We start from the raw sequence: 57671 nt of genomic DNA, 5'->3' as shown, positions 1-57671 counted from the left end.
GTCTTCTCACCGTTTGGGTTATATAAGTCTCAGAGTTCTTTATCTTATTATAAAAGATTTTCAAACAGTATTTACAGCTATGATTACAAATCGCTAAAAAGGCGTGTAATGATTGATACAGACTTACTTCCCACGGAAGATAATATACAGCAAGCTGTAAAAGCCCGTAATAATTTATCAAATGTAGATTTCATTAAAGATATAACTGAAATTTATGAAAATAATAATTATCTATACTTCTGTATTCACAAAGGAAACCAAAACATAAGTACCCTATTTTCAAAGAATACTAAAACTGCAATTTTTGCGAATAGTGTGAGCAAAAGTATCCCTATGACAAGTGAAATATTCAGTGTATCCGGGCAGGGATTTATCGCTGCGTATTACCCCGATTTTGAAAACAAAGAAAGTTTTATTGACAGTATAAAAGCAAAGGGAATAAAAACTGCCGAACTAAAAAAAATTGAGAAAATTTCACAGGGTGATAATCCTGTCCTCATTTTTATAAACTTTTAATATGAAAAAATTTCTAAAAGAAAATACTGGATTTATATGCTTATTTCTCTTGTGTGTTTCTATAGTTTTATATTTGAGATACCGGGAAACAAAATTAATAAAAACTCATACTCGATCAATTGATTCTTTAACACTAGCCAATCAACTGCTTGAGAAAAAAACCGCCTATTTAGATTATTTAGTTTTTTCAAACTATGATATAAAAAAACTAAATACATTAAACAATAATATAGGCAATGTTCTGCTGTACAAGAAAAGTGGAAACATTGTAGAAGAAGTAAAGTTAAATCAATCACGCAGTCAATTATTCCTCAGACATATGAAAGATGCTTGCAATAACTGCTTCGAAACATTTCTTCTTTCTCTATTAGAAAATAAGCCAATATTAAAAGATTATGAAGTATTTATTGTTGTGGATGAAGAAAACTACCTGAAGTATTCTAAAAATACAATCTCTAATTATGCTAATGTAGTATGGACCAAGGATAAAGATTTCTTTAATAAATTTCAGGCTAATAATAGTTTTTCTTTTATACTCAATAAGGGGACTATAAAAAATATTTTTGTAGCAAACATATATAATCCCGAATATATTGATAATTATTTAGAAAAAATTGAACTAAATCCTTAAAGACTGCTAATCCAAAAATAAGTCTATACTTACAGGAGCATTTATGAGAAAGCTATTGTATCTGTTATTTTTCTGTTTATTATTCAACACAGTCTATATATCAGAAGATTTCCCACTTTCTGCAATACTATCAAAGGATATTGGTCTATTTCTATCAGGCATTGGCTGTTGTGTTATTGCTTCCGTTGTAATACTTCTGAACCGTAACAGCAAAGTCCGGCTAAACGTCATGGATGTATTATCCTTTCTATATCTAATTATCCTTCCGATTATACAATATATATTCTTAGACTATATATCACTTTTGTCTTTACTCAGTTCGCTCACATTTATGATGATCTATATCTCATGCAAAATTGTGTTTTCACAATTCGAGAACAAACAAATACTAAAATGCTTTTTAGATTCAATAATAGTACTTAGTATTTTACAACTGATTATTGCATTCTTCCAGTTATTTAATTATCTGCCCACTTATCATCATTATTCAATTACAGGAATGTTTTTCAATCCGGCCCCATTCGCTATATTATTAGCCATCTGTGTGGGTTGCCTCCTTATTATTGCATTGGATTATTTTAAAAATGTAAGTATTAAAAAAGCAGCGAGTATATCAGTACTATTAATATTACTCCTTTTCATACTTTATAATTTAGACTCCAGATCCTCCTGGATCGGTATTATTATTTGCGTTGGATTTATTATCAATTATTACGTAAGGGCTAAAATTAGCCCTATTCAGATAAACAGATTTATTAAGATTGCTGTTTTTATAATTTGTAGTTTCTTATTCATCTTTTTATTTCAATGGCTTTACACCCTTAGACCAGAATCTGCTGACGGAAGGATTCTAATATGGAAAACTTCATTGGAAATAGTAAAGCAGAATCTTTTTCTTGGAGTAGGTAATGGCATGTTTGGAGCTAATTATTCACTTTTTCAAGGAGAGTACTTTTTAAATAACCCTGATTTACCTAAAGAATACAAATTTCTTGCTTCTGATTCTGTATTTGCATTCAACGATTTTTTACAGATTTTCAGTGAAAAGGGAATTTTTGGAATAATATTTTTTTCCATTATCATATATTTATATTTTAAGTACTATTTTAATTATTCGGCGAAGACAAAGAATAAATGGATCCGTTCAGATATTATTCTTCCCTGTAGTATGTTGATCATTCTTTCTTCGGGAATGACCTCCTATCCTTTGCAAACTCAACCTATCAATACAATTTTCTGGGGGCTGGTAGCTATAGTTTCGAGTAACTATTCCAATAAGTATTTATTAAACCTTTCCAGATATCCTGTACTATCATTACTAACGTTAGTAGCTACAATACTTATTATTTATTGCTTCACTTTATCTAAAGCATATTCATCCTGGGCTTTATCCAAGAAAAATGGAATGACAGAATCCGAATTTTTAAAGTACACAGGTATATTAGAAAGTAATAGCGAATTTCTTTTCGAAATTTCTAAATATTATATGGATAAAACAGATTACAATAAAGCTATAGTTTTTTTAACACAGGCCACTAAAAATAATTTTAGAAAGGAATATTACTATAGTTTGGGGAATTGTTATGAAAAAATTGGAAACTATGAAAAAGCCAGATATTACTATGTAGTGGTTGAAAAAGCAATTCCTCATCTTTTAAGACCGAAATATTTGAGGGCTATCACTCTCTACACAGAAAACAGATTTCCAGAGTTTAAAAAATTAGCAGCGGATATATTAGAAAGTCAGCCAAAAATTGAAAATACTGAAATAATAAAGTATAAAAGACATATAAAATTTTTAATGAGCAAAATTAATAACATATAACTATTCAAGTCAAATCAGTCAGTAACAAAGAGTCATTAAACAATAGTTATTGAAAAGATGACATTAAATGTTGGCAACATTAAGTGTAACACCATGCTAACATTGATTAACCATAAAAAATTATTACTCAACATGTGCAGATATGAATTCATACCATTTCTAGTCTTATTTTTACTACTTGGGTGTCAGAATAGTGATGATATTAAAGGCCAAATCAATTGGCAGAAACTGTCTAAAGAATATGCTAACCCAAAAGATTCTTTAAAATTGATTTCACTTCAGTTTTTAAAAGAAAATATGACTGATTTAAAAAGTGAAACAATTACTTTTTATGACCAAGAAAACAACAATAAAATTAATCTTGATTTTAGAAAATTTGAAAATGACACTTCCTTTTTTGATTTTTTAGATTCTAAAAAAATTTCTTATAAGATACATGATACCCCTGACATTACTATTCTGTCCACAAATGATATTAGAAATTTAATAGAAGATACATTTGAAGTTTGGAATAAATACCCATGGAGTAAGAATGTATCATTTGATAATTTTTTAAATTATCTTTTGCCATATAAAATTTTAGATGAATATCCAGATAACTGGCGTCAGGACTTAAAAAAACGTTTTTCTAAAGATCTCGAAAAATATAACAAATATTATTACTCAGGAAATGATTCTTTAAAAAAGGTTTACGCGCAAACAAATAATTTATACTATGCATTTGTTGTTAATAGAATCGACGAATTATTTACATATAATCCCATTCCTCAGTATTTAACTAATAGACCAGGATTTAATGAAATATCTTGTTTAAGATACGGTGATTGTTTTGGAGGCTCTTATTTAGGCGTTTATTTTTTGCGTTCTATTGGGATCCCGGCAACGGTTGATATTATTCCTGCTTGGGGAATTAAAAACGGAGGACATTCAACAGAAGTTTTTCTGAATGAATCCGGTAAAATGATTGCAGCTTCAGGAAGAGAAATTACAGGACCTGCAAAAGTTTTTAGATTAATGTTCAAACGGCAGAATCAATGGAAAGATTCTATTTCTAAATATGTTGACACGAGTGACTTTGCACTATCACATCTTAAACATAATCATTGGAAAGATGTTACAAATGAGCACACTAACTCAAAAACGATTTTTTGGAAAGATCCCTTATTAAGTGATTTAGAACCTTCATTTGCTTATATATGTGTATTTAATTATGGTAAATGGACACCTATATATTGGGGAAAATCAAATAAGGACAAAAGTTATATTTTCAATAACATGGGGTTTCCAATGTTATACAGATTCGCAAAACCAAGTAAAGATGGGATTAAGGTATCTGACGCTGTTCATATGGTGGATTCTTTAGGAAATATTTCAAAAATTAATCCAGCTATGTATTCCAGAATAAGCGCTAGGCTTCACAAAATCAATACAGGAAGTGAATCTTGGGTAAAAAGGGGAAATAAATACGATTTATTCTATATCAACAAGACCGGAGAATGGGAGTATTTGAGTACAAATAAATGTCAAACTGATTCAATAATTGATTTTGCAAACATTCCAGGCAACACAATTTACAGATTAAAACCGCATAAAGATAAGCATGAACTTTCACGTCCATTTACACTTCACGAGAATCAACAAAAATGGTGGTAGTAATCTATAGTGAATAAAGAATTTCTCTATCCTTTTTTCTTATTTTAGCAAGCCACATTAATCATGACTTTTTCCATATAAAACGCTTCGGTATAAAATATAACATACAATAGTTAAATATTGTTAAAGGGGGAAATAAAACATTTATTTCCCCCTTTTTTATTACTTTTGGGTGCTTAAGTAATTAAGTATGTATTTAGTAGAGGACATAAAAGAATTTTAAACTTTTTGGAATAAATATTGTCCATAACAACAAAGAGAAATGTTTAACGATTTATCTAGATAAAAATGAAAAAAATAATAGCTATTATCGCCTTTTTAACGTTGGCTACGACTGCTACATTTGCTCAACGTTTCGCATATGTGGATTCGGAATATATTCTAAAACATATTCCGGAATATGTTTCCGCACAAAAACAATTGGATGACCTGTCTGTACAATGGCAGGAACAGGTAGATGCCAAATACGGTGAAATTGAAAAATTGTATAAAGCGTATCAAAATGATCAGGTATTACTAAACGAGGACATGCGCCGCCGTAGAGAAGACGAGATCGTTAAGAAAGAAAAAGAAGCTAAAGAATTTCAGCGTCAGAAATTCGGATATGAAGGAGAGCTTTATCAGCAACGTATCCGTCTGATCAAACCTATTCAGGATCGTGTAGCAAAAGCCATTCAGGATCTTGCTACTAATCAGGGATTAGATATCGTATTGGATAAGGGAAATGAAGTAACATTCCTGTATGCAAATCCAAAATTGGATAAAAGTAATGATGTCATTACAAAATTAGGATTTAAACCAGACGCAGCGCTTGTAAAATAATTTTTTTTTATTATCATTGCGACGGACAATTAAAAGGTATTATAGTTTTAAAAAATAAACAATTATCTTATTCCCATAATTGAATAAGACCAAAGATTAAAATCAAAAGAATGAAAAATTTAGTAAAAAGTGCAGCATTGGCAGCGGGATTGCTTTTCTCAACTCAATTGGTAAATGCTCAACAAAAAATCGGACATATCAATTTTGGAGACATTATCTCCGGTACTACAGAATTCAAAGCTGCTCAGGATCAACTTAAAACGTTGAATGATAGCAAAACAAAAGAATTGCAAGGTATGTATGCGGAATACCAGAAGAAACAAACTGATGCCAATGAAAAAATGCGCAACCGCAGTGAAGCTAACAAAGAAACTGTTGATGCAGAATTGAATACGTTAGGTACACAACTTCGTGATATCGAAACCCGTATCAATGAAGTACAACGTTTAGCGCAGGAAGAAGTAGGTAAAAAACAAGAAGAACTATACCAGCCGATCGAAAGAAAAGTAATGACTGCAGTTAACGATATCGCTAAAGCAAAAGGTTATGCTTATGTATTTGATATCTCAAGCACTAATATTCCTTACTTTGCAGGTGGTGATGATTTGACTACTGAGGTAAAATCCAAGTTGGGAATCTCTGCTACTGCAGCTCCTGCAGCTACAACACCGGCAAAAAAATAAGACGAAAAAACGTATAATAAAAAGACAGCTCATATTTATGAGCTGTCTTTTTTGTTTAGAACTATTGTCAATTACCAACCTACCCTTCTCAGCGCCATCCCCCCTACTTAAATACTCATCCTAGTGCTTATTCGATTGTTGCAAAGAGAGAGAGAAAACAACAATCTCATCAGATCAGTAGTATAAGTAAGGAAGCTGTGCTGAACATTTGTGCCTGGATACTGTAAAACTCACTCACGATGATAAAAAACGCAGCCCAGGACTTAATTTTTTAAGACTTTTCGATCATACTATATACTTCCTGCATATAAAATGATTCTGTCAGAGCCTCTACAAAGTCATCCCATTCCTCTTTTCTGAAATTGAAAACAATCTCCGGACAAGGTGTATTCAATAATAGTCTGAATTCACCATCAGGAAAACTCACAAAACAATGATCGTTACCCTGACTTAATGTCGTTTCTACAAAAGTCTCAAACTGACGTCTTGTGAAAGTCAATACGAATGAAGATTGCCAAATGTAAAAGGTTTGACACTTATTGCACAGACTTACATGCGTAGTTCCTTTTTCACTCAATAAGATGGATTGACACATATGCTTAAAAATATCTTTTGACTTTACTATATCCGGTCTTCCTAAACAGTATCTTCCTAACACCAGGAACAGGATAAAATCCAATCGATACTTTGTTATATTTATTTAGACTCATTAAAAATAATATCCAAAACTAAAGATTCAAATCCATATCTCAAAACTATTTCTCACATATTCTTGTTTTTATTTTTTCAATGCTTGCAAAAGCATATATGCAACTGGCTTTTATTTTTAACCATTATAAATTAAATATTATGCAAGCATAGTATTTAATTTATTTTATATTTGTGTTACACCTGATTTTGAACAGTTATGATCAGTCAAATCATTTTTAGTATTCTTTTTATTGCAGCTATAGTTTTCTTTGCAGGCAATGCCCGTAAGATATGGCGCAATATACGTTTGGGAAAAAATGTAGATCGCTTTGACCGTCCGGGTGAACGGTTGAAAACTATGTTACTGGTTGCTTTTGGACAACAGAAAATGTTCAAAAAACCCCTTCCTGCCCTGCTTCATCTCTTTGTATATGCCGGATTCTGTATTATAAATATCGAGATGATAGAGATTATTATCGATGGTATCTTCGGTACACATCGTGTTCTTTCTTTCATGGGAGGTTTCTATAATTTTCTGATCTATGCTTTCGAATTATTAGCATTTAGTGTATTAGCAGCTTGTGTGATCTTTTTTATCCGCAGAAATGTATTAAAAATAAAACGCCTTCAACAAAAGGAACTGAATAACTGGCCAAAGACAGATGCTAATCTGATTCTTATTACAGAGATACTGCTGATGGCAGCCTTTCTTTTTATGAATGCAGCAGACCACAAGCTTCAACTGGCAGGTGTAAGCCACTATCACCAGGCAGGCTCATTTCCGGTTAGTTCCTGGTTAATGGGTATACTTCCGGATAATCCTTCTGCGCTGATAGCTATTGAAAGAGGTTGTTGGTGGTTTCATATTATAGGTGTACTGTTGTTCCTGAATTATTTACCTATATCAAAGCATCTGCATATCATACTGGCTTTCCCGAATACGTATTTCAGCAAGCTGGAACCTAAAGGCAAGTTTGAAAATATGGTTTCTGTAACCAACGAAGTCAAAGCTATGCTTGATCCCTCGTTTACTCCTCCGGTTACTGATGGAATTTCCAGATTCGGAGTCAAAGATGTACAGGATCTCACATGGAAGAATCTCTTGGACGCATATACCTGTACGGAGTGTGGACGCTGTACATCAGCATGTCCGGCAAATATGACTGGTAAACTGCTTTCCCCACGAAAAATTATGATGGATACAAGAGACCGTTTGGAAGAAGTGGGTAAGAATATAGACAAGAACGGAAGCGCTGTAGAAGATAATAAATCACTGCTTGATACGTATATAAGCAGAGAAGAAATATGGGCGTGTACAAGCTGTAATGCTTGTGTAGAACAATGTCCGGTTAATATCAACCCATTGGAGATCATCATGGGGCTCAGACAGTATGCTGTCATGGAAGAATCTCAGGCTCCCTCCAGTATCAATGCTATGTTTGGTAATCTGGAAAACAATGGTGCTCCCTGGAAATATGCACAGGCTGACAGAGCAAACTGGGCGAATCAATAAATCATTCAACAACTATGGAAGAGCAATTACACATACCTACTGTAGCCGAATTGGCCGGCAAAGGCGAAGCTCCCGAGATATTATTTTGGGTAGGCTGTGCAGGAAGTTTTGATGAACGGGCGCAACGTATCACCAGAGATATATGTAAGATTCTGCATCATGTGGGACTTAAATATGCCATTCTGGGGACTGAAGAAAGTTGTACAGGAGATCCGGCCAAACGCGCAGGAAATGAGTTTCTTTTTCAGATGCAGGCCATGACCAATATTCAGGTACTGGATGCCTATGAAATAAAAAAAATCGTAACGGCCTGTCCGCACTGTTTCAATACCATTAAAAATGAATATCCACAATTAGGAGGTAACTACGAAGTCATACATCACACCCAGCTGATTCAGTCTCTGATTGATGAAGGAAAGTTAAAACCAAGCGACGGACATGAGTTTAAGGGAAAGAAGATTACCTATCATGATCCTTGTTATCTGGGAAGAGCAAATGAGGTGTATGAAGCCCCGCGCAAGGTTTTGGAAGTATTGGACAGCCAACTTGTGGAACTCAAAAGATGTCGTAGCAATGGTCTTTGCTGTGGTGCAGGCGGAGCCCAGATGTTTAAAGAACCCGAACCGGGAAATAAAGATATTAATATTGAAAGAATAGAAGATGTAATTGCTTCTGAAGCGCAGATAGTAGCAGCGGCCTGCCCATTCTGTATGACCATGCTTCGGGATGGTGTCAAAATAAAAGATAAAGAAGCCGAGATTCAGGTCCTGGATATTGCAGAGATCACGGTCAAAGCAAATAAACTTTAAATTAACAGGCAGTATTTGAGGACTGCCTGTTATATAAGCTCTTTCCTCACACCAACCTTTATTCACAAAAATTCTCAATCCCTTTAATTCTTTGTCGCAGAAATAAGAATAAAAACAGGTCTTCTGGATTCATCCTTCATCTCAGGAAATTCTTCTAACACCACATCTGAAGGCTTCGGTTCTGCTATTCGGTTAATCGTAAATCCAGCTGCAATAACTCCATTTAACAAAGTCTCCATGGTTCGGTGATACTTGATGACGTCATGTCCCAGGAACATTGCATTTCTTCTGCCTTCCTGCTGGTAATGATCCACAGGCCAGTGCAAGCGTGTACCTTGTTCATTCTTATACCAATCCTGCTCCGCTCTTGCTGTGAATATCGGATGTTCCATAGAAAAGATAAAGCTCCCCCCTCTTTTCAAAAAATGATTCACTTTCTGAAAGACGTTCTCCAGGTCCTTTATATAATGAAGAGCCAGTGAACTGATTACTATATCAAACTCTTCCGTTGCAAAATTAACATCTTCAATAGCCATCTGCCGGTAATCAATATCTAGTCCTGCAGAATTCTCTTTTGCCTTACGGATCATCTTTGCAGAGAGATCGACTCCAATTACATGGCTTGCTCCCTGCTGCATAGCATATATGCAATGCCAGCCATATCCGCAGCCCAGATCAAGCACATTTTTATGCTCAAAATCAGGAAACATCGTTTTTAAAACATGCCATTCTCCAGCGGCATGCAACCCCTCTTTAGAACGTGGCATTTTTCCATACTCATCAAAGAATCCACTATCATCATAAATATTCTGTTTCATAACATCCTTTTGTTTTTTGACATGACGTAACTAACTCCCCCTGCCGAATATTATATTCTACAAAAATTACGCAAAATAAAGTACATATCTAAACAACGAATTAGTGAAGATTAATCTTTCCAAAAAAACTACTTAAATTCATTAAATTAGGATAGGAATTTGGAGTGCATTATGTACAAAAAATAAAGAGATAATGCTTTATTTCAGCTACTATACTCAACAAAGCTCTAAATCAGATTAAAAGATATCATAACCAGTATGAAAGAACTCTATGCATCTTGTTTGATATATGACAACAATCTATATGCAAGAATAGGGGGTAAACCTCCTGAAATAATTGAAAACAGTATTCCTGATGATTATAAATTTTATGCTGTTATCCATCATCCGGAAAAACCAGATAAAATGCTTTCTATACTCATACATAGTGATTTTGATGTGCTTTTAGAAAACAATATTTATCCCAACATAGCTGTGCAGGTTATAGAACATGAGCACTCGGAAATTGGAGACAGAACAGATAAGGTTATTTCCTCGCTTGGGATCTATTCCATAAGTAAGTATGCTGTAGTAAACGAAAGTGATTTTTTATTTCTAAAAGCCGGAGGAGAGCCTCGACTTATCCAACCCAAAAGTCATTATTATGAACAGTTGGAAAAGGATAATTATTCCTTCTTTTTACAGATAGAAGAAGAAGGATATGCTGAAGAATCTGATTATGTCTTTATGTACGGAGCGCTATATCTGTATAAAAACAAAGTAACTGATGAAGTAATAGCCGGTTTCTGGCAATATTCTTAAATAAGCTTATACACATACTTTTCCTTCTCCGAAAAGTGAACCATAAAAAAGCAGCCAGATCTTTGATTTAAAGATCTAGCTGCTGAAGTGCCCAGGAGCAGATTCGAACTGCCACGCCCATTCAGGCGCCACCCCCTCAAGATGGTGCGTCTACCAATTTCGCCACCTGGGCATCTTGAGTTGCAAAAATAATCCTTTTTTCGGAACCTGCAACCTAAAAATCATCTTTTAATAGGATGTTAATTGTTATTTTTCAAATTCCTGCGGATTAATGTCTGGATAATTCCATCAACTAGACCGACCCTGGGAGCTACAATAGTTTTCAAATGTCCGATCTTCATAATCGTAAGGAAAATCTCTGCTGCAGGGATAATAACATCTGCACGATCCTGTTTCAATCCCAATACATTGATCCTGTCTTTAAGCGAATAAGAAGTAAGATGATTATAGATCGCCTTTAACTTAGAATAAGACATAGGTTTATCTTCTTTTGCATTGGCCAGTCTGGACAACTTATTGATGTTACCACCTGTTCCGATACCATACACTTGCTTATACATCTGTGTATGTGTCTTCACCCAATCTTTCAGTTCGTCCCATGTCTCCGGTTGATCCTGATTATCCAGAATACGGATAGTCCCCAGATTAAACGAACGGGAAGCGACCAGCCTGGAATTAGCGAACAAAGACAATTCCGTACTACCACCACCTACATCAATATACAGATACACTTTATCCTTGTCCATATCCTGCTCCAGGTGACTGTTATAGATGATCTCTGCTTCCAGACTGCCATCTATGATCTGGATATCCACTCCGGCTTTTTTACATGCCTTCACGACTTCCTTTCCATTTCCGGCATCCCGCATCGCTGAAGTCGCGCATGCCATATAATCAGTCACTCTGTATACATCCATCAGATTTTTGAATGCGGTCATTGTACTGACCATATCCTTAAATTTTACATCAGAAATATGATGTTGGATAAAAGCATCATCGCCTAAGCGCAGGGGTACACGCAACAAGGTATTTTTGATAAACGATATTTCTTCTTTGGTTTGGTCAATGTCGGCTATCAGTAACCGGACAGCATTGGACCCAATATCTATTGCTGCGTATCTCACAAAATTTCGATTTTATTTTTTAAATAATTATAAGTATCCACCTGAGCACGGTTAGAGGCATTTACCGGGCTCCGTTTATATCTGTTTTTCTGTTGGGCATCGATAATCCTTGCCTTCGTATTATCGGCCAGCTGAATCTTGATCAGATCATATACTTCGGCTATCAGGTCTTCATTTTCAATCGGGAAGGCAATCTCCACTCTCCTGTTCAGGTTGCGTGTCATCAGATCTGCTGAAGAAAGATAGATCTCTTTCGTATCACCGTAATCAAAGATCCATACCCGTGCATGTTCCAGATAACGGTCAACAATACTGGTCACATGGATATGCTCACTGAAACCTTCTTTTCCCGGGATCAGACAGCACATTCCGCGAATAATAAGATTGATCTTTACACCGGCATTATTTGCCTGATAAAGACGCTGAATAATATCTTCATCCGTAAGACTGTTCATCTTCAGTATCAGGGAGACTTTTATACCTTGCTGACTTAATTTAATGAGCTGATCGACCTTTCTATAGAAGATATCCCGCATAGCCAGAGGTGCAGTGATCAGTGACTTATAATTGTCATGGTATACACTTTTCTTTAACCCTGTAAACAGGCGTTTGAGATCCCGTGTAATAAGCTTGTTAGCCGTAAACAATCCGATATCACAATATATTCTGGCTGTCTTTTCGTTAAAATTACCGGTAGACAAGTACGTATAGGCTACTCTTCTTTTACCTTCACGTCTGAATACCAGACATGATTTGGCATGAAGCTTAATATTGACATTTCCTAAGAAAACATTCACTCCTGCCTCTTCCAGTTTCGTGAGCCAGTAGATATTTGCTTTTTCATCAAATCGGGCCTTCACTTCTAAAAATGCATTGACGCGCTTCCCGTTTTTGGCTGCGATGATAAGTGCATTCATAATATTAGAATTGTTCGCCACCCGGTATAAAGTGATATTGATCTCTTCTACAGTAGGGTCAATAGCCGACTCCCGTATGAAATGCAAAACATAGTCATAGGATTGGTAAGGCAAATGGATAAGATAGTCTCTCTTCTTTATCGGTTTGAAAAGACTCCTGTTAATATCCAATCCCGATACAGGTAATGCTGCTACCGGCTCATAAGCCAGATCCGAACGGTTTCCTATGGGAAAATTAATAAAATCGCTGAAGATCATATAACGATTCATAGGAATAAACCCGTCATCGTCTACTTCCAGTTGATTGTCCAGATAACTCAATAACGAAGGGGGCATATTGGCATCATACTCCAGCCGGATGACTTTTCCTGTCTGTCTGTCAATCAGACTCTTTTTTAATACTTCCAGAAATTTATCACTGCGGTCTACGTCCAGATCCAACTCTGAATCGCGGGTAATCTGAAAGCGGTAACCGGATATTTCATCAAATTCCACTGCCGTATAGATATCTTCCAGAAACATCATGATGATTTCATCCAGAAGAATAATCTCATGTTGTCCGGCACTGTTAGGTACATGATGAAAACGGCTGATCACATTTTTAGGCATTTCTATAATAGAAATCCTTTCCTGATCCTTATGGGATAGTTTTACTATAAAATGTAGACTTCTGCCATTGATATTGGGAAAGAACTGATCATTGACCCAGATCGGGATCAGATATTTCAGGATTTCTTCCTGGAAATAGGTGTGCAGATATTCGCGCTGATCATCCCGCAGATCGTCCGCTTCCAGAATATTGATATTTTCTTCTTCCAGACGTTTCATTAACACCTGATCAAAAAGGTAATCAAACTTCTTGTCCAGTTTCAAAACGCTGTGCTGAATTTGTTTCAGCACTTTTTTAGGTTTAAATCCTATTTTTTTGTTCTTCAGCTCATTTTCCACCATACGGTGAAGAATGGCTACGCGAACGCTGTAAAACTCAGATAAGTTGGAGGAGTAGATAGCCAGAAAACGCAATCTTTCCAACAAAGGTACGGTATCGTCTGCGGCCTCCTGAAGCACACGTTCGTTAAATTGCAGCCAGCTAAGCTCGCGATTAAGGACGGGAAATTGGTCGCTCAAAATAATAAGATTTTAGATCTTTAAATTTAATATTTTTCAGACCAATATTAAAGACTTGATGTTAATTATTCATTAAGAAATAATTAACACTTTCTTAATTTAAATCTATGCTAACCTGATGGCGCCAGTATTTCCAGTTGCAGTAAAATCTGATCTTCGGTTACGAAGTAAGGGACTCCATGACGTAAAGTCTCGTATACGGCCTCAAATAATTTACGATAATCACCCCTCTCAGCAACCAGAGATTCAGTCAGCATATTTCCCTTATCATCTGCTAAGGTTAGTAACGCTTCTTTCCCTTCCGGTTCGATTCCGTAAGCGTTGTCATTCGGAGACATTCCTGCCAGCAGCTGCTGCTCCTGTACATCGCTTCTGTCTTTTACAAAAGATCCCTTCAGAGCATGTAAAACAAAGCTTTTTTGCGGATTGGCAACCATTAGGCTGACGGTAATAAATACGCTCAGTCCTTTCCCGTAATTCAAGAGCAGACAGGCATAATCGTCCACCTTAGATTTAGGGCGATTAGTAGATAAGATCTTTGTTACTGACCTGGGCTTGCCGAATAGCGAAATTGTCTGATCCAACAGATGTGATCCCAGATCATACAATATACCACTTCCCGGACGTTTGGTTTCCTTAAATTTTTTGACACCAATCTCAGTCTTATACCTGTCAAATCGAAGGTGTAGTTCGACCGGTTTGCCCAGCTTTCCTGATTCCAGTGTTGCTTTCAGGGATTGAAAGTCAGAATCAAAGCGTCTGTTATGGTAAGGAAGTACATGTCGGTTCATTTTACGTCCCAGAGCAAAAAGTTCTTTTGCTTCTTTGACAGTCGGAGAAAAAGGTTTTTCTACCAGGACATGTTTGCCTGCCAATAAAGCCATTTTGGCAAATTCAAAATGCGTATCGTTTGGCGTATTGACAATGACAAGTTCGATCTCCGCGTCTTCCAGTAATTCCTTTACACTGGAATAGCTTATGATTTCCGGATAATCCAGGTGTGCGTGTTTGGTTTTACGCTCCACAATAGCCTTCAGCTGAAACCTATCACTACCCGCTATAAACGGCGCATGGAACACCCTTCCGGACATTCCATACGACAATATTCCTGTAACTACTTGCTTTACAGCCATACAGTATTATTTAATTTATTAATGGTGAGCATGCTCATCATGTTTTACTCCGGCAGCGTGATACACTTCTTCCAAAGCTTTTGCATGATCAGCAGCAAATTTTTGCAATTTCACATTTGTATTTCTGGAAACACGGTCGAATTGCTCTTTGATAAGGGTTTGCTCATGCTCTGCATGTTTCAGGAAAGCAGCATCAGAATAACTTGCAACTTTTGACGTCACAGCAGTACTGTCTGTAGCGGCAGTTTGCTGAGCCGGAGCCTGGAATGCCTGTGCTCCTCTGATCGGGAAGTCAACATGCACTTCTGTAGCTATGCTATCCAAATGAGGGATCAATGATCCGTAAACTTCTTTGATTTTAGCGGCCAAGGATTTCACTTTTGCATCAGATGAAACACTCCCTGCATATTCTGCATAAGCTAATTCATAAGGGATTTTCTCTCCTACTGTCTGGAAAAAGCGATATGCATCACCATCCACTAATGAAGTGTGTGTATATTTCAACTGATTCTGCTCAGCTGTCTTATTACTACAGGAAGCAAATAATGTACTACCTCCGATAACTGCTACTACAAATAAAGTATTAAGTTTCATATTCTCTTTTGATTACGACCACAAAAATATAAATAATATGCTAAATTCCCTATTCTTCTGTGATTATGCTAAATTTCTTCCGGCGTTTACAACCCCATATATTGTCCTGGCAATCAGTTTTGAATATACATCGTATTTTGGATCTTCTGTTTCCAGCTGCTTTTGCTTTCTGATTGCATAATGCTGAATAATTAATAAAGGCAGAATAATTTTTTCTCTTGCCAGAATTGATTCCCGTTCTACCGGATAATTTTCCATCAGAATTTTTGTATTGCTCAACTTAAGGACATATTTCTTAGTAAGCTCGTATTCGGCATGCAGCATTTTCCAGAAATCTCCGTATTGTTCATCAAACTGCATATAAGATGTGATATCAAAATTGGATTTCGTCATAGACATCATACAGTTGTCAATAATGGTATTAAACATACCCGAATGCTCATACAGATTGCGGACATAGGACCAAAGGTTGTTTTCTTCTGCAAATTGTAGAGCAGAACCTACCCCGAAGAATCCCGGAATATTCTGTTTCAGCTGACTCCATGAAGTCACAAAACTGATGGCACGCAGATCTTCCAGCTTCAATTCTTTATCCGAATTCCGCTTCACAGGACGGCTGCTGATATTGATGGTGGAGAGCACCTTAAGGGGACTCAGATTTTCCAGGTAATTCAGGAATAAAGGATCCTTACGCAAAGACATAAACTTTTCGTAACTCACCTCTGCCATCTGATCGATCACATTCTTTTGTTTTGCGGTCAGTGTATCGCCTTCATTTTGTCTTATTTCAGAAATGATACCTGCATGCAGCAATTGTTCAATATTATACTTAGCCGTATCGAGTGAGCCATACTGACTGCTGATCGTCTGCCCCTGAATGGTCAGTTGGATATGTTTATTTTCAATCTCACGTCCCATTGAAGCGTAGAAGCGTTGCGTTTTACCTCCACCGCGTGCAGGCGGGCCTCCACGACCATCAAAGAACACCAGATCTACCTCGTAATCTCTGGCAATAGCCGTCAGATCCATTTTGGCCTTATAGATAGACCAGTTTGCCATCAGATACCCCCCGTCTTTTGTACTGTCTGAGAATCCAAGCATAATCGTCTGCTTGTTACCTCTGGATTTGAGATGTGCGACATATGCAGGATGTGTATACAATGCCTTCATGACGTCTCCGGCTCTGACCAGGTCGTCCACTGTTTCAAACAGTGGCACAAAATCTATAGTAAGCTCTTCCTTCTTCCAACCCGACCACAGAAACAACTGCATCAATCCCAGGATATCCGAAGCCTGCTGACAGTTACTGATGATAAAGCGTTGCGCTGCCCGTTCGCTTCCGGCATTCTGAATACTTTTTAATAAAGGAATGACTTCCAAAGTATCTTTTACCAACAGAGCAGCATCTTCGCCTACCTCAAGATCCAGTTCTGAGAAAGGAAACCCCTTTTGCTTGGCAGTTTCACTCAATCCTTCAAAATCTTCTGCTAATCCTGTTTTTTTCTGATGCTTGGTAATAAGGTAAGTAATGGTATCCCGTAATACACGGCTGTCCTGACGGATATCGAGGGTTGTAAAGTAGCATCCGAAAGTCACGACTTTACGGATCAGATCTTCCACTACATCTATAAATAAGCTATTATGTTTTTCAATCAGTACTTTTTTAATAGCTTTCAGATTCGTGAGGATACGATCCGTTTCATCCTTAGGATTCTCTACCGGATTAAAACTGTTTTCATAGAACAATTCCTGCAGCGTATCCATATACTGTTCCACCCCTCTGAACGTAATGCGTCTCTTGATGACTCTAAAATCGCGATAATAGCATCTGAACAAAATAGTCCGCAGCATTGTCGCCACTTTACGGGTACTTTCGACGGTTACATTTGGATTTCCGTCACGGTCTCCGCCCGGCCAGAATCCTAGTTCAATAAGTTGTTTCACATCTTCAGTAGGCATCTCCAGTTCATCATCTATTGTAGCCTGAATTTCGGAAGCCACTTTATAGAAGACGTTTTCCAGATACCAGGCCAGACTCGCTGCCTCATCCACCGGAGTAGGTTTCAGCTTATTGATAAACGGAGTCTTACCCAGTTGCTGAAGAAGTAAATGGATATTATTGATATCATTGTCCTTAATTGCTTCAATAAGGTCATTTATAATAGAAAGTACAGCTCCCGGATAGAATTGTGTAGGGTGTGCTGTCAGGACTAATCGAACAGAAAAATCCTTCAGTTTGTTGACAATTTGTTTTCTGAGCTTGCTATTTGTTTCTGTTTGGCGGAAAAGAGGTTCCAAAAGGCCCGCTTCATCTGCACGCCCTATAGACTGAAAAGAAGAATCCTCTACGGCATCAAATAAAACAACCTGACGCTCTACATATTGTACGATTCTGAAAAGAAGATCAACACGATCCTCTTCCTGTACATATTGCTCATATTGTCCAAAAAAACTATCTATGATCTCCTCCGGAGCGAGATGTTCTTCCACCCCCTTCTCACAATGTGTAGTAAAAAAAGGCAACAATGTACCCGTATGCTTTACGCGCTGAAACGGTAAAGTAAGGAATAAACTCTTGAAAAGTTCAAAACGGGTCAACACCTCGTTTTGAAAGGTAGCTTCTTTTTGACTTAATTTCATGGTTTTGAAATAACACGAGGTTGTGTGTTTTGTTTGTTTGATTTAGTTGATTTCAACCTCCGAAAATCAAATATATAAAATTTATACTCAAATATCCTTTATAATGTAAATTTTAAATACAAGACTTCAAAATTTTAAAATTTTAACAACAACATTATGCCGACTTTAGTGTTATTATATTATTGAAAAACAAATAACACACTACCATGAGCAATAAACTATATACTGCAGAAGTCACCGCTACAGGAGGAAGAGACGGTGCTGTAAAGTCGTCGGACGGAATAATTGATTTTGAGGTGCACAAACCCGAAGCAATGGGTGGAAAAGGCGGAGCAACTAATCCGGAGCAACTATTTGCTGCAGCCTGGAGTTCCTGCTTCTTAGGAGCAATGGGTGCTGTAGGAGAAAAAGATCATATAGATCTGAAAGATGCTACAGTGACGGTAAAAGCTTCCTTTAATGAAGAAGATCATTCTTTCTTTCTGTCAGCCGAATTAGAAATACATGTGCCTTCCCTATCCATTGAAGAAGCTCAGAAACTGGCAGATAAAGCGCATAAAGTGTGTCCCTATTCAAAAGCTACAAAAGGGAATATCGAAGTCAGCATCAAAGCTGTATAACTCTTTACAAAAAAGACTGTTCAGCAGTCTTTTTTGCTATCTTTTTTCAACACTTATCCTAAATCTATCTGTATCTTTGCCTGGCATAGATTATGAAGAAAATAATTCAGGAAATTACAAACTTCTTTAACGGTCAATACTTTGCAGATGGCGTACGGATTACCATTGGCTGTATAGTACCTATTTTTGTGTGTGCGGCACTGGGTGATTTCCGTACGGGGACACTTATTTCCCTTGGAGCTTTACTTGTCGGATTATCAGATACTCCCGGAGCTCCTGCACACCGCAGATTCGGGATGTTTGCATGTCTGGGCATTACGGTCTTTACGTATATTGTCACTTACCTTTCTGCCGGATCGCTGATCCTCACGACCATTGTGATTGCTTCATTGTGTTTTCTCTATGCTATGCTTGCCGTTTTCAACTCAAGAGCGGCCAATATCGGCTCTATGGGAATACTGATGTTGCTCATCCATATCGATGTCTCCGAGTCGTTTACAGATTTTGCCTTTCATCTCCTTTATTTCATTATCGGAGCATTATGGTACATCATCATCAGCCTCTCCCTGACCCAGGTGAGACCTTACAGACTGGCGCAGCAGGAGCTTTCGGAAACGATTCGTAAAGTAGCTGACTACATCCGCATCAAGGCGAATTTTTACGATGTAAAAATCGATAATGACAGTAATTATCTCAAACTGATCGAACAGCAGATTCTGGTACATGAACATCAGGAAAATGTACGGGATCATTTATTTCAGAGTAAGCGCTCTATAAAAGACACCACCAAAACAGGCCGATATCTCACGCTGGTATTTTCGGATATCGTCGATCTGTTTGAACAAAGTATGGCTACACACTACGATTACAATGCTGTGAGTGAAAAATTCGGCCATACAGGAATACTGAATGAATTCAAGTTCACCATTCTGAAAGTGACAAACGAACTGGATCATCTTGCTTACCAACTCAATGCAAACAAGATTCCCAAACCTCTTTACAATTTCAGAACTGATGTGGACCACCTGATGGAGTCCATTGATAAAATAGAAAAAGAGTATCAATACAACACTATTGCACTCAAAAAGGTCGTCATCAATATAAAGAATATTGTATCGCATCTGGAACGCATATACAGCTTCGGATACGCCATTCCCAAAGAAATTACAAATTCGGACATTGAAGATGCAGACAAGTTTGTAAATAAGGTTAATCTGGATTTTCGTCAGTTTGAAGAAAACCTTACCCTTAAATCCACCATTTTCAGACATGCACTACGCATGTCTATTGTCATGACATTCGGATATGTACTGACCCATATGCTGGGATTCGGACAGTTCAACAGTTATTGGGTCATGCTGACTATTATGGTCATTCTCAAACCCGGATTCGGACTGACCAAAGAAAGAAACGTACAACGTCTCATCGGAACTGTTGTCGGGGGAATTATCGGAACGATTATATTGATCACCATCAAGGATGATACGACACGCTTTGTACTGCTTGTATTTTTCTTCCTGACAGCTTACAGCTTATTCCGTGTCAATTATATTATAGCGGTCATGTTTATGACTCCATATGTATTAATCATGCTTAGTTTCAACGGCATGAATACCATGGAAATGGCACAAAACAGAATAATTGACACTTTCCTGGGTGGAATGCTGGCCTTTGTTTCCAGTTATGTTATTTTCCCCAATTGGGAAAGCACCCAGGTACGTGGTAATATGCGAAAATTGATTATTGCCAATTACAATTATATTTCACAGATTATTTCTATTATTTCGGGGCAGAAACCTACTATTACAGAATACAAACTGGCCCGTAAGCAGGTATATATTGCAACAGCCAATATGGGGTCAACATTTCAACGTATGCTGACTGAACCTAAAAGGAAACAAAAGAACACCAAAGAAGTAAACAGGTTTGTAATTTTTAATCATATCCTATCCTCTTACTCTGCCACTTTAACCAGAAGAGTGTGGGAAGCTGATGCATCAGAGCTAAACAATGAACACCTCAAACTTGTGAAAAAAGCATTAAGTTCTCTAGAAAATGTAATAGTACTGCTGACTGATGAATCGGATACAGATACTTTCTATCCGGTCAAATACAATGTTCCGAAAGAGGAAGAAGAGGGAATAGTATCTGAAGAATCTAAATTAATTACAGAACAATTACAGTTTTTGAATAAGATTTGCTCAGATTTACAAAAATCAGTAATTCACATAATAGACGTTGAAGAAAAGGCAAAACTCGACCTTCAGCAGGAAGCAGTAAAAAATGGTTGATTTAGATATTTTAATTATCGGAGCAGGTCCTATAGGATTGGCCTGTGGAATCGAAGCAAAAGCAGCAAATCTTTCGTATATCATTATAGAAAAAGGGTGTCTGGTAAATTCGCTGTATAATTACCCGGTTAATATGACGTTCTTTTCCTCTGCCGAACGTCTTGAAATTGGTGAGACACCATTTGTAACGACAAATCCAAAACCTAAGCGGGCGGAAGCATTAGAATACTACAGACGCATATGTCAGAAATTTGAATTAAACACACATCTTTTTGAAGAGGTTGTAACGGTTGATCCGGCAGAAAGTAGTACCTATATCGTATCGACTAATAAGGCTACCTATCGTGCCCGACATATCATCGTCGCAACGGGATTTTATGATATTCCGATGTTATTGAATGTCCCTGGTGAAGATCTGTCAAAAGTCAGGCATTATTACAATGACCCCCATTATTATGCAGGTCAGCATGTCATTGTTGTAGGAGCGAGTAACTCATCTATAGATGCGGCATTGGAGACTTACAGAAAAGGAGCTAAAGTAACACTGGTCATTCGTGGCCATGAAGTCAGTCCGAGAGTCAAATATTGGGTACGCCCGGACATTGAAAACCGTATAGCTTTCAAAGAGATTGATGTCTTATATAACAGTCATATCCACAGCATCTCCGAAGAAGCAGCCGAAGTCTCAACTCCCCAGGGATTGATCACACTTAAGAATGATTTTGTACTGGCACTTACTGGATACAGGCCTAACTTTGACTTTCTGAAAAAAATCGGGATAAATGTGCCAGAAGAGTCTCCTATGATTCCTGAACATAACGAAGAAACCATGGAAACGAATATGAAGGGAATATATCTTGCAGGTGTAGTCTGCGGAGGATTAAATACGCACCTGTGGTTTATTGAGAATTCAAGGGTTCATGCCACTCAAATTATCAATCATATTACATCCGGTAAGTAAGCTTATTTTCTCAATCCGTTGAGAAATATCTTCACCATTTTCTTTTGCAGCGTCAATATAAAATCAAACTCTTCCTTGGTCGGGAAGATCAGACATTTCATATCCTTCATAATACCTATCCGCATACCGAACAGCGAGTAAAGTAACAGTTTGGCTGTATCTTCCAGATCATCCACTTCAAGCTCACCTTTGTTTATACCTATCTGTAATACTTTACCCAGAAGAGTGGCCTCTTTCTCAAAACATTCTTTAATTACTTTTTCAATTTCAGCAGGCATCTCTTTCACCAAAGCTGTGGACTGCTCAAACAAGCTATAGTATTTATTAATCAGCTCAATCCGTTTATCCAGCGTAAACATCATGGCATCTTCATAATTATCCGATTTACTGATATAATCACTTATTTCGGTCATCATCTCATCCATTACATATTCAAAGACTGCTGAATACAAGCTGTTTTTATCCGGGAAATAATAGTATAGTAATGCTTTAGAGAATGACAAATCCTTAGCAATTTCTGCCATGGTTGTTTTAGCCATTCCAAAATGCGCAAATCTCCTCGTTGCCGCCTCTAAAATTTTCGTTCTTTTCAAATCTGCGTTTGCCATTTCTTCTTTTTAATTCTTCTAAGTAAATGCTATGTACTATCTTTATCCCCTTAAATCATTGATAAAATTAATGTTTTTTTTTGAACATTTGAAAACAAGAGTCAAAAAAATGAATAACCTCATACAGTCTGATATCTCACTGAAATCATATAATACTTTTGGAGTAGACGTTTTAGCCAAACATTTTGTACAAATAGAAAACAGACAACAACTACTGCAAATATACAATGAGGGGTATTTCAATGATAATTTTCTGATCCTGGGCGGAGGCAGCAATATCCTTTTCACCAAAGACTATGAGGGTCTTTTGATCAAAATAGCACTGAAAGGCATTCATAATACCATTCAGCAAAATTTTGTCTTTGTAACAGCCCAGGGAGGCGAAATATGGAATGACCTGGTATGGCACTGTGTCGCCAACAATTTTCCGGGACTGGAAAATATGGCGCTAATCCCAGGAACTGTAGGTGCATCTCCTGTACAGAATATCGGAGCATACGGGTCTGAATTAATGAACATCTTCTACAGTTGTGTAGCTTTTGATACGAGAACAGGGCAGTTTGTAACCTTTGCAAAAGAGGACTGCGAATTCTCTTACAGAGACAGTGTATTTAAATCCAAACATAAGAACCGCTATATCATCGTCGAGGTTACCTATAAACTAAATCTGGATGCTCCGCTCAATACTTCATATGGAGCTATTGAAAAAGAACTCAGCAACAGACAGATCAGCAACCCTACCATAAAAGATATTGCAGAAGTAGTATCCTATATACGTGTCGAAAAACTTCCGGACCCCAGTACAGTAGGCAATGCGGGTAGTTTTTTTAAAAATCCTATCATTCCCAAAAACATATTGGCCAGATTGATTGTTGACTTTCCAGAGATTGTATATTATAATGTAGATGAGGAACACGTAAAGCTGGCTGCAGGCTGGCTGATAGAACAATGTGGCTGGAAAGGAAAAAGTCTGGGTCGCGCGGGTGTATGGCATAATCAGGCTTTGGTACTGATCAATGCAGATAACGCTTCGGGTGAAGAAATCTATAACCTATCGTCCACAATTTTGAACGATGTGTATCAAAAATTCGGCATAAGACTGGAGCGCGAAGTAAACATTTTATAAAATTTAATATTATTTTTAAGTTAAATTATACCCTCATAAAGTAAATAAAAAAATCCATAATAGAGCCTCATCCCACCTTAAGGCTCTATTCTTTCATATTAACTCCCAGTAGAATCTTACCTCCCTGCTTATCGAATCTCGATATCTTCAGTTTTTAGCATAGTATTTGCACCATTAGACTTGAAACCGTAGCTCTGGTTTAAAATTTCCGGAAAAATAAATAGAAGAGTGCATATATAATAGAGTATCTGAATATCATAGTGTTAACTTTTATACACGACTGTGTATAAACTAAAAAAACAGATCTAGTATGACTAAATTCGAATTTAACTCAATGGTTATCCAACAAGCGAGTTCTCTCAAACTCTACGCTAAAAATTTTACGAGAGACCAAGATGACGCCAACGATTTAGTACAAGACACCTTATTAAAAGCTGTCACTTACTTTGGAAATTTCAAGGAAGGGACTAATCTCAAAGGTTGGTTATACACCATCATGAAAAATACGTTTATCAATAACTACAGACGTATTGTAAAGACCAATTCTTTTATTACCAAAGAAGAAGAAATTACCAGTGCGAACCTGTTCGTATCTGCAACACACAATGATGGCGAAAACAAATTCATTATGGAAGACATCAATAAAGCATTGACCAATCTCTCGGACGAATATTATATCCCTTTCAGCATGTATTTTGAAGGATATAAGTATCATGAGATTTCCGACCACTTGAACATACCGATAGGTACGGTCAAAACCCGGATCCATGTTGCACGTAAAGCAATGAAAAAAACGCTGACTGCCTACAAGTAGTCACTATCTGCGAGAAACGCCTATGAAGTTTATTACTTTTGTAAAATGATTGAAGACAATACCCTTCCTTTTTTTACAAAATCGCGGCTTGCCCTAAGAAACGGGCAGGATCGACCAGAAATATGGGTAGCTTATAAGGGATTGATATATGATGTATCAACCAGTCGCCTATGGCGTAAAGGACAGCACTATGAGCATTGGGCAGGGCAGGATCTGACAGCCGAGCTTGCTGATGCGCCACATACAGATGAGGTATTTAAAAGATTCCCGGTTATTGGAAAACTGGAACTATAAAAAAATTTTGAGATAAGCGATTATTCGCTTATCTCAAATTTTGACAATGCTATAAACTGTTGAATACGTTTGCTGATATCTTCCTGAGTCAGATTTTGCAAACGCTCTGTACCGAATCGCTCCACACAGAATGAAGCTAATGCAGATCCGTAAATGATCGCATTCTTCATATTATTAAAGTTTACTGTATTTACTTTCGCCAGATAACCTACAAATCCACCGGCAAATGTATCTCCTGCTCCTGTCGGATCAAAAACTTCTGCCAAAGGTAATGCCGGCGCATAGAACACCTGATTTTCACCGAAGAGTAAGGCACCATGCTCCCCTTTCTTAATGATAAGGTATTTAGGCCCCATATTCAGGATTACTTCCGCAGCTTTCACCAGTGCATATTCTCCTGACAACTGACGCGCTTCCTCATCATTGATCGTCAGCACGTCTACTTTCTTAAGGACAGCCTTGAGGTCGTCAAGGGCCACATCCATCCAGAAATTCATGGTATCAAGTACAACCAGTTTGGGCGTGTGATTTAACCGTTCAAGGGTCGTCAACTGCACCTGCGGAGTAAGATTTCCTAATAACAGGTATTCACAATCCTGATACTTTTCAGGAACAATAGGATCAAAATCAGCCAATACATTAAGCTCTGTAGCCAATGTATCTCTACTGTTCATATCATTATGGTACTTGCCGGACCAGAAGAAAGACTTCCCTCCCTTGATGATCTGAATTCCTTCTGTATCGATACCTTTATCTTTTAAAAGGTTCAGGTTTGTATCGCCAAAATCTTCTCCAATAACAGAAATCAATTTTACATGGTCATACAAATAAGATGCGGCCATACCTGCGAAGGTAGCTGCACCGCCTACAATTTTGTCTGTTTTTCCAAATGGAGTTTCTATTGCATCATACGCAACAGTACCAATAATTACTAAACTCATAGTTGCTGTTTAATATTCCAAAACAAAAAAACCGGCCTTATAGCCGGTTTCAATTCTTGCTCCTGAAGCTGGGCTCGAACCAGCGACCCTCTGATTAACAGTCAGATGCTCTAACCTGCTGAGCTATTCAGGAATTTCATCTTCTCAAACAAATTATCTTTGTTTTTCAAAGCGATACAAAAATACGGCTTTTCTACAAATTTACAAATATTTCACGTGGAATTAGTGAAACAAAGCGGTATTTCCCTGATTTTCAAAGTTATTATTTGAAAATAATCGCTGATAAATACCTATATAATGCCTTCAATGCATAAAGAGTCAGTTTTTGAAGACTGCAGACCAGCTTACAAATCCGTTATTTCCGACATTATCAACCATCTTAAAATGGCATTTTGATCAGTCGGGATAAAACTCTCCTGATGACTAAATCCAATCAGACAGCAAATATCTGTTACGAAAAAGGCCGTGACTGAACAGTCACGGCCTTGTATATAGTAATAGTACTAGTAATTATTTTGCACCGTCTTTCAGAGTAGCCCGAAGTTTCATTTCATAAATGTATTTACCGGGCTTATAAATTTTGGTGTTGAATCGGATATTGATTTTGACCGGTTGATCGGTATATGTTAGATAACCCACCGAATTTGGGGGATTCCAGGAAGCCGGATCCACCTTATCCACGGATGCCAGCCATTTTTCGTAAATCCTGTAGTAACAGTTTATACCATTAGTCTGCGTATCCCAGTACACATCAGGGAATCTGGCCTGCGCATAATCGTAAAGCACAGCCGTATCCGTTACAGTTGTCTTATAGGCAAAAGTCGATAATGTATTTAAATAGCTGTTACCACTTGGTCTGCGTTCCAATGCTCTACCCGGGAACACTTTCCCATTTTTATCTACCACTTTCAATACGATCTGGTTAGGACCATCAGCCACACGGGTAATCTTTAGTGTCATAGAAGCAGATTGTCCTTTATCCGGATTGAACCATTGATCATCGTATGGAAAACGAATAGCTGTCTCACTGTTAGCCGGTAATGCCAGGAAGTAAGGAACATTTTCATAGGTATACTGCTGAACAGGCTTAATGCGTATAGTTGTAACACCTTCGTACGTTTTCACGCCTCTCGGATTTTCAACCTTGATATCGACCAGATAATCCCCTGCAGGGATGCTATCCGTAGCCTGAGTAAAGAGAAATTGTCCGCTTTTTTCAAGAACAGAAAAAGCTGCCTTTTTCTCTATTCCCTGCTTGGCAGTAATTAAGGCTAATGTTGTATCCGTTTTAGGATTGTAAGGCTGCTTCCATACCGTGACATTATAATCTTTGTAAAAAGCTTCTTCACGTTTCCCCGTTTCTTTATTCCGGATATCCAGCAGTGTAATTTTAAATGGTGGTGTGGAAGCATCCGGAATTATGCCCTGTGTAATAACAAACACACCCTGTTCTACTGTAACCGGATTGGAAGCATAGCGAATGTTGTCACTCAGATATCCAGTTTCGACCTTTTTACAGCTTCCAAAGCCTAATGCCGCAATTGTAGCGACAATAGTCCATAGTTTTATTGTTGATTTCATAATTGGCATTAATTAGATGTTTTAAAAGTCCAGGTATGTGTGTTAGCAAGCACATGGACAATCCCTGTTGTTGTTTCTATACCGGATGTCTGACAGACTGAACGTAAATCCAACTTTTTAGGATCTTTAGTCGGATCTTCATAGCGGCCATTGACAAAAAGGTCTTTTTCACCTACTATTTTATTCAGGTAGACTACCTTAGGTTTTTCAGAGAATATACCGCTTCCGTTATACCCATCCAGACTTTCAAGATTTGCCCATAAGGTAAGATTAGACACGGAAGTCTGATATTCAGTCCAGGTCTGTGCCAAATCCGGCCAGCTCACCTGTCTTTCGGGAATAAAATACATACCTATAGAATCCTTTAACATTTGTGGTGTAAAGTATTTAAACAGGGAATCTAACGTATAGTTGAGACGTTCATCTTTCTTGCGTACTTCAGCCTGTTTCAGAGCCAGAAAGTTAGCAATAGAATAATCGTTAGGCACAAAGAAAGTACCACGGCTATTCACAAGGTCTTTAAGCCCTGCTTTATCTACAATCAGAATAGTGGTATCAAACATACTCCGGGGATGTGACTTCAAAAAGTCATAAGTAGTCATATTGACCTTAGCCTGATGTATACCTCCGTCGACTACGGGATCTTTCTTGCAGGAGACCGCAAATAGACAAAGGGTACATAATATGAGGATAATATTCGTTTTCATGAGTTTTTTATTTAGCGTTTAGTAGCGACCCATCCAATATGGATTCTGCGTAATCAGTCTGTTTGTATTAATATTGCTGTTGTGAATCGGGAAAAGGTAGCCTTTTTGTTCAAACCGTGTTCTGTCCATTGACCATGAAGTTAGAAGACTCACCAAGGTAAAATTCCCTGATATGCGAATATTGCGGACAATATCAAAGTAATTTTGCCCCTCACCTACCAACTCCCGCTGTCTTTCCTGCAGGATAGTACGTTTCAGGTTTATTGTAGAGGAGACAGGATTTGCACCGGCACGTGCCCGGACTTTATTCATCTCGATCAAAGCTTCTCCCGGTCTGCTTGTAGCTTCCAGTGCCTCCGCTTTTAACAGAATCATATCCGCCAGTCGGAAGATAACCATATTACTTTCTGTTCTCGGATCAGAACTTGATGCCGGATTTTTATAAACAACATCTGAATACTTCATCAGGGAGTTGACATCTGGTGTATTGGTAGATCTGAAAAACTGAGTTCTGCGGATATCGTTAGGATTGGCCACTACTTCATAAAGTAAATCCAGTTTTGGTGTTTCACCAAAATAGGTAGGCACAGCATATGGCATATTCCGGATGATATCAGAACTGACTGTCAGGAAACCTACCGAGCAACTGTTATTATTATCCGTTCCTAATGCCTGACTAAAAGCACTGGATTCATTTTCTGCATCTTTATTGGTAATGACAAAAATATTTTCACGTGCTGTGGCATCTTTAAATACATCGCGAATAGCATCGCGGCCTTGCAACGCAAAATAATCCGCACGGTTGATAATTGAATCGGTATAAAGAATTGTCTTTGCATAATCATTTTCCCATGCAGTAGTATGCGCCAGCAATGCCAGAGCAGCGGCCTTACTCGCTCTTCTCCTGCCTTCGGTATTTATGCCTTCCCAGGTTAACAAAGAAGAGGCTTTTTGGGCATCAGTCATTATAAACTTGAGGATTTCCTCTGTAGAAGTACGCCCTTTTAACACTCCCTGTCCTGCCGTTGTCGTAGCCTCTGTTTGTAAAGGAAGATCTCCCCATACCCTAGTCATATAGAAATAAGCCAGCGCACGTAGAAAATACGCTTCCCCTAACAGATAACTTTTACGGCCGGGCTCAAACTGATCATCGGGGATCTTTGGAATATTCTCAATAGCCGCACTGGAAGCGTCTACGATCCGATACCAGTTTTTCCAGTTGTGCACACCTTCTTCACGGTATGGTGTAACAAAATTGCCTCCGGTATAGATGCCCGTATAGTTGGTACTTTCTTTTGAAGTCATAATACCTATCGGACCATCTCCCCAGATAAAAAATGCCTGATTGGTTACATGTGCTTTACGAAAAAGCGAATAAGTACCTGCTAACGCGCTGTTGGCTTCCCGTTCATTCTTCCAATAAGTATCTGCATACGTATCATTACGAAGTTTATTCTCCAGATCCTTTTCACAAGAGCTAAGTGACACCACAGCTGCGAGCATAGTAAGGATTGTATATTTAGTGCTATATAATTTTAAAAGTCTTTTCATGGCAATATTTATTAAAAGTCAAACTGAAGGCCTAAAGTGAATTTTTTAGGAATCGGATAACCGTCTCCGTAATCATTTCCCTGCCCGTCCACACGCTCTGCATCGATTCCTGAAAACTTCTGGAATAAAGCAACATTATCCATATTCCCATACAACCTGAAGGAGTTCAACTTAAGTCTTTGCATCCACTCGTGATTTGCCGGTTTGAAATTATACGCTAAGCTGATATTGCGGATACGGATGTACCATCCCGGTTCCATAAACATAGATTGTCCGGTTCTCCATACATATAAGCCCATGTATGGATTGGCTGCAGGATATTTCGCCTGATCGCCTTCTCTTTGCCAGAAGTCGTAAGCATTCAGATCGACGATAGAAGCTTTGGCAAAATCCTCAGGGTTGCCATAGAAAAAGCCATTTGACATTCTTTGTGCAAAAGTCCTGTTCATAATATCACGTCCGAATGTAAAAGTCGTCAACACCTGAAGCGTAAAGTCTTTATAGCTGAAAAAGTTGGTCAGACCACCTGTTACTTTTGGATTGGCATTACCATAGAAGGTCATATCATTTTCACCAATATTGTCAGAAATTTTATAATCACCATTGACATCTACCCAATTCGGGTAACCTGGTTTCAAAGTCCCCCATTTGGTAGAACCTACAGCACCAGTGTATGGATTCGTAATGATATCTTGCTGAGAAGAAATAGCTCCATTAACTAAATAACCATAATACATGTTTAATGGCATGCCTACAACATATACAGCAGACCCGTAGTACAAATCTCTGTTTCCATTAGGAAGCTGGGTAACCATATTTCTGTTTATGGAAATATTGATGGAAGGATTCCATTGAAAAGCGCTGGACTGGCTAAAGACCTTTCCAAGTAAGTTGATTTCTAACCCGGTATTTCTGACACCTGCCGCATTCGTAAATGTATTGTCGTATCCGGTATATTCCGGAAACAAAATACGAAGCATTTGTCCTGTGGTTTCACGTTTGTACACATCCACATTCAGATTGATACGGTTATTCAATAAATAAGCATCCAATCCGAGATTCCACTCATTTGATTCCTGCCACGTGATATCATCATTAGTAATCCCATTATAGTTTGGAATAACCGATGCTACTCCGCCGTAAGAAGGAGCTTCTGATCCGGGATAGCGTCCATTGCCGGCTAAGTATGCATTGTAACGGTCATAATCAGTAATAGAACTTTCGTCTCCGGTACGCCCCCAGCTGGCTCTCAGCTTCAGTTCATTCACCCAACCCAGATCCTGCACAAATTCTTCTTCAGACAATAACCAACCTCCGGCTAAAGACGGGAAATATCCCCATTTATTATTTTTACCAAAACGGGAAGAAGCATCTGCACGCCATACGGCATCAAAAAGATACTTGCTCTTATAATCGTAATGCAATGCTCCTAAAAACGAAAGCTTGGAATAAGTAGACAAGTTAGTATTTCCCTGCAGATTAGTGCCCTGTACACCTTTGACCACCTGAATATTGTCACTTGGAATACCGCGTCCTAACAGGAACATAGATTCATTTCTCCGGGTTTCAAATTCCTGAATCAAGTTTACACTGAATGCGTGCTTATCTTCAAATGTTCTGTTCCACATCAGGTTATTTGTCAATACATATTTTTTGTATTGTGAATAACTTGATTTAGCAACAGCTAAACCGTCGCTGTTTATTTCAGAAGGTGAAGCAAAATCATTTTTGGCTGTCGAATAACTGATGATATTACGAGTACTGATCCGGAAATCTCTCAGGAAAGTATAGCGCAATTCTCCAACACCATTGAGACTCACATCTACATTATCATCACGCTGATATTCATACGGATTAAGAATGCTGTTAAGATCTTTCTGCGTTAGTTGCAGTAAAGAAGAAGGCATATTTACAGGACTAACGGTAAAAATATCGCGGTAGTTGTTTACTTTACTAAAATCCGTGCTTCCTTTTCCATCAAACCGGCGGGAGGTGGAAGCTCTTAAATTGGTTAGCAATTCCAGGTCTTTATTGATTTTGAATAGAATATTAGAAGTAAATGAATAGCGTTTCAGTCCTGTATTAAGTACCACCCCTTTTTCATCGTAATATCCTCCGCTGACCCGGTAATTCAAATTCTCGTTTCCACCCGAAATTGCAATATCTGCATTGTGAACCTTTCCGGACTGGTAAAATAAATCCTGATAATCATTACTGTTGTTAAAAGACGGGTTTAAGCTGTCCGTTAGCATCTGTGGTAAACCATTTTTCAGTTGTGTATCACTTGCATACTGATAAATCAGATCCAGCTTTTTACGTCTTTCTGCTGCACCAATTAATGTACCCACTTTACTTGGCGTTGAAATATAACCATGGTAAGTGTTCACACTCAGACGTGGTTTTCCGGAGGAACCTCTCTTAGTCTTGATAAGTATTACACCATTTGCAGCCCGTGAACCATATAATGCTGCAGCTGATGCATCTTTCAAAACGTCGACAGATTCAATATCATTGGGATTTAAACTCGCCAGATAATTGGTTCCGGTCGTATTAAATGCCCTCACTTCGTCATCAGATACCGGTATCCCATCAATAACGTAGAGAGGATTACTATACAGGTCATCTGTATTAAAACCTTCTGTAGAATTTGAAATCTTGGTATTTCCACGTATAACCAGAGAAGTCTTAACACCGGGTTGACCGGTGAAGTTCTGCACATTGACACCAGGAAGCTTTCCTTGCAATAAGATATCAATACTGGCAGCAGGTAAATTCTCAATATCTTTGGATGTAATGGAAGCTATAGAGCCCGTAGCTTTTTTACGATTAATGGTCGTATAGCCTGTAACTACAACCTCACTTAATTCATCAGAAGATTCTTCCATAATCACATCGATACGGCTTCTTCCGTTTACAGAGACTTCTACAGGATTATGCCCTATTAACTTGAAGACGAGAACATCAGATGGTCCGGCATTAATGCTATATTGACCGTTCATATCAGTTCCTGCAGCTGTTTTGGGATTAGACTTTACATTTACTGTTACGCCGGCTAAAGCTGTTGTCCCGGAAGTTACCTTACCAGAAACGCCTGTTTGCGCAACACCGTAATGAAAGTAGGCAGAAAATAGCAAAGTCAACACTAAAGGTCCTGACCTTCTAAAAAGTTCGAAAATCTTAATAATCATAATATGGATTTAGTTAGCTACATGTAAACCACATGTTTCGGCCAAGGTAGTAATAATGCTACATTTTAGAAACCGACCAGATCATGCGTTTTTTAATGCTTGTCTATGCAAACGTTTGTCTTTGCAAACTCAAACGTTTGCGTAATTTTCACATTTTTTAACATTTAAATGTTATGTAAATTAAATACTACAACAAATAGCTTATTTCATCAAATATCAGACTTAGATGAATATTTTTATTTTGGAATAAAACGGTTATAGTTTTCCTTGGCGTGAGTAACTTCACAATGAAAACAAATGCATCATCTTTTAAAATGGAGATAAAGTAGAAGAGATAAGCCATCAGAATACTTTCATATTTCGGAAGAAGCTATAGCTGTAAAAACCCTTCTTCCAATTCAGAAATATATCTGTGGGTATGTCTGCAAACAGAAAGCAGACAATAAAAGATTTCTGAATGCATATGTCTGCGTGGCATGAGCAAAGAAACACTCAAGGCATACAACTTTTGAATCCAACACGATCTGAAATTTCCAAATCATGGGTGGGAACAACAGAAAATAACAAAGCCTTTCAGTTTTACACTGAAAGGCTTTGTTCCATTTGCTCCTGAAGCTGGGCTCGAACCAGCGACCCTCTGATTAACAGTCAGATGCTCTAACCAGCTGAGCTATTCAGGAATGACCGTTACTTTATTGGCTTCCCTTTAAAGTGATGCAAGTATCGGAAGTTTATCTGAAACGTGCAAATATTTTTTCATTTTATATATCAACTACCTCGCTTTCAAGCGAAATAATTTTCATCTTTTACAGATGGACTTCGCTCAACAATAAGGTAACGAAAGTAAAGTAGATCAAAAGGCCGGTTACATCGACCAATGTCGATACAAAAGGTGCTGAAGAGCTTGCCGGATCTGCGCCCAGTTTTTTCAGCAAAAACGGAAGCATCGACCCTGTAAGAGAACCCCATAACACGACACAGACTAATGAAAGACTCACGACTACCCCTATGATTGCCCAATGATCGCCGTAGGCATGCGAAAAACTCTGCCAGGTAGCGATACGGATAAAACCCAGCGTCCCGAGAATAAGCCCGAGAAATAATCCGGACAAAAACTCTCTTTTCATTACACGCCACCAATCCGACAATGTCACCTCTCCGAGAGCCATGGCCTGAATAATCAACGTCGAAGCCTGTGAGCCGCTATTACCACCGCTGGACATAATAAGCGGCACCAACGCAAATAATGCAATGACGGTCGCCAATTGCGCCTCAAAATGCTCAATAACTGTTGCGGTCAGTAATTGCCCCAGAAAAAGAATCACCAACCAGCCGGCCCGTTTCTTTACCAGATGAGAGATGGCTACGTCAAGATAAGGCTCGTCAAGGGCCTCTGTTCCCCCGAAACGCTGCATATCTTCTGTATATTCTTCATTTGCCACCCAAAGAATATCATCTATCGTCACAATCCCCAACATGATATCCTGATCATCGACAACAGGGAGTGCCACACGATTGTTCATACGGAATACAGTGACCGCTTCTTCCTGCGGATCATTCGCTTTTAATGAAATCAGTCTGTTGTCAATCAGATCACCTACTACAGCATCCTCCTTTGCAATGAGGACATCCCGGATCCGAAGGTCATCGATCAGCTTACCGTTTCCATCAATGACATACAGCACATCAATAGTCTCCGATGCATTCCCATACCGACGGATGTGATCCAGCACCCTGGCCATATTCCAGTACTCTTTTACCGTGATGTAATCAGGTGTCATCAGACGTCCCACACTATCTTCGGGATAACCAAGTAACGAGAGTGCCTCTTTCCGCTCTTGCGGAGTAAGCATGATAATCAGCTGTTTTACCACATCACCTTTCAGCTCACTGAAGAACGAAGTCCGGTCATCCGGAGGCATCTCATTTATAATCTCACGAACTTTCGATGGGGAAAGTTTTTTGAAGACTCTCTCTTGAGTGGGAAAGTCTAAAATCCGGAATACATTTACTGCGCGATTCAAACTAAGGACCTCTAGAAAAAGGGCAGCGTGTTCGGGCAATTCATCTATTAACTCTTCAACATCTGAGATGTTCAGTTCGTTCAAATATTCGGCAAGCTCCTCCAAGTTTTGCGACTCGAAAAGTTGCTCTACGCGTTCCACCTGCATTTCCAAATTCTCCATATCGGGCCTTACTTTATTTTTGAATTTTACATTCGGGTAACTATTTTAGTTCTGCAAAAATCGTTTTTTTTGATGGAATATTATAACCTAAAATAACATCTCTAAAAATAATTGTTTAAACACTAATTTTCCGAAAAGAAACAGTGACTTTAAGAACAGACAACCAATCTGTATTTTGTACTTAATCCTCACTTTATCTGCTGCATTTTTTTGAAGTGAAGGCTTATTCATAAAATAACAAAAATGCCAAAATGTCACTAAAATAAAAACAACAATTTCCATAACATCTGCTTCCATCCTGAATACGAGTGCTCTTTAAAATACAGACACTATAATGCGACCACTCAGTACAGACTTTTACTGGTATCTCCCGTCTGCATCTCTACTCAAACGAAAAGTATAGATTCAGAACCTTCATCGCCGGAGGGAAGAAAACTAAGCATCTGTTATTTTTCAAATCCTGTACAAGGTCGAATATCAAATCCTTAATTACTATTAGAAATTAGCAAAAGAAAATGTACATTAGCAATCTGTATTTTACAGTATCCACATCCTGAAATCTATAAGATAAAAAGGAACTTTGAAAGCACAAATACATATAAAAAATCATTATTTAGCGTGTTTTAAACATTATTATAAATAATTAAAATTCAATCTATTAAACTATACAATATAAATAATGAAAGTATATAAAACACGCTATTTCAACTAAAAATATTAGCAATTCAATAATTAACCACTTTTGTTAATCATAAAACAATGAAAAACAGATTTTTAATATTAATTATATCAATTATATATCCACTTGTATCATCAGCACAGATTTTTGATGACACGCAGGCTCCTCCTGGTATAAAATGGGAGCAGATCAGCACCAAAGATTTCCAGTTGATTTTCCCTCATGAATTCCACAAGCAGGCCTCTACCCTATCTCATCAGCTAACCAGAATCATCCATCGCGTAGGACAGGATTTCAAACGCAAGCCCCGGAAAATTTCATTTATTCTTCAGACAAACACTCTTGATCAGAATGGTTATGTGCAACTCGCGCCCAGAAAATCAGAGTTGTATGCAACACCTTCAGGTATTGCATCGAACCAATCCTGGCTGGATAACCTCGCCTTGCACGAGTCCCGGCATGTGCTTCAGTTTGACAATTTGACAGGCACTTTCCGGGCACCTCTTTTCGAGCAATTGGGCTTAGCTTTATACGGTCTCCACCTGCCAAGCTGGTACTTCGAAGGAGACGCTGTATATACAGAAACTGTACTCTCTGAAGGTGGCCGTGGAAGGCTCCCTTCATGGGAAATGCCTATACGCACAAATATACTGGAAGGCAAAAAATACAGCTATGAGAAATATACATTAGGATCATTTAAGGACATCGTACCCTCTTATTATACCATTGGATATTTCATGGCAACCAAGATGAAAAATGATTTCGGCGAAGACATTCAGCAAAAGATGCTGACCGACATCAGAAATCATCTGCTACGACCTTACAGCTTTAACAAGGCCCTAAAAAAACACACGAATATGACCGGGTCCCGACTGTTTAAAAGCACAATAAAAGAGCTTGAATACTACTGGAAAAATCAGGAAAATCAAATTCAACCGACCAGCTATGCTCATTTAAAAACTCAAAAATCCAGATACCCTCAGCACTGGATGCTTCCCCAGACTGACCAAAACGGACAGTTGTACAGCCTCTACCAATCCCCTCAAAATGTTTCTCAAATCGTGAAGATCGATACCCTGTCTGGTTCCCAAAAGACTATTTTAAACCTCGGAATTCAGCTAATGCCCTACTTCGATCTGAAGGGTAATTTGCTTGTCTGGGATGAATACAGAAGAGATGCAAGGTATGTCAAGCGCAGCTATAACGTCATCAACATTCACAATCTGAACACAAAAAAGACAAAAACACTGACGACAAAAACGCGCTATTATACACCTGCGCTAAGCTATTCTGGAGATCAGATTGTATGTATAGACGTAAATATGACTAATGAAGCAACTGTTGTAATACTGGATAGTGAGACTGGTCAAGTGATAAAAACAGTCGCTTCTCTTCATAACATTCACCTCCAACAACCTCAGTTCGATGCTTCAGGAGACAAAATTGTGATGATCGGGGTGAGTGAGAAAGGAACTTGCCTTTTAGAATACAGCCTTAAAGACAATATCTGGAGCGAACTGACAGATTGGGATAACCAGCAACTTGAACGCCCTGTATATAGCCAAAATGACGTTATATTTAAAGCCCACTATAATGGGACAGATAATATCTATCTGTACACAAGATCCGACAAACAAATTTCTGCATTGACAAATGCACAGTTCGGTGCATTTTCACCCTATGTGGACAGCAAAACCAATCAGTTATTCTTCAATGATTATGCAGTAGACGGGTACAAACTGGCCCAAATTTCATTGAACAGCATACAGGCAAAAGATATCCGGCAAACTCCCGATCGGTTTATTCATTATTACAAACCTTCGCTGGCCAGAATTCCTGTAAACGAAGCATTATATGATACAACAGCATTCGAAATCAAGCCATATACCGGAATAAAAAGAGCGGTCAACTTCCATAGTTTAACCATCAGCAGCACTGATTTTTCAAGTTTTGACAACTACAAGCCGGGAATTTTCTGGATTTCCAACAATCTGCTTAACACAACTAAGATCAGCTTAGGATACGAGTACGACACCGATCTGGATAAGGGGATTTATTCTGCACAGATACAATATCAGAAGTATTTCCCAAAATTCACGATCCGATATGAAAATAAAGGACAGATTGGCCGGGCATCGTTTATAAATAAGCCAGACAGCTCTGTATCCTTTGACTGGCAGGAGCACCTGGTAACTGCCCAGATGAGTCTTCCATGGTCCGTATACCGGCACAATCAGGTGTACAGTTTTGGATTCAATTTAGCTACATATTATCAGAACAGGTATAATCCCAGTCTGCAGAATATCCCCAATTTCAGAAGAGAATTAAAGTTTCCACTCAGTTATCAGGCCTATTTCAACAGAAATGCCATGCAGGGCAGAATGGATCTTGCTCCCAAATGGGGACAAAACTTTAGTGTAACCTACCGCCATTCTCCTTTTGAGAATGCTGTGAGCGGCACCCTGCTGTCTTTCAGAAGCAATTTTTACTTCCCGGGATTAGTCTCCAACCATGGGTTTCAAGTCAGATTCGGGGTCCAGAAAGCGACGAATGTATATCAATACAGTATGGACATCCCTACAGTAAGTGGTTATGGATTCTTCAATTCACCACGCGTCACGAACACTTTACTTTTCAACTACCGGTTTCCGATAGCGTATCCTGACTGGACTATCGGCGGATTAGCTTATATAAAAAGATTTAAAGGTGGATTTTTCGCAGATTATCAGAATGTTCACAACAGAAGCGTTGCTCCCAAAACATTCGGATTAAACTTATCTGCTGATGTCAACTTCCTGCGGTATGTCCTGCCTGATTTTGATTGCGGCGTCAAATTTACCTATATCAATGATCCTACAGCAAGACAAAAGGTAGTCACAGCTTTTAGTCTAGGATATACCTATTAAATTTATCTATACTCTCCATATAATACCAAAGGCCCGTCTTTATCAGACAGGCCTTTAATATATATTGTATTATAAAAACCTTATTATTCGTTAATAGCTTTTACACCTGGAAGTTCTTTTCCTTCCATATATTCTAGCAAAGCACCACCACCCGTACTCACATAGCTTACATGCTCTGTCATTTTGAATTTAGATACCGCAGCAGCCGAATCACCACCACCAATCAGGGAGAATGCGCCTCTTTCTGTTGCTGCTACAACTGCATCAGCAACAGCTTTGGTCCCTTTAGCGAAAGTATCCATTTCAAATACACCCATAGGCCCATTCCACAAAATAGTTTTAGAAGCAGAGATAATTTCCGCAAAATGTTCTCCGGACTCTTTACCGATATCCAATCCCATTTTATCTGCAGGTATTTGATCATTTGGCCCATCGTACACTTCTGCATCATTAGCAAATCTGTCTGCTATCTGGCTGTCTGTAGGAAGTACCAGATTGACACCTTTTTCTTCTGCTTTTTTCACCAGATGATTAGCCAGATCCAGTTTATCCAGTTCCACCAGTGACTGACCGATTTCGCCACCTTTTGCTTTCACAAAAGTATAGGCCATACCACCACCTATAATCAGATTATCCACCTTCTCCAATAACGCTTCAATCAATTCCAGTTTATCAGATACTTTTGCTCCGCCCATGATAGCTGTAAAAGGACGCTCCGGATGGTTCAATACTTTCTCAGCATTCTGCACTTCAGCAGCCATCAGATATCCGAAATATTTATTACCAGGGAAGAATTGAGCAATAACAGCTGTTGAAGCATGTGCACGGTGTGCTGTTCCGAAAGCATCATTTACATATACGTCACCCAGTTTGGATAACTTTTCTGCAAAAGCAACATCCCCTTTTTCCTCTTCTTTATAAAAACGAAGATTTTCCAATAACAAAACCTCTCCTGCCTGCAAAGAAGCAGCTTTATCTACGGCTTCCTGTCCAATACAATCCGCAGCAAACTGTACATCCACTCCTAATACCTTAGAAAGATGGGAAACAATATGTTTTAAGGAATACTTATCTGTAGGTCCGTCTTTTGGTCTTCCCAAATGAGACATTAAGATCACAGATCCACCATCTTTTAATATTTTTTTGATCGTTGGAGCTGCACCCTGGATACGGTTATCATCTGTAATATTAAATTGATCGTCCAAAGGGACGTTAAAATCTACACGGATTAAGGCTTTTTTGCCTGAGAAATTCAAATCGTCAATCGTTTTCATGATATTTTTAAAACTTAAATTTTGAGCGTCGAATCTGTTTGATTCAAGTTGAGGGAATAAATATATAAAAAAGGGAGTGTTTCTTAAAAAAATACACTCCCTTTTTATCAAAATATTAGTGAACCTCAATCGAATACGGCAATTTGGCCATAATACCCGATTGTTGGGTTACTGATTTCAGTTCCTGAATGTATCTATATTGATCACCCAGCTGATCTTTCATATACCAGACACTGATCTTCTCTTTGGATGTCGACAGGATAGAGGAGAACGGATCTTTAAGTGAAGGGTATTTAACTACTTTATAATCCTTTAATTTTGCCATCTTGGCGGCAGAACGGATCGCATCACCAATGCTTCCAATACGATCCACCAGTCCGATCTCAACGGCCTGTTCACCCGTCCACACCCTGCCTTGTCCGATACTATCTACATTTGCTACTGACAGTTTACGTCCTTCAGCTACTTTTTTTGTAAATGAACCATAGGTCTTATTCACTTCCAGCTGGATAATATTTCGCTCTTCGGCTGTCAATGGACGATCAGGAGCAGACATCAGGTCAGCATAGGCCCCTGTTTTTACACCATCAAAATGAATCCCCAGTTTATCATTCAGCAATCCTTTGAAGTTAGGAATAAGTCCGAATACACCTATAGATCCGGTAATTGTATTCCTTTCTGCAAAGATGGAATCTGCTGCTGCCGAGATATAATAGCCTCCCGAAGCTGCATAATCACCCATAGAAACAATGATAGGCTTTACTTTTTTAGTCAGAATCACCTCTCTCCAGATAACATCTGATGCCAGTGCACTTCCTCCGGGCGAATTCACACGAAAAACCACCGCCTTCACACGGTCATCTTCCCGCAGTTTACGTAATTCACGTGAAACCTTATCCGAAGCGATCTGACCGCTTTCACCTTCCCCCGACACAATATCGCCTTCAGCATACAACACAGCGACACGTCCTTCGCCCTCAGAAGTAGTGGAATTAGCACGGTAATCAAGAATAGAAACCGTTGAAAAATCCTTCTTCTTATCTTTGATATTTAATCTTTTCTTTACCTCATCTATCAATTCATCTTTATACAACACTGCATCTACCAGCTTCAAACGGACTGCATCTTCTGCATCACGTACAGCATACCGGTCTGCTATAGAACGTAAAGAGTCTGCCGGAATCTTACGGCTCGCAGACACGTTGTCCAGAAATGTGGCATACAAACTCCCTAAATAAGATTCGACCTGAAGACGGTTGGGCTGACTCATCCCGTTTAACATAAACGGTTCCACAGCACTCTTATATGTACCGACTTTGACAACCTGCATATCTACCCCCAGTTTATCCAAGGCATCTTTCATAAACATGATCGAAGTACTTAATCCCCGAAAATCAAGACTCCCTTCGGGATTTAAATAAATCTTGTCCGCAACAGAAGCCAGATAATAGGCCTTCTGTGTATATCCTTCACTATAGGATACAATAAATTTCTTGGAAGCTTTAAAATCTATCAGCGCATCACGTATTTCCTGTAAAGTTGCAAAACCTGTATTTACACCTGATATATTCAAATAAATTCCCTTAATTTTGCTATCACTCTTTGCGGATTGAATACGTTCCAGAATGTCGTCCAGTCCAAGGGTTTTCGTAGTACCAAATCCCGGAATGTCGACACCTTCAAGCGGATTTGTTTCACTCCGTTCTTTTATTTCATGATTCAACGTAATATAAAGAACAGAATTATCGGCAACAACCGGAGCAGCATCTGTAGATGCGCTGCTGATCAAAGATCCTATTATCCCGGCAATGACAATAAAAAGAATAACCGTTGCAATGACAATACCGGTAATAGTCGCCAGTACATATTTTAAAAATGATTTCATGTGTGTGCGTATATAATTTGAATTAACTTTTGTAAGCTGTCATAAATGTAAATCAATAAATTATTTAATACAATATATTATACAAGTAAATCAAAATATAGTTTTATAAATGAACCAGACATATCTGCTATTGGGAGCCAACCTTGGAAAACCTCTTGAACAGCTGGCAGAAGCGCGCATACAGATTGAGCATCACATCGGCAGGCTGACAAAGGCATCCGGCCTGTACGAAAGTGAAGCATGGGGCCTTGAGGATCAGCCGAATTTTATAAATCAGGTAATAAAAGTGGAGACTATGCTTTCTCCGGATGACCTCTTGAAACAAACGCAACAGATCGAAACCAATCTGGGTAGAGTACGTCATGAAAAATGGGGGGCACGCCTGATTGATATCGATATCCTGTATTACAATAACAGTTGTATAAATCAGGAAAACCTGACAATCCCTCACCCCTACATTCAGGAAAGAAACTTTGTACTGGCTCCTTTAGCCGAGATTGCAGCAGATTTTGAACACCCTGTATTGCATAAAACTAATTTAGTATTATTTGAAAACAGCAAAGACTCCTTATCTGTTAACATCCTTAAATAAATAGAATATGTATAACCTAATTGATCCAAGTTTAATCTCGTCTACGATGATGGACAACAGTGATATTATACGTGAGTTTATAACACTTTATTTGGCTCAGACCCCACTGGATGAAGAAGCTTTAAGAATTGCAATAAGAAATAACAATCTGAATGAAATAGCAAGTAAGGCACACCATATCAAGCCAACAATGGAATATATAGGAGCATTTGCCTTAAAAGACAGAATCATCACGATAGAATCCTTAGCCAAAGAGCAGGCAGATATAGATCTGATAAAAGATGAATTTGCTATACTGGAAAGGCAATTACAGGATTTATATCAGGAATTGCAACACTATCTCAACTCTCTTGGTTAGCCTTTATCCTGCTGTATCGTACGGAAGTGAATAATAGAAAATACAATATAGGCTAAAAGAATAAAAGGGATTGCGAGGAACTTCAGTAAGGCCAGCAACACGACACTCAGAATCAGAAACAGATATTTAAACTGGTTAACTTTCCAGCTTAAAGAAGATAATTTCATGGAGAAAAGCCGCAGTTCGGAGACTAACAGCGTACTGGATACCGCCACTGTAATCAAAAGGAATACATTATTCATAATGATCTCCGGATAGATTTGCGCAATAAAAGGCAAAGAAATAATATAAAAGGTATTCATTGGTGTATTAAGACCGATAAAATCGGTAGACTGACGCTCATCCACATTAAATTTTGCCAATCTTAATCCTGAAAATACCGTCATCACAAATGCCAGATAAGGCAGCAAAGACATTTCCGTATTGATTTCCTTTAATAAAAAGTAGATCACAGCTCCCGGCAAGAAACCAAAACTAATCATGTCCGCCAGAGAATCTAACTCTTTGCCGATAGTGGACTTGACATGCAAAGCTCTCGCAGCCATACCATCAAAAAAATCACATATTCCGGAAAACAACACACAGTAAAAGGTATATTGAAATTCTCCCTTAAGAGCAAACAGGACACCTACACATCCACTAAAAAGATTCAGGCAGGTCAACGTATTCGGAATGTATTTTTTCATGTAGTAAATAACTAAAAAAGCCATCTCTGAAAGATCGTAATCTTCAAAGATGGCTTAAAATTATACATTTTAAATGGTTTTACCCATTCATACTGATCAAAAACTCTTCATTGGACATCGTACCTCTCATCTGAGCAAGCAGGAATTCCATTGCTTCATTGGAGTTCATGTCCGCAAGGTGATTACGTAACACCCAGACACGCTGTAAAGTATCTTTATCAGACAACAGATCGTCACGACGTGTGCTCGACGCTGTAAGGTCAATAGCAGGGAAGACACGTTTGTTGGCCAATTTGCGATCCAATTGTAATTCCATGTTACCCGTACCTTTAAATTCTTCAAAGATAACTTCATCCATTTTAGATCCGGTTTCAGTAAGTGCTGTTGCCAGAATCGTCAATGAACCACCGTTTTCAATATTACGGGCAGCACCAAAGAAACGTTTTGGTTTGTGTAAAGCATTTGCATCCACACCACCGGACAAAATCTTACCCGATGCAGGAGCTACAGTATTATAAGCACGCGCCAGACGGGTGATTGAATCCAGCAGGATTACCACATCATGTCCGCACTCGACCATACGTTTAGCCTTTTCCAATACAATATTTGCAATCTTAACGTGACGGTCAGCCGGCTCATCAAATGTAGAAGCAACCACTTCTGCACGTACACTTCTTGCCATATCTGTCACCTCTTCCGGACGCTCATCAATCAAAAGAATAATAAGGTATACTTCAGGGTGATTTTTGGCAATTGCATTTGCTACTTCTTTCAATAAGTTTGTTTTACCTGTTTTAGGCTGAGCGACAATAAGTCCGCGTTGACCTTTACCAATCGGTGTAAACAGATCCATAATACGGGTTGAATAATTATTCGCGCCCATATTCAGGTTCAAACGTTCGGTCGGAAACAATGGAGTCAGGTAATCAAACGGCACACGGTCCCGCACTTCAGCAGGGTTCTGGCCGTTGATAGCCTCCACCCGTACTAACGGGAAATATTTTTCACCTTCTTTCGGAGGACGTATACTACCCCGGACAGTATCACCCGTTTTCAAACCAAAAAGTTTGATCTGAGATTGGGAAACATATATATCGTCTGGAGAAGTTAAGTAGTTATAATCAGAGGAGCGTAAGAAACCGTATCCGTCAGGCATAATTTCAAGTACACCTTCATTTACGATCACATTATCAAAATCTGTAGGTACAACAGCAGCTTCTGTTTTTACCGGAGCAGCTTTAGGAGCGGCTGCAACCTTTGTTTCTTCTGTTGCTTCTGTCGTTTTCTCAGGATGTTCTTGAGTATCAACATCGTCATCAGATCTTCTTCTGATCGTCACAGGCTCTGTTTTTACAGTGCGGGTACGGCGTCTTGGTCTTTCAGATGCATCATCTTGGATAGAAGAAGGCTCTGAAGAGGCAGCTTCGGCATTGTTTTCATCTCCGGTCTGGATAATTCTATCAATGAGTTCCTGCTTTCTTAATTTATCGGCATCTTCTATACCAATAGCTTTGGCAATCTCGCGCAATTCGGAAACGAGCTTTGCATTCAATTCATTAACATCCATTAATTTTTATATGTATTATAAGATATAGGATTTTTTACTTAACATGAAAACTATTCATTTAGTTTTAACAATTTCAACTTATGCCGTATCTGTTAAAATGCTTGGCTTCCAGAACTAAGTGAATTCTTTCAGGCCAGAAACGAATAATTTTTGAGAACAGCCACAAAGAAAAACATAAGTATTCTAATTTCAAAGAAAAATTGTAAAAAAAACAAAATTACAAGAGTCTTTTGTTAAGTAAATCGTTTTACTAAATACTTTAACGTAACTTTTTTGGTTAAATTATGGAGATTTGTTTTGAATTCTTTGTATGTTAGCTGTCTTATTTAAAATCACCTTTCATGAAAGAAAACGAAATTAAAACTAATTACCCTGCCCTTTATACGTTGGTAGTGGTATTCTTTTTCTGGGGTTTCATTGCTGCTGGAAACAGTGTTTTCATTCCTTTTTGTAAAAACTATTTCCATTTAGATCAATTTCAATCTCAGCTCATTGACTTTGCTTTTTACACGGCCTATTACATTGGAGCCTTGTTGTTGTTTATTTTCAGCACCGTAAAAGGAAAAGATCTGGTTGGCCATTGGGGGTACAAGAAAAGTATTGTCTATGGTCTTCTTTTTTCTGCACTCGGTGCAGGGGCGATGATCATTGCGGTGGAAGTCAACTTGTATGTAGGAATGTTACTGGGGCTGTTTACGGTTGCTTTGGGTTTTTCCCTACAACAAACCGCAGCCAACCCGTTTGCTGTCCTGTTGGGCGATCCTAAAACCGGGTCTTCGCGTGTCAATCTTGGAGGAGGAATCAACTCTTTCGGAACTACAATCGGTCCTCTGGTTATTGGATTTGCACTTTTCGGAACATTCGAAACGATCTCTGACAGTGAGATCGCTAACCTTCCCTTAGACAAAGTCATCATCCTATATATAGGTGTAGGCTTATTATTTGTTCTGGCGGCAGCATTATTCCATTTCTCTAAAAAGGTACCTGCAGGTATCAGTGATGAGCCAATGGAAAAAGCAAGCAAGGCATTGACGACGCTCATCATCATGACCATCTTGTTATTTGCTATGTTTGCGCCTGTATTCTTAAGCTACAAAAGCGATGAAGCCATTCAGCTTGAAGCTCTGCGTGAACAACTTAAAACATTGACAGATTCCTCTGCTATCGACCAGTTAAAGGCACAAATCGCTGAAATATCGCATCCTCTTGAAAAAACAAGAATGATGTGGCTGGCTGGTGCATTTATAGTGGTAGTAGGAGGTTTATTATACTCTAATCTGAGTGCTAAGAAAAATGCAGAAGGTTGGGGAGCAATGAAATACCCTCAGTTAGTATTGGGAATGTTAGCCTTATTCTTATATGTAGGTGTAGAAGTTGCAATCGGAAGTAATCTGGGAGAGTTATTGACGCTGAAAGAATTCGGAAGTCTGCAGTCCTCACAAATCACACCTTATGTATCTATGTACTGGGGCAGTATGATGATCGGACGATGGGCAGGAGCAATCAGTGCATTTAAACTGGCAAAATCTACCAAGCAATTATTATTGATTATTGTTCCGTTTATAGCATTCTCTGTGATTATAGGGGTCAATACATTAGCAGGATTTGAGATGTCACATCTTTACTTCTACGCGGTATGTATTGCTATTCAGATCATAGCCTTCTTCCTGAGTAAAGAAAAACCGGTTCGTACCTTGATTATCTTCGGATTATTCGGAATCGGCGCAATGCTGACAGGTCTCCTGACTTCAGGTGTTGTAGCAATCTACGCTTTCCTTGCAGGTGGACTTGCATGTTCTATTATGTGGTCTTCTATTTTCAGTCTATCCATCGTTGGATTAGGCAAATATACAGCTCAGGGATCAGCATTCCTAGTAATGATGATCCTGGGTGGTGGTGTTATCCCTCCTATTCAGGGGAAATTAGCAGACATTATCGGTATCCACAATTCGTATATATTACCACTTTTCGGTTTCGTTTATATTGTCATCTTTGCCATTATGGTAAGAGGATTCTTAAAGAAACAAGGAATCAATATTGATGAAATAGAAGCTGAAGGAGGTCACTAATTCAGTAAAAACTGAATGACTAATTGTATTTAGTACACTATTGAATAAAATTGTGACGAAATTCACAAACGCCGTTTACAGCACTGTAAGCGGCGTTTTTTATTAAAAAGTAATGACCGACTCATTATTATTCAAAATAAACAATCTAAATATTATTGTTTTATGCATAAAAAACGTATTTTCGGAGAGATAAACATATCATTTTAGTACAAGAAACAACAAACAAACAATATAAACACAAATTAACTTCATACATAATGATTATAATTGCTGACGGAGGATCTACCAAGACAAACTGGTGTTTGTTAGATGATTCCAACAAGAAAATTTACTTTAATACTGAAGGATACAATCCATACTTTGTGGATAGTGAATACATCGTTAATTCATTAAAAAAAGGACTTCCTCTTGACTTACCATTTGATAAAATCTCTGAAGTAAACTATTACGGAGCAGGAGTTCACAATCAGGAGAAAGCACAAATCGTAGTCAATGCGATTAAGCAGGTTTTCCCAAATTCTAAAGTTGAAGTTGGTCACGATCTGCTTGCAGCAGCAAGAGCACTATTAGGTACAGAATCTGGTTTTGCAGCTATTCTAGGTACAGGTACCAACAGCTGTATATATGATGGTGAAGAGATTACAAAAAACATTGACTCAGGTGCCTATATATTAGGAGATGAGGGAAGCGGAAGCTACATCGGTAAAAAATTGCTGATAGATTATATCCGTGATCTTATGCCTGCAGATGTAAAGAAAGTATTTTATGAAACCTATAAGCTGTTACCTGATGAAATCATGGACAGCGTATACACTAAGCCGTTAGCTAACCGTTTCTGCGCAAGTTTCAGCAAATTCGTATATGACAATAATGTCAATATTCAATATACCCGCAAAATTGTAGAGGACTCTTTCGAGGCTTTCTTCAGCAACCTGGTAAGTAAGTATCCAAACTACCAGAGCTATACATTCAATTGTATCGGTTCTGTAGGTTACAATTTCCGCAATGTACTGGAAGAAAAAGCTGGTCACTATGGAATGAAAGTAGGAAAAATCCTTCGTTCGCCAATCGATGATCTGGTACAGTTCCACATGAACCGTGCAGCAAAAAAATAAGAATTAAGCATAAAAAAACCGGAAAAATGATTTTCCGGTTTTTTTATGTTATACACTTTGGTTCATTTCCCAATCCTGTACTAAAGTGTTATTGTCTCTCCTATTCCCGGCAAAGACAATTGCAATCCTGCGTCACTAAACTTACGCTTAGCTTCTTCCACATCAATCGTTATCGGAGGGAATGTATTATAATGAATACCGACAATACGTTTACAGTTAATAAATTGAGCTGCTTTTACAGCATCCTCCACATCCATAGTATAATGGCCTCCGATAGGTAAGAAAGCCCAGTCCAGTTGCAGATCTTCCAACAATTTCATATCATAGGTTAACGCTGTATCTCCGGCAAAATAGATTTTTTTGTCGCCGACGAAAAACACATAACCTACTGGCCAGCCGCCATATGCTCCGTCCGGTGTACTGTTGGTATGAATAGCGATCACCATTTTGACTTTTCCAAAAGTCGTCTCAATAGTGCCTCCGAGATTGAATTCCATAACTTTATCATCCGCAACACCTTGTTTTCTAACCCATGCTGCAGTTTCAACGACTGTAGCAACGATAGCATTGCTGTTTTTTTGTACCGTCAGCAGGTCAGCGACATGATCCTGATGTGCGTGACTGACAAATATGTATTCAGGATTAAGCGCATTGACATCCACATGCTCCGCAATCGGATTATACGTAATAAAAGGATCTAATAAAACCTGATGTCCGTCAAAGTCGAATAACACACAGGATTGACCGTAATAAGTAACTTTCATATAGCGTCCCGTTTTATTTATTGAACAAATTACCCAATCCGCCAAAACCACCCAGCATATCCTGAGCAGAAGCCTGCATTTCGGACTGACTGACATTTTCGGCTTGTACAAGAGCCTTATTTAGTGCGACAATCAACAGTTCCTCCAACTCTTCCTTGTCTGCATTATCCAGAAAAACAGAATCAATAGTGATCTCTCTGATTTCTTTATTTGCCGTGGCCACCACTTTGATCACACCACCCTCTGCTTCACCGAAAACAGAAATATTATCCAGTCTCTTTTTAATCTCCTGTGCCTTTTGTTGGGCTTCGAAAAGTTTATCAAACATATCTTTATGTATTTATTTAGCTGTTTTGAAGATGCAATTTACAAAATACAGCGCTGAAATAACAAATTTACTTCTGTCAAACCAATGGAATTAGGTAGTTATCCTGATCCTTATTACCTTTGCAGCATGCTTGAATATAAAAACGAACTGATTGATGAATTGGTAGAAAAATTAAATCTGCAACAAATCAGCATTGAGCCTGCACTCGTACAATCCGCACAAGATATCGCTTCCTTTGAAGACCTCAAATTGTTCATTGAACGATTTACACATATGCATACGCCCGCCAGTAATCTTGCAGAAGAGCTGGAAGAAGAGGTAGATATATTGGTTCACAAGCTAAAATTTATACCGACAGAGACACGTCCAAAAGTACTATTACTTGAAAATATAGACCCGGCCTCCCCTCTTCAGTCTGCCCTGACAACTGAGAGCATTCGTATTGCAGGTGGAGTACCACTAGAGATTCAGGAATATAAGGATGCTGATATTCTCCTTATCAAGCAGGACGAATTCTTACTATACGGACAATTGCCCCAGTTTATTCAACAGGAAGAATGGAGCAGTATTCCTGCTATTAAGAATAATAAAATATATATTATCAAAAAAGATGATTTCGCAAATGTACCGGGTAAGGATTATTTACTGGAACTGGAAATACTGGCAGAGATCATCCAGCCCAAATATTTTATTTTCGGTCATCAGGGCATTGACTGGGTCAACTTTGATCTCGGATAAAACAATAACAGGCATTCCGGATGGAATGCCTGTTATTGTTTTATATAATCCCGTTAGTTCTTTAAATAAACTTCTTACGGAGTATAGCGTACAATTTTTCTACTGTCTGCGGTTTATCACTCCAGCCATTTTTCAAGGCATAGTTTGTTTGCAAAAATGCATCCGCTTCTGCCAGATTATCAAATCTGTTTAATAATTCTATAGCTTCGCTGTAAGCCAGACTGTACCCGTTAAATAAGTCTTTGATAAATAACAGTTTATCATTAAGACTTACCGCAGCTTTCAGGTCACTGACTCTTTCCGTACCATTTTGTGAAGTCTGAAAAATATTACCTTGTCCTAATCCGGCTTTTTTCTGTTGAGAGATCAGCTCGTTCAGCGTCAATGGTCTGGAAGGTTTTTCCTCTACAGACTCTTCTACTACAATTGCCTTTTCTTCAATAACAACAGTATTTACTACAGGTGCTGCTACAGGCTGCTCATTAACAGGCTCCGGCTGTTGTGCGGGCGTTGTTGTAACAGGTTCCGGCTGAACGGGAGCGGATTCCGGTTGGGAAAAAGAAACCGGTGTTTCAAAACGAATGTTTTCCTTTACAGGCTGCTCTTCTGCCTTATCGGCTACGATTGCTTCCAGTTCACTGTGTTGTACTGTTTCCTCTTCTGCCTCGTCAGCATTATCATTATGATAGTGCTCCGTCTCATTCGCCTCGGTATATTCTTCAATTGTTTCTTCCTGTATCGATGATTCCTCCTGCATCGTGTTAGTTGTCTCCGGTATATCTTCGACAATCTCTTCATGTACAGGCTGCTCATCTACTTCCTCCTTTTCGACCTGGGAAGAAGGTGTAAAATATGTTTCAAAAGGAACTTTCTCTACCTCCGGATTGACTTTGTAGGTATCAGTCACTTCCTGTACCGGCTGCTGGTTGTTTGCGGCAGTCACCTGCAGGTTTAACGTTTTTAAAATATTAATATGATCTGCCAGGAATCTGGCTTTGGCTTCTAACAGTGAAATTTCAATCAAGTCACAGTTTTCATGCTCACTGCAAGTAGCATATTGATCATTTAGTTCTAAAAGTAAATCGCCGATTTTAGCGAAGATGTCTTGTTTTGTAGCTGCCATCCTGATATTTTTTCTGTTATGTTGTTATACAAACTAAGGAATGAACAATTAGAAATTCAAGTAATTGATAATTACCAATTTCGGAAAGACTCTCTAATTGACTATGTCAAATCTAACATTTTATTTCGATATTAGCGTCCTGTAATATCGGTTAAACGTCAATATTCTAACGTTTTTCAAGCCCTTATATTTTATAATTTCGACACATATTTTTTTAAGAGATGTTATTTTCTGAACATAATTTTGGAGCGCGAAGAGCGACCTACGGAAGTATTGAGGTGATCTGCGGATCGATGTTTTCCGGTAAAACAGAAGAACTGATCAGAAGACTTAAAAGAGCGCAGTTTGCAAAACTGAATGTGGAGATTTTTAAGCCTTCTGTAGACATCCGGTATGATGAACAGCGGGTAGTGTCACATGACCAGAATAGCATCTCCTCTACTCCGGTTTCTAACTCTTCAGCGATCTTATTACTAAGTGCTGATACCCGTGTTGTAGGAATAGATGAAGCCCAGTTTTTTGATGATGAATTGCCCAATGTATGTGTACAGTTAGCAAACAAAGGATTACGTGTCATTGTGGCAGGATTGGATATGGATTTTAAAGGAAAACCCTTCGGTCCTATCCCTGCCCTCATGGCTGTAGCAGAACACGTGACAAAAGTGCATGCTGTATGTGTCCGGTGCGGTGCTCCTGCTAATTATTCTTATCGTTTAACGGATAATGATAAGCAGGTTTTATTAGGAGAAAAAGAAAGTTATGAGCCCCGATGCCGTTCCTGCTATTACAACATGGGTTAAACATTAAAATTAACAAAACATTAACATTGAATTAATATTTAAAAGTGATTTTGGCAAACTATTTGATATATACCTTATATAGCAAATAAGATAGCTTAGTAATAAGCAACAAAATACTTTTCATAATTTAGGTTTATAATTGGTTAGTTAGCGACTTCTGCCCCACAGGAGTCGCTTCTTTTTTTGGTACAGGACAAAAAAACCGGAACAATAATTCCGGTTCTCTTATTTCTTATATATCCTTACAATTGTGCTGTAATGGATTTATCCAGAGGGTTCACTGCTGAACGGTAACGATGAATCAGTTTACCGTTTTCATCAATAAGGAATTTTTCAAAATTCCACTTAATCTCGCCTTTGAAATCCGGGTTCTCCTGATTAGTCAGAAATTTAAATAAAGGGTCAATCTGATCTCCCTTCACCTCTACCTTTTCTGAAAGAGTAAAAGTCACACCGAAATTCTTTTCGCAAAAGTCCTGAATTTCTTCATTGGAACCGGGCTCCTGGCCTCCGAAGTTGTTTGCAGGGAAACCTATAACCACTACTTTATCACCATATTGCTCTGAGAGAGCCTGAAGATCTTTATATTGTTTGGTAAACCCGCACTTGGAAGCCGTATTGACTATCAGAATCTTTTTTCCTTTATAATCCGAAAGATTGACTGTCTTCCCTTCCATATCTTTAAAACTGTAATCATACACGGTTGGGGTATTCGTAATCATCGACATACACACCATTAAAGTCATTAAAATCATAGTTATAACATTTAAATATCTAAGATAGAGTTTTTTTCCCGTTCTATTACAAAACTGAAAATTTCCTGAATCGGAGATTTAAGGATAGATCCTACACGTACCCCATGGATTCTACAAACGTCTCTTAATATCAAATCGAAATGAAAGGCAATAGAACCTACAAAGTGGCACTCATACTCCCAGTATTTGGGATATGTAAGAATATTTGTTTTGACAAACTCATCCATTCCCTTACGTAACAGACTATCTATAAACGGATGTAGTCTGTTTACATCCATAAACTCCGCGAAATTCGCCAGGTAAGTATTAGGTCTTTCTTTCTGATAGACATTCTTGATCACAACATCTTTTGATATACGATATTTCTCTTCAAATTTACCAGCCAGATCAACAGGCATTTTACCATAAAGAAAGCTGGTAATCAGCTGCTTTCCAAACCACGCTCCCGAGCCTTCATCGCCTAATACATATCCGTTTCCATTGTGACTGGGCAGCAAAAGCTCTCCATCGAAAAAGCTGACATCAGATCCTGTACCCATAGTCGCAATAAAACCCTTATTCATACCGCAAGTCGCCAGAGCAGAACCCAGAAGATCTGACTCAACAGATATAAAAGCAGAAGGAAACAATTGGGTGAGCGCATTGGAAACCAATTCACGACGATCCGGAGTCACACAACCGGCACCGTAAAAATATACTTCTTTGATCTCATCAGCATACGGAATAATCTCCGGAACTTCCTTCAAAACCCTTTCAATCTCTTTCTCACTCACAAAAAAGGGATTTAGTCCTTTCGTAGAGAAGGTTAACGGTTTACTATCCGGCAAATCCAAAATCCAATCTGATTTTGACGAACCACTGTCTGCAACTAATATCATATATGTTTATTCAAAAAGTGGGAGATCCCCTAACTTCAAATATACGCAAAAAGCAGAATCAAAAAAAGAACTTAAGCGCGAATTCCGCAAACAGACAATCAATAACATCCGGATTTATTTGGCTTAACAAATACATACCCTTACATTTGTAACAAATTCACGATAACTATCAGTTCCAACTTAATCGTAACACATGGCAAACTCATCCATAGCATTTCAAGTATCCTTTTCTGAACCTCAGGCACATTATGCCGATATCAAAATGTCTGTCTCAAACTTTAATCAGGATTACATTGATGTAAAGATGCCTGTATGGACACCCGGTTCTTATCTGATACGTGAATATGCTAAAAATCTGGAGTCTTTTCGTGCTTCAGATAGAGATGATAAGCCTTTAGCATTTGAGAAACTGTCTAAAAATACCTGGCGGATATTTGCCGGCAAACAGGATATCCATGTATACTACAGGGTCTATTGTTTTGAAGTATCCGTAAGAACAAACTTTGTAGATGATACACATGCATTTATAGTACCTGCAGCTACATTTTTCTATATTGACGGCCACCTGGCTCATGATTCTGAAGTCACATTGATTCCTTATCAGAACTGGGATAAGATTTCTACCGGATTAACGGCTGTCCCTGATAAGACAAATACTTATTATGCGCCGGATTTTGACATTCTGTTTGATAGTCCGATAGAGGTAGGAAATCAGGATATCTGGCACTTTGAAGCAGCTAATATTCCGCACGAATTCGCAATGGTCGGCGGAGGAAATTATGATAAAGAACGCTTATCTCAGGATCTTAAGCTTATCATCGAAGAAGAGACGCGTATCTGGGGGACCAATCCTAATAATCGTTACGTCTTCATTACCCACAATTATTGCTCCGGTGGCGGAGGTCTGGAGCATCTCAACTCTACCGTTTTGGGTGCTACACGTAATGGGTATAATCAGGAAACGATCTATAAAAATTTTCTAAGTCTCGCTGCACACGAATACTTTCACCTGTGGAATGTCAAAAGACTGCGTCCCAAAGCTCTCGGTCCATTTGATTATGAAGCAGAGAATTATACTACCGGTCTCTGGATTATGGAAGGTTTTACGGCTTACTATGATAATCATATCATTCGCAGATGCGGATTTACTTCAGAGGAAGAGTATTTACAACTGCTGGCAGCTGAATTCAATACAGTCTATAATCGTCCGGGCTATGAATTGCAATCCGTAGGCATGTCCAGTTTTGACACCTGGATCAAACAATACCGGCCCGATGAAAACAGTATTAATACCTCCATCTCCTATTATAACAAAGGCGCAATGCTGGCCTGTGCTCTTGATCTCAGTATTATAGCGCACAGCGATGGAAAACAAAGTCTGGATGATGTCATCAGAGCAGCATATCAGCGATTTTATGTAGAAAAAGGAAGAGGTTTTGAAGAAGAGGAATTCAGAAAGCTGACTAAAGAGGTGACCGGTCAGGAATTTCAGGAAATATTCGAAGCCGTATATGCTCATGAAGAACTGGACTACAACCATTATTTCAATCTTGTAGGTTACGAAATGCTGGATACACTGGCAGACGCACAGACCCATAGTCTGGGCATCGTGCTCAGTAAAAACGATCAGCGCGTGATGATCACTCATGTGGAACGTGGCAGCACGGGATGGGCCGGAGGATTAAGCGTAAAGGATGAACTTATCGCTATCAATGGCGTGAGACTCGATCCTGCAGGACGCGAACTCGAATATGCACTCAACTCCGGCGATGCGGGGGATATATTAACTATTTTGGTTGCCCGCGATGGTCTGATGCGGGAATTACAGATTATGATAGGGATCAGTAATAAAAAATCACTTAAAATATCCCCTCTGCCTGAAGCAACAGCAGCACAGAAACAACTGGCTCTGTACTGGCTGAATAGCAGATAACAAAAAAGACCTTGAATGATCAAGGTCTTTTTTGTTAGATTAAAATTTATACCGGATAGAAAAACCGATCGGGTCAATCAACTTAAGGCTGCTGCTCTGAATAAAATCAAGATAAGGCTTGACATCCAGAGAAATAGAAACAGGTGCATTTGGAATGCTGTATTCTATACCGACAATACCATCCACACTGATAATGGCTTCAGAAGATCTGCTGAAACGATTTCCGTTTCCATCTGTATACGGCTTACGTGTATATCCTCCCACACTTCCCCCAAATCCGTAGTACCAGGTAAAATCTCCTGTCAAAGGTTTGTGAAACTCATATAAACCTACCACTCTGAATCTTCTCGAAGTAGAATTACTCTGAATACTGACGATTCCTTCGATAGCCCGATCTTCACGCATAGTGTATCTGTAGGTAATACCCTGAGCAGAACCAAATCGTCCGCCTATGGCATGATCACTGGTCAATTGAGCTTTGGCATCTATAGCAAACAACGTTAGTATGCCGATAATAAGAGCGGATAAGTATGCTTTTTTCATTTAAAAAAATTTATAAATATTAATGTCAAATGTAACATGATTTTAACGGTTTAAAAAGATATTTGGTATATATTTGACAAGCTTTTGATACAAATAAACCCTGAAAATGATTATATTGGTATCAGTATAACATGCTGTCCTATTATAAACCCGTTAAATTGTAACTATGAACACATTAACACGAGTATTCGATTTCATCACACGTTATAAAGAAGAATTTAGCAAGCCCATAATGGTTGCCGGAAAAAGGGAAGGCAAGTGGAAGACATATTCAACGGACGAATTTATTGAGATTATCGACAATATAAGTAAGGCTATGCTGGCCAGAGGGGTGAAAAAAGGAGACCGCATAGCATTAATGTCCGGCAATCGTCCGGAATGGAACTTTGTAGATTTCGCAGCCAATCAGATCGGGGCAGCTATTGTACCTTTATACCCAACACTTTCCAGTCAGGACTTAACCTATATAATTGCAGATGCTGAAGTGCGTTCTATTTTTGTAAGCAATGCGGAACTGACCGGTAAAGTCAAAACAGCACTGAAAGAGAATAATCTGGAAATTAACCTGTTTACATTCGAAAAAATTGATGACCTGCCGACACTGGATGATGTGATCGCATTCGGAAAAGAGCAGGATATCGATCTGAAGCCCTATAAAGATGCGGTATCTGAAGACGATCTGCTGACACTTATTTATACCTCAGGAACGACTGGCAAACCGAAGGGGGTATTGCTGACGCATAAAAACGTCATGAGTAATGTCAATGCCTCAAATCACCTGCTGAAGACAGAGTACAATAAGGCATTAAGTTTCCTTCCGCTCTGCCATATCTTTGAGCGTATGGTTGTTTATCTGTATTTCTCACGCGGTGTTCAGATATATTATGCAGAAAATCTGGACAATATCGTGGCAGATATCAATGAAGTGAAGCCAATGGCATTTACAACGGTACCACGTGTACTGGAAAAAGTCTATGACAAGATCGTAGAAAAAGGTAAAGCGCTTACCGGAATCAAAAAGGCTTTATTCTTCTGGGCATTGGAACTCGGTCATAAATATCAGGAACCTGAAAAAAACGGAGCTTTCTACAACCTCAAACTGGGTATTGCCCGCAAGCTGATCTTCTCCAAATGGAAAGAAGCGTTGGGTGGCGAGATCAAGCTAATTGTATCAGGAGGAGCCGCTTTGCAGGAACGCCTGGCACGTGTATTCTGGGCTGCCGGCATACAAGTACTGGAAGGTTACGGACTGACGGAGACTTCTCCGGTTATTGCGGTCAACACGTGGCAACCAAACGGTGTTCGTTTTGGTACGGTGGGTAAAGTATTAAGTAATCTGGATGTGAAAATCGGCCAGGATGGAGAGATATTGGTGAAAGGCCCCAGTATCACGGCCGGATATTATAAAAATGAAGAGGCTACTAAAGAAGCTATCGATGAAGAAGGATATTTTCACACCGGCGATATCGGCGAATTATCTAAGGATGGCTTCCTGAAAATCACTGATCGTAAG

48 protein-coding genes and 3 tRNA genes (2 of these 51 only partly in view) are annotated in these 57671 nt (G+C 38.6%); 24 read left to right on the top strand and 27 right to left on the bottom strand.

What is annotated here, in order from left to right; all coding sequences use genetic code 11:
* From I6J03_RS14415 to I6J03_RS14390, 6 genes are all read left to right on the top strand, one after another.
* On the top strand, positions 1-516 hold the final stretch of the coding sequence (locus tag I6J03_RS14415; RefSeq protein ID WP_003005190.1) for a 6-bladed beta-propeller. It extends 630 nt beyond the left edge of the window; the window shows 516 of its 1146 coding nt (coding positions 631-1146); the start codon falls outside the window, past its left edge; the stop codon is at positions 514-516.
* A 1-nt stretch (position 517) separates the two neighbouring features.
* A complete protein-coding gene (locus I6J03_RS14410; RefSeq protein ID WP_003005193.1) occupies positions 518-1147 on the top strand; it encodes a hypothetical protein in 630 nt (209 codons plus the stop codon).
* A gap of 499 nt (positions 1148-1646) precedes the next feature.
* Positions 1647-2972: an O-antigen ligase family protein gene (locus I6J03_RS14405; protein ID WP_157600401.1), complete on the top strand. Its 1326-nt coding sequence runs from the start codon at positions 1647-1649 to the stop codon at positions 2970-2972.
* 93 nt (positions 2973-3065) lie between these two features.
* Positions 3066-4625 (top strand): hypothetical protein, encoded by a 1560-nt coding sequence (locus I6J03_RS14400; protein WP_157600402.1) that lies wholly within the window; start codon positions 3066-3068, stop codon positions 4623-4625.
* A 288-nt stretch (positions 4626-4913) separates the two neighbouring features.
* A complete protein-coding gene (locus I6J03_RS14395; protein WP_003005202.1) occupies positions 4914-5447 on the top strand; it encodes an OmpH family outer membrane protein in 534 nt (177 codons plus the stop codon).
* A gap of 110 nt (positions 5448-5557) precedes the next feature.
* Positions 5558-6130, top strand: a complete 573-nt coding sequence (locus I6J03_RS14390; RefSeq protein WP_003005206.1) for an OmpH family outer membrane protein — start codon at positions 5558-5560, stop codon at positions 6128-6130.
* A 271-nt stretch (positions 6131-6401) separates the two neighbouring features.
* Here the strand turns inward: I6J03_RS14390 and I6J03_RS14385 are convergent, their stop codons facing one another.
* Positions 6402-6725 (bottom strand): hypothetical protein, encoded by a 324-nt coding sequence (locus I6J03_RS14385; protein ID WP_003005210.1) that lies wholly within the window; start codon positions 6723-6725, stop codon positions 6402-6404.
* 312 nt (positions 6726-7037) lie between these two features.
* Here I6J03_RS14385 and I6J03_RS14380 point away from each other — a divergent pair, with 312 nt between their 5' ends.
* The gene (locus I6J03_RS14380; RefSeq protein ID WP_201693757.1) at positions 7038-8333 is read left to right on the top strand and encodes a 4Fe-4S dicluster domain-containing protein; all 1296 of its coding nucleotides are present in this window, start codon (positions 7038-7040) and stop codon (positions 8331-8333) included.
* A gap of 14 nt (positions 8334-8347) precedes the next feature.
* A complete protein-coding gene (locus I6J03_RS14375; protein ID WP_003005219.1) occupies positions 8348-9142 on the top strand; it encodes a (Fe-S)-binding protein in 795 nt (264 codons plus the stop codon).
* Positions 9143-9225: 83 nt separating this feature from the next.
* Here the strand turns inward: I6J03_RS14375 and I6J03_RS14370 are convergent, their stop codons facing one another.
* On the bottom strand, positions 9226-9960 hold the full coding sequence (locus I6J03_RS14370; protein ID WP_201693755.1) for a class I SAM-dependent methyltransferase: 735 nt from the start codon (positions 9958-9960) through the stop codon (positions 9226-9228).
* Positions 9961-10218: 258 nt separating this feature from the next.
* Here I6J03_RS14370 and I6J03_RS14365 point away from each other — a divergent pair, with 258 nt between their 5' ends.
* Positions 10219-10761, top strand: a complete 543-nt coding sequence (locus I6J03_RS14365; protein ID WP_003005227.1) for a hypothetical protein — start codon at positions 10219-10221, stop codon at positions 10759-10761.
* Positions 10762-10849: 88 nt separating this feature from the next.
* Here the strand turns inward: I6J03_RS14365 and I6J03_RS14360 are convergent.
* The 6 genes from I6J03_RS14360 to I6J03_RS14335 form a co-directional block, all read right to left on the bottom strand.
* Positions 10850-10933 (bottom strand) — tRNA-Leu (locus I6J03_RS14360).
* 67 nt (positions 10934-11000) lie between these two features.
* A complete protein-coding gene (locus I6J03_RS14355; protein ID WP_003005230.1) occupies positions 11001-11885 on the bottom strand; it encodes a Ppx/GppA phosphatase family protein in 885 nt (294 codons plus the stop codon).
* On the bottom strand, positions 11882-13930 hold the full coding sequence (ppk1, locus tag I6J03_RS14350) for a polyphosphate kinase 1 (protein WP_003005233.1): 2049 nt from the start codon (positions 13928-13930) through the stop codon (positions 11882-11884). Before ppk1 ends, I6J03_RS14355 begins: the two co-directional genes overlap by 4 nt.
* A gap of 110 nt (positions 13931-14040) precedes the next feature.
* Complete coding sequence (locus I6J03_RS14345) at positions 14041-15063, bottom strand: Gfo/Idh/MocA family protein (protein ID WP_003005236.1); 1023 nt, start codon at positions 15061-15063, stop codon at positions 14041-14043.
* Positions 15064-15081: 18 nt separating this feature from the next.
* The gene (locus I6J03_RS14340; protein WP_003005239.1) at positions 15082-15657 is read right to left on the bottom strand and encodes a hypothetical protein; all 576 of its coding nucleotides are present in this window, start codon (positions 15655-15657) and stop codon (positions 15082-15084) included.
* A gap of 63 nt (positions 15658-15720) precedes the next feature.
* Complete coding sequence (locus I6J03_RS14335; protein WP_003005242.1) at positions 15721-18297, bottom strand: phosphoenolpyruvate carboxylase; 2577 nt, start codon at positions 18295-18297, stop codon at positions 15721-15723.
* A gap of 206 nt (positions 18298-18503) precedes the next feature.
* Here I6J03_RS14335 and I6J03_RS14330 point away from each other — a divergent pair, with 206 nt between their 5' ends.
* The 3 genes from I6J03_RS14330 to I6J03_RS14320 all read left to right on the top strand — a co-directional run bounded on the left by I6J03_RS14330 (position 18504) and on the right by I6J03_RS14320 (position 22169).
* Positions 18504-18917 carry an organic hydroperoxide resistance protein gene (locus I6J03_RS14330; RefSeq protein WP_003005245.1) on the top strand — a complete coding sequence of 138 codons (414 nt, stop codon included), beginning with the start codon at positions 18504-18506 and terminating at the stop codon, positions 18915-18917.
* A 92-nt stretch (positions 18918-19009) separates the two neighbouring features.
* Positions 19010-21208, top strand: coding sequence for an FUSC family protein (locus tag I6J03_RS14325; protein WP_003005247.1), 2199 nt, complete (start codon positions 19010-19012; stop codon positions 21206-21208).
* Complete coding sequence (locus tag I6J03_RS14320) at positions 21201-22169, top strand: YpdA family putative bacillithiol disulfide reductase (protein WP_003005252.1); 969 nt, start codon at positions 21201-21203, stop codon at positions 22167-22169. Before I6J03_RS14325 ends, I6J03_RS14320 begins: the two co-directional genes overlap by 8 nt.
* A gap of 2 nt (positions 22170-22171) precedes the next feature.
* On the opposite strand, the gene I6J03_RS14315 is transcribed toward I6J03_RS14320, so the two are convergent.
* Entirely contained in the window at positions 22172-22777 is a 606-nt protein-coding gene (locus tag I6J03_RS14315) for a TetR/AcrR family transcriptional regulator (protein WP_003005256.1), read from the bottom strand.
* 70 nt (positions 22778-22847) lie between these two features.
* On the opposite strand from I6J03_RS14315, the gene murB reads away from it, so the two are divergent.
* From murB to I6J03_RS14300, 3 genes are all read left to right on the top strand, one after another.
* Positions 22848-23903, top strand: coding sequence for a UDP-N-acetylmuramate dehydrogenase (murB, locus tag I6J03_RS14310; protein ID WP_003005259.1), 1056 nt, complete (start codon positions 22848-22850; stop codon positions 23901-23903).
* Between the two features lie 310 nt (positions 23904-24213).
* A complete protein-coding gene (locus I6J03_RS14305) occupies positions 24214-24717 on the top strand; it encodes an RNA polymerase sigma factor (RefSeq protein WP_002999461.1) in 504 nt (167 codons plus the stop codon).
* Between the two features lie 45 nt (positions 24718-24762).
* Positions 24763-25011 carry a cytochrome b5 domain-containing protein gene (locus I6J03_RS14300; RefSeq protein WP_003005263.1) on the top strand — a complete coding sequence of 83 codons (249 nt, stop codon included), beginning with the start codon at positions 24763-24765 and terminating at the stop codon, positions 25009-25011.
* A 20-nt stretch (positions 25012-25031) separates the two neighbouring features.
* On the opposite strand, the gene I6J03_RS14295 is transcribed toward I6J03_RS14300, so the two are convergent.
* The 8 genes from I6J03_RS14295 to mgtE all read right to left on the bottom strand — a co-directional run bounded on the left by I6J03_RS14295 (position 25032) and on the right by mgtE (position 35165).
* Positions 25032-25952 (bottom strand): PfkB family carbohydrate kinase, encoded by a 921-nt coding sequence (locus I6J03_RS14295; RefSeq protein WP_002999463.1) that lies wholly within the window; start codon positions 25950-25952, stop codon positions 25032-25034.
* 59 nt (positions 25953-26011) lie between these two features.
* Positions 26012-26085, bottom strand: a tRNA-Asn gene (locus I6J03_RS14290).
* A 377-nt stretch (positions 26086-26462) separates the two neighbouring features.
* The gene (locus I6J03_RS14285) at positions 26463-27533 is read right to left on the bottom strand and encodes a DUF5007 domain-containing protein (protein WP_232279651.1); all 1071 of its coding nucleotides are present in this window, start codon (positions 27531-27533) and stop codon (positions 26463-26465) included.
* A gap of 8 nt (positions 27534-27541) precedes the next feature.
* Complete coding sequence (locus I6J03_RS14280) at positions 27542-28240, bottom strand: hypothetical protein (RefSeq protein WP_003005269.1); 699 nt, start codon at positions 28238-28240, stop codon at positions 27542-27544.
* 18 nt (positions 28241-28258) lie between these two features.
* A complete protein-coding gene (locus tag I6J03_RS14275) occupies positions 28259-29791 on the bottom strand; it encodes a RagB/SusD family nutrient uptake outer membrane protein (RefSeq protein ID WP_003005272.1) in 1533 nt (510 codons plus the stop codon).
* 11 nt (positions 29792-29802) lie between these two features.
* Positions 29803-32979 (bottom strand): SusC/RagA family TonB-linked outer membrane protein, encoded by a 3177-nt coding sequence (locus I6J03_RS14270; RefSeq protein WP_003005276.1) that lies wholly within the window; start codon positions 32977-32979, stop codon positions 29803-29805.
* A 606-nt stretch (positions 32980-33585) separates the two neighbouring features.
* Positions 33586-33659, bottom strand: a tRNA-Asn gene (locus I6J03_RS14265).
* A 126-nt stretch (positions 33660-33785) separates the two neighbouring features.
* Positions 33786-35165: a magnesium transporter gene (gene mgtE / locus I6J03_RS14260; RefSeq protein WP_003005279.1), complete on the bottom strand. Its 1380-nt coding sequence runs from the start codon at positions 35163-35165 to the stop codon at positions 33786-33788.
* A gap of 759 nt (positions 35166-35924) precedes the next feature.
* Between mgtE and I6J03_RS14255 the strand changes: the two genes are divergently transcribed.
* A complete protein-coding gene (locus tag I6J03_RS14255) occupies positions 35925-38750 on the top strand; it encodes a hypothetical protein (RefSeq protein ID WP_201693754.1) in 2826 nt (941 codons plus the stop codon).
* 83 nt (positions 38751-38833) lie between these two features.
* On the opposite strand, the gene I6J03_RS14250 is transcribed toward I6J03_RS14255, so the two are convergent.
* Positions 38834-40024 (bottom strand): phosphoglycerate kinase, encoded by a 1191-nt coding sequence (locus I6J03_RS14250; protein ID WP_003005291.1) that lies wholly within the window; start codon positions 40022-40024, stop codon positions 38834-38836.
* Between the two features lie 115 nt (positions 40025-40139).
* Positions 40140-41909, bottom strand: a complete 1770-nt coding sequence (gene sppA / locus I6J03_RS14245; protein ID WP_201693753.1) for a signal peptide peptidase SppA — start codon at positions 41907-41909, stop codon at positions 40140-40142.
* Between the two features lie 109 nt (positions 41910-42018).
* On the opposite strand from sppA, the gene folK reads away from it, so the two are divergent.
* Both folK and I6J03_RS14235 read left to right on the top strand, forming a co-directional pair.
* Positions 42019-42501 (top strand): 2-amino-4-hydroxy-6-hydroxymethyldihydropteridine diphosphokinase, encoded by a 483-nt coding sequence (folK, locus tag I6J03_RS14240; RefSeq protein ID WP_003005300.1) that lies wholly within the window; start codon positions 42019-42021, stop codon positions 42499-42501.
* A 7-nt stretch (positions 42502-42508) separates the two neighbouring features.
* Positions 42509-42859 (top strand): Hpt domain-containing protein, encoded by a 351-nt coding sequence (locus tag I6J03_RS14235; protein WP_232279652.1) that lies wholly within the window; start codon positions 42509-42511, stop codon positions 42857-42859.
* Here I6J03_RS14235 and I6J03_RS14230 read toward each other — a convergent pair.
* Positions 42856-43545, bottom strand: a complete 690-nt coding sequence (locus I6J03_RS14230; protein ID WP_232279653.1) for a CDP-alcohol phosphatidyltransferase family protein — start codon at positions 43543-43545, stop codon at positions 42856-42858. The two genes, I6J03_RS14235 and I6J03_RS14230, sit on opposite strands and share 4 nt — an antisense overlap.
* 79 nt (positions 43546-43624) lie before the next feature.
* On the bottom strand, positions 43625-45112 hold the full coding sequence (gene rho, locus I6J03_RS14225) for a transcription termination factor Rho (RefSeq protein ID WP_003005308.1): 1488 nt from the start codon (positions 45110-45112) through the stop codon (positions 43625-43627).
* A 341-nt stretch (positions 45113-45453) separates the two neighbouring features.
* Between rho and I6J03_RS14220 the strand changes: the two genes are divergently transcribed.
* Positions 45454-47181, top strand: coding sequence for an MFS transporter (locus I6J03_RS14220; protein WP_003005311.1), 1728 nt, complete (start codon positions 45454-45456; stop codon positions 47179-47181).
* A gap of 257 nt (positions 47182-47438) precedes the next feature.
* Complete coding sequence (locus I6J03_RS14215) at positions 47439-48296, top strand: N-acetylglucosamine kinase (protein WP_115169626.1); 858 nt, start codon at positions 47439-47441, stop codon at positions 48294-48296.
* Between the two features lie 80 nt (positions 48297-48376).
* Here the strand turns inward: I6J03_RS14215 and I6J03_RS14210 are convergent, their stop codons facing one another.
* Both I6J03_RS14210 and I6J03_RS14205 read right to left on the bottom strand, forming a co-directional pair.
* The gene (locus I6J03_RS14210) at positions 48377-49060 is read right to left on the bottom strand and encodes a metal-dependent hydrolase (RefSeq protein ID WP_003005317.1); all 684 of its coding nucleotides are present in this window, start codon (positions 49058-49060) and stop codon (positions 48377-48379) included.
* Positions 49061-49073: 13 nt separating this feature from the next.
* Positions 49074-49388, bottom strand: a complete 315-nt coding sequence (locus I6J03_RS14205; RefSeq protein ID WP_201693752.1) for a YbaB/EbfC family nucleoid-associated protein — start codon at positions 49386-49388, stop codon at positions 49074-49076.
* An 84-nt stretch (positions 49389-49472) separates the two neighbouring features.
* On the opposite strand from I6J03_RS14205, the gene I6J03_RS14200 reads away from it, so the two are divergent.
* Positions 49473-50126, top strand: a complete 654-nt coding sequence (locus I6J03_RS14200) for a substrate-binding domain-containing protein (protein ID WP_232279654.1) — start codon at positions 49473-49475, stop codon at positions 50124-50126.
* Positions 50127-50187: 61 nt separating this feature from the next.
* On the opposite strand, the gene I6J03_RS14195 is transcribed toward I6J03_RS14200, so the two are convergent.
* Positions 50188-51249 (bottom strand): hypothetical protein, encoded by a 1062-nt coding sequence (locus I6J03_RS14195; protein ID WP_003005326.1) that lies wholly within the window; start codon positions 51247-51249, stop codon positions 50188-50190.
* Positions 51250-51470: 221 nt separating this feature from the next.
* Between I6J03_RS14195 and I6J03_RS14190 the strand changes: the two genes are divergently transcribed.
* The gene (locus I6J03_RS14190) at positions 51471-52049 is read left to right on the top strand and encodes a thymidine kinase (RefSeq protein WP_201693751.1); all 579 of its coding nucleotides are present in this window, start codon (positions 51471-51473) and stop codon (positions 52047-52049) included.
* Between the two features lie 242 nt (positions 52050-52291).
* Here the strand turns inward: I6J03_RS14190 and I6J03_RS14185 are convergent, their stop codons facing one another.
* Both I6J03_RS14185 and I6J03_RS14180 read right to left on the bottom strand, forming a co-directional pair.
* Entirely contained in the window at positions 52292-52804 is a 513-nt protein-coding gene (locus tag I6J03_RS14185; RefSeq protein WP_003005334.1) for a glutathione peroxidase, read from the bottom strand.
* 11 nt (positions 52805-52815) lie between these two features.
* A complete protein-coding gene (locus tag I6J03_RS14180) occupies positions 52816-53682 on the bottom strand; it encodes a hypothetical protein (protein WP_003005337.1) in 867 nt (288 codons plus the stop codon).
* Between the two features lie 193 nt (positions 53683-53875).
* On the opposite strand from I6J03_RS14180, the gene I6J03_RS14175 reads away from it, so the two are divergent.
* Positions 53876-55615 (top strand): M61 family metallopeptidase, encoded by a 1740-nt coding sequence (locus tag I6J03_RS14175; protein ID WP_003005340.1) that lies wholly within the window; start codon positions 53876-53878, stop codon positions 55613-55615.
* Between the two features lie 39 nt (positions 55616-55654).
* Here I6J03_RS14175 and I6J03_RS14170 read toward each other — a convergent pair whose 3' ends face one another.
* Positions 55655-56158, bottom strand: a complete 504-nt coding sequence (locus I6J03_RS14170) for a hypothetical protein (RefSeq protein WP_003005343.1) — start codon at positions 56156-56158, stop codon at positions 55655-55657.
* A 166-nt stretch (positions 56159-56324) separates the two neighbouring features.
* On the opposite strand from I6J03_RS14170, the gene I6J03_RS14165 reads away from it, so the two are divergent.
* On the top strand, positions 56325-57671 hold the 5' portion of the coding sequence (locus I6J03_RS14165; protein ID WP_003005345.1) for an AMP-dependent synthetase/ligase. It continues 429 nt past the right edge of the window; 1347 of the gene's 1776 nt are visible here — the first part of the coding sequence; its start codon is at positions 56325-56327; its stop codon lies beyond the right edge, outside the window.

This window comes from Sphingobacterium spiritivorum, from assembly GCF_016724845.1.
In the GTDB taxonomy this organism is placed as follows: domain Bacteria; phylum Bacteroidota; class Bacteroidia; order Sphingobacteriales; family Sphingobacteriaceae; genus Sphingobacterium; species Sphingobacterium spiritivorum_A.
This window is presented reverse-complemented; position numbering and strand designations above follow the sequence as displayed.

What these genes read in the sequence shown, in the direction of transcription:
- I6J03_RS14410 (WP_003005193.1), top strand. Translation starts at nt 518, where the DNA reads ATGAAAAAATTTCTAAAAGAAAATACTGGATTTATATGCTTATTTCTC.
- I6J03_RS14405 (WP_157600401.1), top strand. Translation starts at nt 1,647, where the DNA reads ATGTTTTTCAATCCGGCCCCATTCGCTATATTATTAGCCATCTGTGTG.
- I6J03_RS14400 (WP_157600402.1), top strand. Translation starts at nt 3,066, where the DNA reads ATGCTAACATTGATTAACCATAAAAAATTATTACTCAACATGTGCAGA.
- I6J03_RS14395 (WP_003005202.1), top strand. Translation starts at nt 4,914, where the DNA reads ATGAAAAAAATAATAGCTATTATCGCCTTTTTAACGTTGGCTACGACT.
- I6J03_RS14390 (WP_003005206.1), top strand. Translation starts at nt 5,558, where the DNA reads ATGAAAAATTTAGTAAAAAGTGCAGCATTGGCAGCGGGATTGCTTTTC.
- I6J03_RS14385 (WP_003005210.1), bottom strand. Translation starts at nt 6,725, where the DNA reads ATGTGTCAATCCATCTTATTGAGTGAAAAAGGAACTACGCATGTAAGT.
- I6J03_RS14380 (WP_201693757.1), top strand. Translation starts at nt 7,038, where the DNA reads ATGATCAGTCAAATCATTTTTAGTATTCTTTTTATTGCAGCTATAGTT.
- I6J03_RS14375 (WP_003005219.1), top strand. Translation starts at nt 8,348, where the DNA reads ATGGAAGAGCAATTACACATACCTACTGTAGCCGAATTGGCCGGCAAA.
- I6J03_RS14370 (WP_201693755.1), bottom strand. Translation starts at nt 9,960, where the DNA reads ATGAAACAGAATATTTATGATGATAGTGGATTCTTTGATGAGTATGGA.
- I6J03_RS14365 (WP_003005227.1), top strand. Translation starts at nt 10,219, where the DNA reads ATGAAAGAACTCTATGCATCTTGTTTGATATATGACAACAATCTATAT.
- I6J03_RS14345 (WP_003005236.1), bottom strand. Translation starts at nt 15,063, where the DNA reads ATGGCTGTAAAGCAAGTAGTTACAGGAATATTGTCGTATGGAATGTCC.
- I6J03_RS14340 (WP_003005239.1), bottom strand. Translation starts at nt 15,657, where the DNA reads ATGAAACTTAATACTTTATTTGTAGTAGCAGTTATCGGAGGTAGTACA.
- I6J03_RS14335 (WP_003005242.1), bottom strand. Translation starts at nt 18,297, where the DNA reads ATGAAATTAAGTCAAAAAGAAGCTACCTTTCAAAACGAGGTGTTGACC.
- I6J03_RS14330 (WP_003005245.1), top strand. Translation starts at nt 18,504, where the DNA reads ATGAGCAATAAACTATATACTGCAGAAGTCACCGCTACAGGAGGAAGA.
- I6J03_RS14325 (WP_003005247.1), top strand. Translation starts at nt 19,010, where the DNA reads ATGAAGAAAATAATTCAGGAAATTACAAACTTCTTTAACGGTCAATAC.
- I6J03_RS14320 (WP_003005252.1), top strand. Translation starts at nt 21,201, where the DNA reads ATGGTTGATTTAGATATTTTAATTATCGGAGCAGGTCCTATAGGATTG.
- I6J03_RS14315 (WP_003005256.1), bottom strand. Translation starts at nt 22,777, where the DNA reads ATGGCAAACGCAGATTTGAAAAGAACGAAAATTTTAGAGGCGGCAACG.
- murB (WP_003005259.1), top strand. Translation starts at nt 22,848, where the DNA reads ATGTTTTTTTTTGAACATTTGAAAACAAGAGTCAAAAAAATGAATAAC.
- I6J03_RS14305 (WP_002999461.1), top strand. Translation starts at nt 24,214, where the DNA reads ATGACTAAATTCGAATTTAACTCAATGGTTATCCAACAAGCGAGTTCT.
- I6J03_RS14300 (WP_003005263.1), top strand. Translation starts at nt 24,763, where the DNA reads ATGATTGAAGACAATACCCTTCCTTTTTTTACAAAATCGCGGCTTGCC.
- I6J03_RS14295 (WP_002999463.1), bottom strand. Translation starts at nt 25,952, where the DNA reads ATGAGTTTAGTAATTATTGGTACTGTTGCGTATGATGCAATAGAAACT.
- I6J03_RS14285 (WP_232279651.1), bottom strand. Translation starts at nt 27,533, where the DNA reads ATGAAATCAACAATAAAACTATGGACTATTGTCGCTACAATTGCGGCA.
- I6J03_RS14280 (WP_003005269.1), bottom strand. Translation starts at nt 28,240, where the DNA reads ATGAAAACGAATATTATCCTCATATTATGTACCCTTTGTCTATTTGCG.
- I6J03_RS14275 (WP_003005272.1), bottom strand. Translation starts at nt 29,791, where the DNA reads ATGAAAAGACTTTTAAAATTATATAGCACTAAATATACAATCCTTACT.
- I6J03_RS14270 (WP_003005276.1), bottom strand. Translation starts at nt 32,979, where the DNA reads ATGATTATTAAGATTTTCGAACTTTTTAGAAGGTCAGGACCTTTAGTG.
- mgtE (WP_003005279.1), bottom strand. Translation starts at nt 35,165, where the DNA reads ATGGAGAATTTGGAAATGCAGGTGGAACGCGTAGAGCAACTTTTCGAG.
- I6J03_RS14255 (WP_201693754.1), top strand. Translation starts at nt 35,925, where the DNA reads ATGAAAAACAGATTTTTAATATTAATTATATCAATTATATATCCACTT.
- I6J03_RS14250 (WP_003005291.1), bottom strand. Translation starts at nt 40,024, where the DNA reads ATGAAAACGATTGACGATTTGAATTTCTCAGGCAAAAAAGCCTTAATC.
- sppA (WP_201693753.1), bottom strand. Translation starts at nt 41,909, where the DNA reads ATGAAATCATTTTTAAAATATGTACTGGCGACTATTACCGGTATTGTC.
- folK (WP_003005300.1), top strand. Translation starts at nt 42,019, where the DNA reads ATGAACCAGACATATCTGCTATTGGGAGCCAACCTTGGAAAACCTCTT.
- I6J03_RS14235 (WP_232279652.1), top strand. Translation starts at nt 42,509, where the DNA reads ATGTATAACCTAATTGATCCAAGTTTAATCTCGTCTACGATGATGGAC.
- I6J03_RS14230 (WP_232279653.1), bottom strand. Translation starts at nt 43,545, where the DNA reads ATGAAAAAATACATTCCGAATACGTTGACCTGCCTGAATCTTTTTAGT.
- rho (WP_003005308.1), bottom strand. Translation starts at nt 45,112, where the DNA reads ATGGATGTTAATGAATTGAATGCAAAGCTCGTTTCCGAATTGCGCGAG.
- I6J03_RS14220 (WP_003005311.1), top strand. Translation starts at nt 45,454, where the DNA reads ATGAAAGAAAACGAAATTAAAACTAATTACCCTGCCCTTTATACGTTG.
- I6J03_RS14215 (WP_115169626.1), top strand. Translation starts at nt 47,439, where the DNA reads ATGATTATAATTGCTGACGGAGGATCTACCAAGACAAACTGGTGTTTG.
- I6J03_RS14210 (WP_003005317.1), bottom strand. Translation starts at nt 49,060, where the DNA reads ATGAAAGTTACTTATTACGGTCAATCCTGTGTGTTATTCGACTTTGAC.
- I6J03_RS14205 (WP_201693752.1), bottom strand. Translation starts at nt 49,388, where the DNA reads ATGTTTGATAAACTTTTCGAAGCCCAACAAAAGGCACAGGAGATTAAA.
- I6J03_RS14200 (WP_232279654.1), top strand. Translation starts at nt 49,473, where the DNA reads ATGGAATTAGGTAGTTATCCTGATCCTTATTACCTTTGCAGCATGCTT.
- I6J03_RS14195 (WP_003005326.1), bottom strand. Translation starts at nt 51,249, where the DNA reads ATGGCAGCTACAAAACAAGACATCTTCGCTAAAATCGGCGATTTACTT.
- I6J03_RS14190 (WP_201693751.1), top strand. Translation starts at nt 51,471, where the DNA reads ATGTTATTTTCTGAACATAATTTTGGAGCGCGAAGAGCGACCTACGGA.
- I6J03_RS14185 (WP_003005334.1), bottom strand. Translation starts at nt 52,804, where the DNA reads ATGATTTTAATGACTTTAATGGTGTGTATGTCGATGATTACGAATACC.
- I6J03_RS14180 (WP_003005337.1), bottom strand. Translation starts at nt 53,682, where the DNA reads ATGATATTAGTTGCAGACAGTGGTTCGTCAAAATCAGATTGGATTTTG.
- I6J03_RS14175 (WP_003005340.1), top strand. Translation starts at nt 53,876, where the DNA reads ATGGCAAACTCATCCATAGCATTTCAAGTATCCTTTTCTGAACCTCAG.
- I6J03_RS14170 (WP_003005343.1), bottom strand. Translation starts at nt 56,158, where the DNA reads ATGAAAAAAGCATACTTATCCGCTCTTATTATCGGCATACTAACGTTG.